Annotated in this window: 57 protein-coding genes (2 of these 57 running past the window's edge); 22 read left to right on the top strand and 35 right to left on the bottom strand. The window is 73.2% G+C overall.

Translation table 11 applies throughout. The features are described from left to right. Positions 1–352, top strand: the 3' portion of a protein-coding gene (locus tag TPA0908_RS29905; RefSeq protein ID WP_281943656.1) for a putative glycolipid-binding domain-containing protein. It extends 269 nt beyond the left edge of the window; only the last 352 of its 621 coding nucleotides appear in the window; the start codon falls outside the window, past its left edge; its stop codon occupies positions 350–352. A gap of 16 nt (positions 353–368) precedes the next feature. Here TPA0908_RS29905 and TPA0908_RS29910 read toward each other — a convergent pair whose 3' ends face one another. Beyond that, positions 369–929, bottom strand: coding sequence for a TetR/AcrR family transcriptional regulator (locus TPA0908_RS29910; RefSeq protein ID WP_281943657.1), 561 nt, complete (start codon positions 927–929; stop codon positions 369–371). A gap of 91 nt (positions 930–1,020) precedes the next feature. Between TPA0908_RS29910 and TPA0908_RS29915 the strand changes: the two genes are divergently transcribed. Then, entirely contained in the window at positions 1,021–1,920 is a 900-nt protein-coding gene (locus TPA0908_RS29915; protein ID WP_281943658.1) for an SDR family NAD(P)-dependent oxidoreductase, read from the top strand. 13 nt (positions 1,921–1,933) lie between these two features. Here TPA0908_RS29915 and cds1 read toward each other — a convergent pair whose 3' ends face one another. From cds1 to TPA0908_RS29930, 3 genes are all read right to left on the bottom strand, one after another. Then, positions 1,934–3,025, bottom strand: coding sequence for an L-cysteine desulfhydrase Cds1 (gene cds1, locus TPA0908_RS29920; RefSeq protein WP_281943659.1), 1,092 nt, complete (start codon positions 3,023–3,025; stop codon positions 1,934–1,936). Between the two features lie 9 nt (positions 3,026–3,034). Next, a complete protein-coding gene (locus TPA0908_RS29925) occupies positions 3,035–3,877 on the bottom strand; it encodes an SDR family oxidoreductase (protein WP_281943660.1) in 843 nt (280 codons plus the stop codon). Between the two features lie 332 nt (positions 3,878–4,209). Beyond that, complete coding sequence (locus TPA0908_RS29930; protein WP_281943661.1) at positions 4,210–4,668, bottom strand: Lrp/AsnC family transcriptional regulator; 459 nt, start codon at positions 4,666–4,668, stop codon at positions 4,210–4,212. 268 nt (positions 4,669–4,936) lie between these two features. On the opposite strand from TPA0908_RS29930, the gene TPA0908_RS29935 reads away from it, so the two are divergent. Continuing rightward, positions 4,937–5,203, top strand: coding sequence for a BldC family transcriptional regulator (locus TPA0908_RS29935; protein ID WP_013473529.1), 267 nt, complete (start codon positions 4,937–4,939; stop codon positions 5,201–5,203). Positions 5,204–5,289: 86 nt separating this feature from the next. Here TPA0908_RS29935 and TPA0908_RS29940 read toward each other — a convergent pair whose 3' ends face one another. Continuing rightward, positions 5,290–5,949, bottom strand: coding sequence for a UbiX family flavin prenyltransferase (locus TPA0908_RS29940; protein ID WP_281943662.1), 660 nt, complete (start codon positions 5,947–5,949; stop codon positions 5,290–5,292). A gap of 84 nt (positions 5,950–6,033) precedes the next feature. Here TPA0908_RS29940 and TPA0908_RS29945 point away from each other — a divergent pair, with 84 nt between their 5' ends. Next, a complete protein-coding gene (locus TPA0908_RS29945; protein WP_458575201.1) occupies positions 6,034–7,014 on the top strand; it encodes a terpene synthase family protein in 981 nt (326 codons plus the stop codon). Positions 7,015–7,045: 31 nt separating this feature from the next. Here TPA0908_RS29945 and mqnP read toward each other — a convergent pair whose 3' ends face one another. Next, complete coding sequence (gene mqnP, locus TPA0908_RS29950) at positions 7,046–7,948, bottom strand: menaquinone biosynthesis prenyltransferase MqnP (RefSeq protein WP_281943663.1); 903 nt, start codon at positions 7,946–7,948, stop codon at positions 7,046–7,048. Next, entirely contained in the window at positions 7,948–9,405 is a 1,458-nt protein-coding gene (locus tag TPA0908_RS29955; protein WP_281943664.1) for a menaquinone biosynthesis decarboxylase, read from the bottom strand. Before TPA0908_RS29955 ends, mqnP begins: the two co-directional genes overlap by 1 nt. Before the next feature lie 109 nt (positions 9,406–9,514). Between TPA0908_RS29955 and TPA0908_RS29960 the strand changes: the two genes are divergently transcribed. Then, on the top strand, positions 9,515–10,387 hold the full coding sequence (locus tag TPA0908_RS29960) for an alpha/beta fold hydrolase (protein WP_281943666.1): 873 nt from the start codon (positions 9,515–9,517) through the stop codon (positions 10,385–10,387). Between the two features lie 12 nt (positions 10,388–10,399). On the opposite strand, the gene TPA0908_RS29965 is transcribed toward TPA0908_RS29960, so the two are convergent. Then, complete coding sequence (locus TPA0908_RS29965; RefSeq protein WP_281943667.1) at positions 10,400–10,591, bottom strand: DUF397 domain-containing protein; 192 nt, start codon at positions 10,589–10,591, stop codon at positions 10,400–10,402. After that, on the bottom strand, positions 10,579–11,370 hold the full coding sequence (locus tag TPA0908_RS29970) for a helix-turn-helix domain-containing protein (protein ID WP_281943669.1): 792 nt from the start codon (positions 11,368–11,370) through the stop codon (positions 10,579–10,581). The genes TPA0908_RS29965 and TPA0908_RS29970 overlap by 13 nt, the downstream gene beginning before the upstream one ends. A 238-nt stretch (positions 11,371–11,608) precedes the next feature. On the opposite strand from TPA0908_RS29970, the gene TPA0908_RS29975 reads away from it, so the two are divergent. Then, positions 11,609–11,884: a hypothetical protein gene (locus tag TPA0908_RS29975; protein ID WP_281943671.1), complete on the top strand. Its 276-nt coding sequence runs from the start codon at positions 11,609–11,611 to the stop codon at positions 11,882–11,884. Between the two features lie 54 nt (positions 11,885–11,938). Here TPA0908_RS29975 and TPA0908_RS29980 read toward each other — a convergent pair whose 3' ends face one another. Further along, on the bottom strand, positions 11,939–12,493 hold the full coding sequence (locus tag TPA0908_RS29980; RefSeq protein ID WP_281943672.1) for a carboxymuconolactone decarboxylase family protein: 555 nt from the start codon (positions 12,491–12,493) through the stop codon (positions 11,939–11,941). A 63-nt stretch (positions 12,494–12,556) separates the two neighbouring features. Here TPA0908_RS29980 and TPA0908_RS29985 point away from each other — a divergent pair, with 63 nt between their 5' ends. Then, positions 12,557–13,027 (top strand): MarR family winged helix-turn-helix transcriptional regulator, encoded by a 471-nt coding sequence (locus tag TPA0908_RS29985; RefSeq protein ID WP_281943673.1) that lies wholly within the window; start codon positions 12,557–12,559, stop codon positions 13,025–13,027. 52 nt (positions 13,028–13,079) lie between these two features. On the opposite strand, the gene TPA0908_RS29990 is transcribed toward TPA0908_RS29985, so the two are convergent. Further along, entirely contained in the window at positions 13,080–14,291 is a 1,212-nt protein-coding gene (locus tag TPA0908_RS29990; protein WP_281943675.1) for a pectate lyase, read from the bottom strand. A 255-nt stretch (positions 14,292–14,546) separates the two neighbouring features. On the opposite strand from TPA0908_RS29990, the gene TPA0908_RS29995 reads away from it, so the two are divergent. After that, on the top strand, positions 14,547–15,908 hold the full coding sequence (locus tag TPA0908_RS29995; protein WP_281943676.1) for a CBM96 family carbohydrate-binding protein: 1,362 nt from the start codon (positions 14,547–14,549) through the stop codon (positions 15,906–15,908). A 75-nt stretch (positions 15,909–15,983) separates the two neighbouring features. Further along, a complete protein-coding gene (locus TPA0908_RS30000; protein ID WP_281943678.1) occupies positions 15,984–17,330 on the top strand; it encodes a hypothetical protein in 1,347 nt (448 codons plus the stop codon). A gap of 73 nt (positions 17,331–17,403) precedes the next feature. On the opposite strand, the gene ccsB is transcribed toward TPA0908_RS30000, so the two are convergent. From ccsB to hemL, 6 genes are all read right to left on the bottom strand, one after another. Then, a complete protein-coding gene (ccsB, locus tag TPA0908_RS30005; RefSeq protein ID WP_281943680.1) occupies positions 17,404–18,381 on the bottom strand; it encodes a c-type cytochrome biogenesis protein CcsB in 978 nt (325 codons plus the stop codon). Then, positions 18,381–20,000, bottom strand: a complete 1,620-nt coding sequence (gene resB, locus TPA0908_RS30010; protein WP_281943682.1) for a cytochrome c biogenesis protein ResB — start codon at positions 19,998–20,000, stop codon at positions 18,381–18,383. Before resB ends, ccsB begins: the two co-directional genes overlap by 1 nt. Then, the gene (locus TPA0908_RS30015; RefSeq protein ID WP_281943683.1) at positions 20,000–20,854 is read right to left on the bottom strand and encodes a cytochrome c biogenesis CcdA family protein; all 855 of its coding nucleotides are present in this window, start codon (positions 20,852–20,854) and stop codon (positions 20,000–20,002) included. The genes resB and TPA0908_RS30015 overlap by 1 nt, the downstream gene beginning before the upstream one ends. Next, positions 20,854–21,429 (bottom strand): TlpA family protein disulfide reductase, encoded by a 576-nt coding sequence (locus TPA0908_RS30020; protein ID WP_281943684.1) that lies wholly within the window; start codon positions 21,427–21,429, stop codon positions 20,854–20,856. The genes TPA0908_RS30015 and TPA0908_RS30020 overlap by 1 nt, the downstream gene beginning before the upstream one ends. After that, positions 21,429–22,076 (bottom strand): histidine phosphatase family protein, encoded by a 648-nt coding sequence (locus tag TPA0908_RS30025; RefSeq protein WP_281943686.1) that lies wholly within the window; start codon positions 22,074–22,076, stop codon positions 21,429–21,431. Before TPA0908_RS30025 ends, TPA0908_RS30020 begins: the two co-directional genes overlap by 1 nt. Before the next feature lie 63 nt (positions 22,077–22,139). Then, a complete protein-coding gene (gene hemL, locus TPA0908_RS30030; RefSeq protein ID WP_281943689.1) occupies positions 22,140–23,477 on the bottom strand; it encodes a glutamate-1-semialdehyde 2,1-aminomutase in 1,338 nt (445 codons plus the stop codon). Between the two features lie 150 nt (positions 23,478–23,627). Here hemL and TPA0908_RS30035 point away from each other — a divergent pair, with 150 nt between their 5' ends. Further along, positions 23,628–23,945: an STAS domain-containing protein gene (locus TPA0908_RS30035; protein ID WP_281943690.1), complete on the top strand. Its 318-nt coding sequence runs from the start codon at positions 23,628–23,630 to the stop codon at positions 23,943–23,945. Positions 23,946–23,951: 6 nt separating this feature from the next. Here the strand turns inward: TPA0908_RS30035 and TPA0908_RS30040 are convergent, their stop codons facing one another. Beyond that, positions 23,952–25,544 (bottom strand): ABC transporter permease, encoded by a 1,593-nt coding sequence (locus TPA0908_RS30040; protein WP_281943692.1) that lies wholly within the window; start codon positions 25,542–25,544, stop codon positions 23,952–23,954. Then, the gene (locus TPA0908_RS30045) at positions 25,541–26,443 is read right to left on the bottom strand and encodes an ABC transporter ATP-binding protein (protein WP_281943694.1); all 903 of its coding nucleotides are present in this window, start codon (positions 26,441–26,443) and stop codon (positions 25,541–25,543) included. Before TPA0908_RS30045 ends, TPA0908_RS30040 begins: the two co-directional genes overlap by 4 nt. An 87-nt stretch (positions 26,444–26,530) precedes the next feature. On the opposite strand from TPA0908_RS30045, the gene TPA0908_RS30050 reads away from it, so the two are divergent. After that, positions 26,531–27,034, top strand: coding sequence for a GbsR/MarR family transcriptional regulator (locus tag TPA0908_RS30050; protein WP_281943696.1), 504 nt, complete (start codon positions 26,531–26,533; stop codon positions 27,032–27,034). A gap of 4 nt (positions 27,035–27,038) precedes the next feature. Here TPA0908_RS30050 and TPA0908_RS30055 read toward each other — a convergent pair whose 3' ends face one another. Further along, positions 27,039–27,596 carry a response regulator gene (locus TPA0908_RS30055; protein ID WP_281943698.1) on the bottom strand — a complete coding sequence of 186 codons (558 nt, stop codon included), beginning with the start codon at positions 27,594–27,596 and terminating at the stop codon, positions 27,039–27,041. Continuing rightward, positions 27,593–31,957 (bottom strand): HAMP domain-containing protein, encoded by a 4,365-nt coding sequence (locus TPA0908_RS30060; RefSeq protein ID WP_281943700.1) that lies wholly within the window; start codon positions 31,955–31,957, stop codon positions 27,593–27,595. Before TPA0908_RS30060 ends, TPA0908_RS30055 begins: the two co-directional genes overlap by 4 nt. A 180-nt stretch (positions 31,958–32,137) precedes the next feature. Between TPA0908_RS30060 and TPA0908_RS30065 the strand changes: the two genes are divergently transcribed. After that, positions 32,138–34,198 (top strand): SpoIIE family protein phosphatase, encoded by a 2,061-nt coding sequence (locus TPA0908_RS30065; protein WP_281943702.1) that lies wholly within the window; start codon positions 32,138–32,140, stop codon positions 34,196–34,198. Positions 34,199–34,216: 18 nt separating this feature from the next. On the opposite strand, the gene TPA0908_RS30070 is transcribed toward TPA0908_RS30065, so the two are convergent. Further along, complete coding sequence (locus TPA0908_RS30070; protein WP_281943704.1) at positions 34,217–35,704, bottom strand: FAD-binding oxidoreductase; 1,488 nt, start codon at positions 35,702–35,704, stop codon at positions 34,217–34,219. Positions 35,705–35,803: 99 nt separating this feature from the next. Between TPA0908_RS30070 and TPA0908_RS30075 the strand changes: the two genes are divergently transcribed. Continuing rightward, positions 35,804–37,897 carry a S9 family peptidase gene (locus TPA0908_RS30075; RefSeq protein WP_281943706.1) on the top strand — a complete coding sequence of 698 codons (2,094 nt, stop codon included), beginning with the start codon at positions 35,804–35,806 and terminating at the stop codon, positions 37,895–37,897. Between the two features lie 45 nt (positions 37,898–37,942). Here the strand turns inward: TPA0908_RS30075 and TPA0908_RS30080 are convergent, their stop codons facing one another. Beyond that, a complete protein-coding gene (locus TPA0908_RS30080) occupies positions 37,943–38,887 on the bottom strand; it encodes a threonine ammonia-lyase (RefSeq protein WP_281943707.1) in 945 nt (314 codons plus the stop codon). Between the two features lie 33 nt (positions 38,888–38,920). On the opposite strand from TPA0908_RS30080, the gene TPA0908_RS30085 reads away from it, so the two are divergent. Further along, positions 38,921–39,064: a hypothetical protein gene (locus tag TPA0908_RS30085; RefSeq protein ID WP_281943709.1), complete on the top strand. Its 144-nt coding sequence runs from the start codon at positions 38,921–38,923 to the stop codon at positions 39,062–39,064. 1 nt (position 39,065) lies between these two features. Here the strand turns inward: TPA0908_RS30085 and TPA0908_RS30090 are convergent, their stop codons facing one another. The 10 genes from TPA0908_RS30090 to TPA0908_RS30135 form a co-directional block, all read right to left on the bottom strand. Then, positions 39,066–40,568: an FtsX-like permease family protein gene (locus tag TPA0908_RS30090; protein WP_281943711.1), complete on the bottom strand. Its 1,503-nt coding sequence runs from the start codon at positions 40,566–40,568 to the stop codon at positions 39,066–39,068. Beyond that, positions 40,565–41,266 carry an ABC transporter ATP-binding protein gene (locus TPA0908_RS30095; RefSeq protein WP_281943713.1) on the bottom strand — a complete coding sequence of 234 codons (702 nt, stop codon included), beginning with the start codon at positions 41,264–41,266 and terminating at the stop codon, positions 40,565–40,567. The genes TPA0908_RS30090 and TPA0908_RS30095 overlap by 4 nt, the downstream gene beginning before the upstream one ends. Next, complete coding sequence (locus tag TPA0908_RS30100) at positions 41,263–41,799, bottom strand: PadR family transcriptional regulator (RefSeq protein ID WP_281943715.1); 537 nt, start codon at positions 41,797–41,799, stop codon at positions 41,263–41,265. The genes TPA0908_RS30095 and TPA0908_RS30100 overlap by 4 nt, the downstream gene beginning before the upstream one ends. A 76-nt stretch (positions 41,800–41,875) precedes the next feature. Beyond that, positions 41,876–42,442, bottom strand: coding sequence for a TIGR03086 family metal-binding protein (locus TPA0908_RS30105; protein ID WP_281943717.1), 567 nt, complete (start codon positions 42,440–42,442; stop codon positions 41,876–41,878). Positions 42,443–42,512: 70 nt separating this feature from the next. After that, positions 42,513–44,051, bottom strand: coding sequence for a SpoIIE family protein phosphatase (locus tag TPA0908_RS30110; protein WP_281943719.1), 1,539 nt, complete (start codon positions 44,049–44,051; stop codon positions 42,513–42,515). Between the two features lie 2 nt (positions 44,052–44,053). Continuing rightward, positions 44,054–45,403: a sensor histidine kinase gene (locus tag TPA0908_RS30115; RefSeq protein WP_281943721.1), complete on the bottom strand. Its 1,350-nt coding sequence runs from the start codon at positions 45,401–45,403 to the stop codon at positions 44,054–44,056. Further along, positions 45,400–46,413, bottom strand: coding sequence for a SpoIIE family protein phosphatase (locus TPA0908_RS30120; RefSeq protein ID WP_281943724.1), 1,014 nt, complete (start codon positions 46,411–46,413; stop codon positions 45,400–45,402). Before TPA0908_RS30120 ends, TPA0908_RS30115 begins: the two co-directional genes overlap by 4 nt. Beyond that, positions 46,410–46,829: an ATP-binding protein gene (locus TPA0908_RS30125; RefSeq protein WP_281943726.1), complete on the bottom strand. Its 420-nt coding sequence runs from the start codon at positions 46,827–46,829 to the stop codon at positions 46,410–46,412. Before TPA0908_RS30125 ends, TPA0908_RS30120 begins: the two co-directional genes overlap by 4 nt. Continuing rightward, complete coding sequence (locus TPA0908_RS30130) at positions 46,826–47,239, bottom strand: STAS domain-containing protein (RefSeq protein WP_281943728.1); 414 nt, start codon at positions 47,237–47,239, stop codon at positions 46,826–46,828. The genes TPA0908_RS30125 and TPA0908_RS30130 overlap by 4 nt, the downstream gene beginning before the upstream one ends. After that, positions 47,239–48,099, bottom strand: coding sequence for an STAS domain-containing protein (locus TPA0908_RS30135; RefSeq protein WP_281943730.1), 861 nt, complete (start codon positions 48,097–48,099; stop codon positions 47,239–47,241). The genes TPA0908_RS30130 and TPA0908_RS30135 overlap by 1 nt, the downstream gene beginning before the upstream one ends. 159 nt (positions 48,100–48,258) lie before the next feature. Between TPA0908_RS30135 and TPA0908_RS30140 the strand changes: the two genes are divergently transcribed. Then, complete coding sequence (locus TPA0908_RS30140; RefSeq protein WP_067310147.1) at positions 48,259–48,615, top strand: STAS domain-containing protein; 357 nt, start codon at positions 48,259–48,261, stop codon at positions 48,613–48,615. Between the two features lie 10 nt (positions 48,616–48,625). On the opposite strand, the gene TPA0908_RS30145 is transcribed toward TPA0908_RS30140, so the two are convergent. Next, positions 48,626–49,918 carry an MFS transporter gene (locus TPA0908_RS30145; protein ID WP_281943732.1) on the bottom strand — a complete coding sequence of 431 codons (1,293 nt, stop codon included), beginning with the start codon at positions 49,916–49,918 and terminating at the stop codon, positions 48,626–48,628. A 49-nt stretch (positions 49,919–49,967) separates the two neighbouring features. On the opposite strand from TPA0908_RS30145, the gene TPA0908_RS30150 reads away from it, so the two are divergent. The 4 genes from TPA0908_RS30150 (at position 49,968) to TPA0908_RS30165 (ending at position 51,882) form a co-directional block, all read left to right on the top strand. Further along, positions 49,968–50,651, top strand: coding sequence for a FadR/GntR family transcriptional regulator (locus TPA0908_RS30150; protein ID WP_281943734.1), 684 nt, complete (start codon positions 49,968–49,970; stop codon positions 50,649–50,651). A gap of 39 nt (positions 50,652–50,690) precedes the next feature. Next, entirely contained in the window at positions 50,691–51,161 is a 471-nt protein-coding gene (gene mscL / locus TPA0908_RS30155; protein WP_281943737.1) for a large conductance mechanosensitive channel protein MscL, read from the top strand. A 77-nt stretch (positions 51,162–51,238) separates the two neighbouring features. Continuing rightward, entirely contained in the window at positions 51,239–51,487 is a 249-nt protein-coding gene (locus tag TPA0908_RS30160) for a hypothetical protein (protein ID WP_281943739.1), read from the top strand. A 29-nt stretch (positions 51,488–51,516) separates the two neighbouring features. After that, positions 51,517–51,882 (top strand): hypothetical protein, encoded by a 366-nt coding sequence (locus TPA0908_RS30165; protein ID WP_107154594.1) that lies wholly within the window; start codon positions 51,517–51,519, stop codon positions 51,880–51,882. A gap of 314 nt (positions 51,883–52,196) precedes the next feature. On the opposite strand, the gene TPA0908_RS30170 is transcribed toward TPA0908_RS30165, so the two are convergent. Beyond that, complete coding sequence (locus TPA0908_RS30170; protein WP_281943743.1) at positions 52,197–53,435, bottom strand: benzoate/H(+) symporter BenE family transporter; 1,239 nt, start codon at positions 53,433–53,435, stop codon at positions 52,197–52,199. A 55-nt stretch (positions 53,436–53,490) separates the two neighbouring features. Here TPA0908_RS30170 and TPA0908_RS30175 point away from each other — a divergent pair, with 55 nt between their 5' ends. The 3 genes from TPA0908_RS30175 to TPA0908_RS30185 all read left to right on the top strand — a co-directional run. Further along, positions 53,491–54,018 carry a helix-turn-helix domain-containing protein gene (locus TPA0908_RS30175; RefSeq protein ID WP_281943745.1) on the top strand — a complete coding sequence of 176 codons (528 nt, stop codon included), beginning with the start codon at positions 53,491–53,493 and terminating at the stop codon, positions 54,016–54,018. A 93-nt stretch (positions 54,019–54,111) separates the two neighbouring features. Then, positions 54,112–54,831 carry a PP2C family protein-serine/threonine phosphatase gene (locus TPA0908_RS30180; protein ID WP_107154591.1) on the top strand — a complete coding sequence of 240 codons (720 nt, stop codon included), beginning with the start codon at positions 54,112–54,114 and terminating at the stop codon, positions 54,829–54,831. 51 nt (positions 54,832–54,882) lie between these two features. Beyond that, positions 54,883–54,990: the beginning of a GNAT family N-acetyltransferase gene (locus TPA0908_RS30185; protein WP_281943747.1), read on the top strand. The gene runs 1,092 nt beyond the window's last position; 108 of the gene's 1,200 nt are visible here — the first part of the coding sequence; it begins with the start codon at positions 54,883–54,885; its stop codon lies off the right edge, out of view.

Here is a 54,990-nt window from a genome sequence, read left to right on the forward strand (position 1 = left end):
CGCGGCGCTGCGGGCGGCCGGGCGTCCGCCCGTGGGCCTGCCCGGTACGGATGACCCGGACCGGCTGGCCGAGGCGCTCGACGTCGACCTGGGCGGTTCCCCGCTTACCAACACGCTGCCGATCCGCCGGATCGGGCTGGGCCGGCTCCCCGCCGACCTGGCGACGAGCGTGACGGTGGTGTGGGTGCTGCTGCCCGGCCTGACGGTGCTCCCCGCCGAGCAGGTCTACACCTCGCTGGGACCGGGCCGGGTGCGGTACGCCGGGGACGGGTTCACCGCCGACCTGGAGGTCGACCCGGAGGGCTTCGTGGTGCGCTATCCCGGGCTCGCGGAGCGGGTCGACCCGCGCTGACCGTCGGGCCGGCCGGTCAGGCGCGTAGTCCGCGCAGCAGGACGCCGAGGTAGCGGTCGGCGGCGTCCGCGTCGCTGATCGCCACGGCGTGTTGCACGCCGCACATCAGGCTGCGCAGGTCGTCGGTCGTGATGTCGGATCGGACGGCGCCGGCCTGCCGGGCCCGGTGGAGCAGGTGGTCGAGCGCGTCGAAGAAATCGGCTGCCGGGGCGACGGCGTCGGCGGTGAGGTCGTCGCGGGCGGCCAGCACCTCGGCCAGCGCCGGTTCCTCGCGGAGCAGCCGCAGCCCGGTCGACATCAGCCGCTCGAATCCGGCGACGGGATCGGCGGCTGCGGCGCTCGCCCGCGCGTCCGCCGCCAGCCGGGTGAAGCTCTGTGCCGCCAGCGCCTCGATCAGCACCTGCCGGCTGGGGAAGTGCCGGTAGGCGGTGCCCACGCCGACGCCGGCGGCCTTGGCGATCGCGTTCAGCGGCAGGTCGCGGTCGCCGCCGCGTAGCCGGGCACCGGCCACGGTGAGCATCTGCTCGCGGACCCGGGCGGAGTCCGCCCGCAGCCGTCCGCCCGGGCCTGTCGACATGGCGAAAGGATAACTCATCCGCTCGCCTGCTACGCTGGACGCAGATCGGATAGATAATCCGATCGGATCGCGCATCCGTTGAGGAGCTGTCATGGCTGTGAGCTGGACCTTCGCCGACATCCCCGACCTGACCGGCCGCACGGCCGTGGTGACCGGCGCGACCAGTGGGCTCGGCCTGGTCGTCGCGCGGCAGTTGACGGCGCACGGCGCGACCGTAATCGCGGCGGTCCGCGACATGGACAAGGCGGCCCGTGTCCTGCCCGGGGTCGAGGCGCGGCGGCTCGACGTCGCCGACCTGGACTCGGTCGCCGCCTTCGCCACCGGCCTGCACGCGCAGGGGCGGTCCCTCGACCTGCTGGTCAACAACGCCGGCATCGGCGGCCACCAGGGCCGCCGGCTCAGCCCGCAGGGCATCGAGATGCAGTTCGCCACCAACTTCCTCGGCCACTTCGCGCTCACCGGTCGCCTGCTCGACCTGATCCGCGACGGCGGGCGCGTCGTGCACGTCGGGTCCGGCCTCTACCGGATCTTCCGGGTGGCGCCGCCCTTCGACGACCCGGCCGCCGAGCGGTCCTACTCGCCCTCGCGGGCGTACGTGACGTCCAAGCTCGCGAACCTGCTCCTCGGCCTGGAACTCGACCGCCGGTTGCGGCGCGCCGGCCGGCCGGTGCAGAGCCTGGTCGCCCATCCCGGGCTGGCGAGAACCGCGTTGAACGACGACATCCGCCGCCCGGCCCTGCGCGCGACGATGGCGGTCCTCCAGGCGCTGATCGGCCGGCCGGCCGAACGCGCGGCGGTTCCGCTGCTGTTCGCCGCCACCGCCCCCGGAGCGCGGGGCGGGGTCTTCATCGGCCCCGGCAACCGGAAGTCGGACGACCGGGTGCACCTCGACCCGGTCGCCGCGCCCGCGAACGACCCGGCTCTGGCCGGCCGGCTGTGGGACCGGGCCCGCACCTGGTCCGCTGTCGAGTACCCGCCGGACCTGCGATGACGACCGACGCCGGTCAGGCCGGCCAGGTGCCGTCGTCCAGGAACCGGTCGACGGCGGTGAGGTACGGGGCGAGGTCGAGGCCCTGCCCGGCCACCCACCGGTCGGAGTAGTACGTGTCGACGTAGCGGTCGCCCGGGTCGCAGATCAGCGTCACCACCGAGCCGGTCAGGCCGGCGGCGCGCATCTCGGCGATCAGCCCGAACGCGCCCCAGAGGTTGGTGCCGGTGGAGCCGCCGACCCGGCGGCCGAGCACCGCCGAGCCGGCGCGCATGGCGGCCAGCGACGCGGCGTCCGGCACCTGCACCATCCGGTCCACCACGCTGGGCAGGAAGGACGGCTCGACGCCGGGCCGGCCGATGCCCTCGATCCGGGAGCCACGACCGGTGTGGACCGACCAGTCGCCGGCCTGCCACGCCGGGTAGAACGCGGAGTTCTCCGGGTCCACCACGCACAGCTTCGTGGGCAGCCGGCGGTAGCGGGCGTACCGGCCGATGGTGGCGCTGGTGCCGCCGGTGCCGGCGCCCACCACGATCCAGGCCGGCACCGGGTGCCGCTCCAGCGCGAGCTGCGCGTAGATCGACTCGGCGATGTTGTTGTTGCCCCGCCAGTCGGTGGCCCGCTCGGCGTAGGTGAACTGGTCCATGTAGTGACCGCCGGTGTCCTCGGCCAGCCAACGCGCCTCGATCACCACCTTGGCCGGGTCGCGGACCAGGTGGCAGCGCCCGCCCTGGAACTCGATCTGGGCGATCTTCTCCGGCGAGGTGGAGGCCGGCATGACCGCGATGAACGGCAACCCGAGCATCCGCGCGAAGTACGCCTCGGAGACCGCCGTCGACCCGGACGACGCCTCGACGATCGTGGTGTCCCGGCGGATCCAGCCGTTGCACAGCCCGTAGAGGAACAGCGAGCGGGCCAGCCGGTGCTTGAGCGAGCCGGTCGGGTGCACCGACTCGTCCTTGAGGTAGAGGTCGATCCCCCACGCCCGGGGCAGCGGGAACGGCAGGAGGTGGGTGTCGGCGGACCGATTGGCGTCCGCCTCGACCGTGGCGATCGCCTCGGTGAGCCAGCGCCGGGCGGCCTCGTCACACCGGTCGAGATGAGTCACGCCGCAACGTTACAAGCGAGGCCGGCTCGCGTCCGGCCGCACCCGGCGTGCCTGCCGGCGCTGCCCGGCCCGGCCGGCGGCACGCACCACCGGCGTGAGCGCCAGGGCGAGCCGGGGGAACGCGTCGAGCAGCCGGACCTGCGCGCCGCGCCAGCGCGGCAGGCTGACCACCGGGCGCGGCCGGCGGGCCAGCCGGACCGCCCGCGCGGCCACCCGCTCCGGCGTCAGCAGCGACCCGGTGAAGGACGCCAGCGCCCCGGGGTCGTCGAGCTTGTCGTGCAGCATCGGCGTCCAGATCCCGTCCGGGCACAGGCACGACACGTGTACGCCCCGGACGCCGGCCATCCGCAGGTCGGTCAGCGTGCCGAGGCTGAACGCCAGCAGGGCGTGCTTGCTGGCCGCGTACACCGTCTCGCCGGGCGCGGCGATCAGCCCGGCCAGCGAGACGACGTTGAGCACGTGGCCGTGGCCCTGCTCCCGCATGACCGCCACGGCGGCCAGCGTGCCGTTGACCGCGCCGAGCGCGTTGATCTCGATCACCCGCTGCCGGGTTTCGGCGTCCTGCTCCCAGGCGGGGCCGGTGACCAAAATGCCGGCGTTGTTCACCCACAGCCCGAGCCCGCCCGGCCCGCCGGCCGCCTCGGCGGCGACCGCCGCGCAGGCGGCCTCGTCGCGGACGTCGAGCGGGCGGGACCAGCCGCCCAGCGGCCCGGCGACGGCGCCCACCGCCTCGGCGTCGACGTCGGTCAGCAGCACCCGCCAGCCGTCGGCGTGCAGCGCGGCGGCGAGCGCGCGGCCCAGCCCGCCGGCCGCGCCGGTCACCACGGCGGCACCCCGCCCCGAGGTCGTCATCGCCGCACGCTATCCGCCCGCACCGGGCGCGGACCAGACCTGTGCCGGCGCGGGGATGCCCCGGTTCTTCAGGGACGACGTCGGGGCCGCAGAGCCGCGCCGCAGCTGGAGGCCGACGGGCGGCAGAGGTGTCCCCGCGATCCGCCTGCCAACTTGATGGCACAGATGACTCAGGCCCGTACCTCCAAGATCCCGGTCGACGTCGGGCCGGTGGTCGGCAACCTGGTGGGCAGCCCTGGGGACGGGCGGCGGCGCACCTGAGTCGTTCGTGCCATCAAGTTGGTAGCGGTGTGACGGCACCAACGTCGCCGGGCGAGGCCGGCGGACGTCCGTCAGGAGGTGGGTGGTTCGAGCGGCTGGGGACGGTTCTCCCACTTGGTCGACAGCGCGATCCCGGTGCGGGTGGAGGCGACCCCGGGCGTCCGGTTCAGCCGGACGATCAGCTGTTCCAGCTCGGCGATGGTGCCGACCCGCGCCTTGAGCAGGAAGGATTCGACGCCGGCCATGAAGTAGCAGGACTCGATCTCGGGGATCTGGCGGAACGCCTCCAGCACGTCGTCGGTGTCCGCGTCGGAGTTCTCCACGATGCCGATCAGCGCGGTGACCCCGAGCCCGATCGCCTCCGGCTCGACCTCGGCGCGGTACGCCCGGATCACCCCTCCGGACTCCAGTTTGCCGACCCGCTCGTGCACGGCCGGGGCGGAGAGGCCGACCTGCCGGGCCAGCTCGGCGTACGACAGGCGGGCGTTGCCCCGTAGCAGCTCCACGAGGGCCAGGTCGATCGTGTCCACGGAGAGTGACCCTATCCTCTGGGCCGTGACCGGAGGCGGACGGCACCCGTTGAACATGACGGTACGTTGCCATTCACAAACGTCCCGTCACGGAGGTTCTACGCCGGTACCATTTCCTAACTTCGCAGTGTGTGCGTATTTCGCGTTTGGCGGACACGCCCGGTCCCTGGTGCTGTAATTGCCATACGTCCCTCATGACGGCTCTGGGCTCGCACCGGCCGGGGGCAGTGTGTTCAGCCGGGGGCTTCGTCGACGCGAGGAGGGGGCTGTGGACACTGGAGATCGCCTGCTGACACCGGGTGAGGTCGCTGCGCTGTTTCGGGTGGACCCGAAAACCGTGACCCGATGGGCAGCGGCCGGCCGGATCGGCAGCATCCGGACTCCAGGCGGGCATCGCCGGTTTCGGGAATCCGAGGTGCGAGCCCTGCTTGAGGGGGAGGGCATGCTGGACGAGGCGGAGGACATGGGCAAGGCCCGCAACATGGGCCCGACCGCTTCGACCGGCCCCGGCCCGGCAAACGCCGGCATGTACTGAGCGAGCGGGCGCGGTCCGGCCGGTGAGGCGGGCCGCGCCCAGGCCGGTGGTGTGCGCCGGTGCCGGCCGCTCCGATGGTGAGCCGGTCAGGCCCGGTCCACGTCACAGCCCTTCACGTCCCGACGGTCCGCGGCGAGCGTGCCCGACCAGCGCCGAAACAGCGTGTGTTCGACGCCGAGCGCGTCGAGCACCTTTCCGGCCACGAAGTCGACCAACTGCTGCGCGGAGGCCGACGCCCCGGCGCCGTAGAAGCCCGGACTGGCCGGCAGCACCACCGCGCCGGCGTCGTGCAGCGCGATGAGGTGTTCCAGATGGCTGCGGGTCACCGGGGTCTCCCGGGGCACCACCACGACCGGGCGGCGCTCCTTGAGGTTCACCTCGGCGGCCCGTTGGAGCAGGTCCTTGGAGAGACCGATCGCGATGCCGGCGCAGGCCGCGGTGCTGGCCGGTACGACCGCCATGCCGCGTACCCGGTAGGAGCCGCTGCTCGGGCCGGCGGCCAGGTCACCGGCGGGCCAGTACCGGAGGTCCGCGCCGGTGAGGTCGCGGTCGAGCCACGCGGCCAGGTCCGCGGCCCAGTGCGCGTCCCGGAAGGGCCGGCCGGTCTCGTCGAGCACGGTCAGCCGGGCGGCCCGGGACACGACCAGGTCGACCGCCGCGCCGGCGTCCAGCAGTCCCCGGACGACCGCCGCCGCGTACGGGGTCCCGGAGGCACCGGAGACGCCCACCACCCATGGTTCGCGCATGCCGTAAGCCTGCCAGGCCAAATGTCCGGTGGGTCGACGGGGCTTCCCGCCGCATGGGATTCTCTGACCCGGCGATCCACCTCCATGGAAGGGCCGGTGATGACGGCGGCGGTGCTGCGGGCGCTGCGTTCGGACTGCCCCGTCGCGCCCCGGTTCTCCCCCTACGCCGACGAGGTGCAGGGCTGGCTCGTCGACCACCTCGACCAGCTCGGCCTGCCGCTGGATCCGGGCACCCGCCGACGGCTGGCCCGCGCCGGCTTCGCCCGGTACGCCGGCCGGCTCTATCCGGACGCCACCGAGCCCGACCTGCGGGTGCTGGCCGCGCTGTTCACCTGGTTCTTCCTGGTCGACGACGCCTGTGACGGGCCGGACGGGCTGGCCCCGGCGCAGATCCGCGCGCTGCGCGACGGCGCGCTCGCGCTGCTCCGCGAGGGCCCGCGGGCCCGCCACCCGGGGTTCACCGGTCCGCTGCGCCGGCTGCTCGTGCAGGCGTGGCGGGAGCCACGGCACCGGATGCCGGCGCGCTGGCGGCTGCGCTTCGCCGACGCGGTGGCCGACCACCTCGACGGCGTGTCGCGGGAGACGGCTGCCACGTCGGCCGGCCGGACGCCCGGTGTCGCGGAGTACGTCCGGTTGCGGCGGGCCACCTCGGCGGCGTACGTGTCGTACCCGCTGATCGAGTTCGCCGCCGGTCGCCCGCTGCCCGACGCGGTCTACCACCATCCCGCGCTGCGCCGTCACGCGGACCTCGCCAACGACCTGCTCTCCTGGTTCAACGACATCGCCTCGCTGGAGCGGGACCGGGTCACCGGCGGGGGGCACAATCTGGTGCTCGCGGTGGCCGCCGAGCGGGGCGTGCCGTTGCCGGCCGCGGTCGACCTGGTGGCCGCGCACTGGCGCGCCGAGATGAGCCGCTTCATGGCGCTGCGCGCGGCGGTGCCGTCGTTCGGCCCGGCGTTGGACGAGGCCGTCACCATCCATCTCGACGGGGTGGCCGCCGCCGTGCGCGGCACTGTCGACTGGACGATGGAGAGCGCCCGCTACCCGGTCGCCGCGACGCCCTGACCGGCTGACCGGGGACCGGTGACCCGGGAGGTCAGGGGCGCAGGCCGAGCCGGACCACCAGGTCGAGCAGCGCGAGCACGAACAACGCGATGCCGACGAACCCGTTGGCGGTGAAGAACGCCCGGTTGACCCTGCTCAGGTCGGTGGGGCTGACCACCAGGTGCTGGTAGCCGAAGGCGACCGCGGTCAGCGCCAGCCCGATCCACCACAGCCAGCCGAAGCCGACGAGCGCGCCGAACCAGATGAACAGCGCGAACGTCACCACGTGCGCGACCGTGGAGGCGTGCAGCGCGAAGCGCCGGCCGTACCGGGCGGGGACGCTGTGCACCCCGATCTCCCGGTCGATCTCCGAGTCCTGGCAGGCGTAGATCAGGTCGAAGCCGCCGATCCAGAGCCCGACCGCGGCGCCGAGCAGCCAGGCCGGGCCGGACCCGTCGAGCGTGCCGGTGACCGCCAGCCACGCGCCGACCGGGCCGACCGCCTGGGCGACCGCGAGGATGGCGTGCGGCCAGTTGGTGAAGCGCTTGCCGTACGGGTAGACCACCAGCGGCACCACGGCCAGCGGCGCGAGCATCAGGCAGAGCGGATTGAGCAGCGCGGCGGCGGCCAGGAAGACCACGAGCGCGACGGCCGCGCCGGTCCAGGCCGTCCGCACGCTCACCGCCCCGGTGACCAGTTCCCGGTTCGCGGTACGCGGGTTCCGCGCGTCGATCCGCCGGTCCAGGATCCGGTTGGCGGCCATCGCGAACGTCCGCGCGCCGACCATCGCCACGGTGATCAGCAGCAGGTCGAGCCAGCGCACCCGCCCGCCGTCGACCCGCATCGCGGTCAGCGCCGACAGGTACGCGAACGGCAACGCGAACACCGAGTGCTCGATCGCGACGAGCTTCAGGAAGGACGTGACCCGGCCGGGCCGTTCCGCCACCGCGGTCATCAGATTCCGTACTCCTGCCAGCGCTTGTCGACCAGGGACGTCACCTCGGGGGACATCCGCATCTCCTCCGGCCAGCCTCGCGTGTACCCCTCGGTGGGCAGCTTGCGGGTGGCGTCCACGCCGGCCTTGCCGCCCCAGAACTGCTGGTACGAGGCGTGGTCCAGGTGGTCCACCGGGCCCTCGGTGAGGAGCAGGTCGCGGGCGTAGTCGACGTTGCCGAAGGCACGGAACGCGACCTCGTTGTAGTCGTGCACGTCGCAGTCCTCGTCGACGATCACGATCAGCTTGGTCAGCGACATCATGTGCGCGCCCCAGATCGCGTTCATCACCTTCTGCGCGTGCTTCGGGTAGCGCTTGCGGATCGACACGATCGCGCAGTTGTGGAACACGCCGGCGGCGGGCAGGTCGTAGTCGACGATGTCCGGGATCAGGAACCGCAGCAACGGCGCGAAGATCCGCTCGGTGGCCTTGCCGAGGCCGTGGTCCTCCTGCGGCGGCTGGGACGTGACGATCGAGTGATAGACCGGGTCGCGCTGCATGGTCATGGTCTCGATGTGCAGCACCGGGAACGGCTCCACCGGCGTGTAGAAGCCGGTGTGGTCGCCGAACGGCCCCTCGGGCAGCCGCTCGCCCGGTTCGAGGTACCCCTCCAGCACGACCTGCGCGTGCGCCGGCACCTGCAACGGGACGCTCAGGCAGTCGACCATCTCGACCCGCTCCCCGCGCAGGAAGCCGGCGAACAGGTACTCGTCGATGTCGGCGGGGAGCGGCGCGCTGGCCGCGTACGCGACCGCCGGGTCCGCGCCGATGGCGACCGCCACCGGCAGGCGCTGCCCGAGCCGCTCGGCGACCGCGTGGTGCGCGGTGGAGTTCTTGTGGATCTGCCAGTGCATGCCGAGCGTGTTCCGACCGTGCTGCTGGAGCCGGTACAACCCGAGGTTGCGCTTGCCGGTCTCCGGGTGCTTGGTGTGGGTCAGCCCGAAGTTGTGGAAGATGCCGCCGTCGCCCGGCCACACCTGCAACCCGGGCAGCCGGTTCAGGTCGACGTCGTCGCCCCGGTAGACCACCTGCTGGCAGGGGGCCGTCCGGACCTTCTTCGGCGGCATGGACTTGAGCTGCATGACCTTGCCGAGCCCACCCATCATGCCGGTGAAACCCTGCGGCAGTTCCGGCTTGAGCAGCTCGCCGATCCGCGCGCCGATCTCGTCCAGCGACTCGACGCCGAGCGCCATGGCCATCCGCTTCTCGGTGCCGAACAGGTTGACCGCCACCGGCATCTCGCCCCGGGTGGGCCGCTCGAACAGCAGCGCCGGCCCACCGGCGCGGACGGTCCGGGTGACCACCTCGCTGATCTCCAGCGTGGGGTCGACCGGGACGTCGACCCGCCGCAGCTCACCGGCGCGCTCCAGTGCCGCGAGGAAGTCCTTGAGATCGTCGTACGGAAAGCCACGCCCCATGCCTCCATCCTCCCCCACCCCCCTGAGGTGCAAGGAAGGGCCCCTTGTTAACGCATTCGGTAGAGGCGGGGCCCCCTTTTAACGCCCCGTCGGGCGGGTAGTCGGCGGCATGGGTGGCGAACGGGTGCCGGCGGGATTCAGCGAGCAGCGGGTTCAGGTCGGCGACGTGGAGATCAACTACGTCCGGGGCGGTCAGGGGCCGACGCTGGTACTGCTGCACGGCTACCCGCAGTGCTGGCGCATGTGGCGGCACGTGCTGCCGGAGCTGGCGCGCTCCTTCGAGGTGATCGCCCCCGACCTGCGCGGCTTCGGCGACAGCGACGCCCCGCCCGGCGGGTACGACAAGAAGACGGTCGCCGCCGACCTGCACGGGCTGCTCACCGCGCTCGACCTGGCCGGGGACATCCGGCTGGTCGGCCACGATCTCGGCACCATGGTCGCGTACGCCTATGCCGCCGCCCATCCCGACTCGGTCGCCCGGCTGGTGCTCAGCGAGGCGCCGATCCCGGACGAGAGCGTCTATGCCATGCCCGCGCTCACCGCGGCCGGCCCGGCGGTGTGGAACTTCGGCTTCTTCACCGTGCCCAACGGCCTGCCCGAGCAGCTCGTCGCCGGCCGGGAGGCGCTCTGGGTCGACCGGTTCACCGACTCCATCATGATCCGGAAGGGCAGTCTCGGCCCGGACGACATCGAGGAGTACGCCGGTCACCTCCGCGACGAGGCGCACCTTCGGGCCAGCTTCGCCTACTTCCGGGCGTTCGGACAGGACGTCGCGGACAACACGGCCTACCGGGGCACGAAGCTGCCGATGCCGGTGCTGGCCGTCGGCGCGCAGGCCAGCCTCGGCGCCCAGGTGGCCGAGCAGGTGCGCCGGTACGCCGACCGGGTCACCGGCGAGGTGGTCGAGGACTGCGGCCACTGGCTGTTCGAGGAGCAGCCGGCGAAGCTAACCGCCCTGCTGCTGCCGTTCCTCAAGGGTTGACGGGCGGGCGGGTCAGCCCCGGCGGGCCGACTCGACGAACGCGCGCCAGGCGGCCGGACGGAACGTCAGCACTGCCCCGGCGCGGTCCTTGCTGTCGCGGACGGCGACCACGCGCGGCAGGTTGTCGGCCACCTCGACGCAGTTGCCGCCGTTGGTGCTGCTCCGGGTGCTGGTGCGCCACCGGGCGCCGGTCAGGTCCGCCATGTCTCCGCCACCTCCGCTAGCAACTCCATCGACTGCCGGGGCGGCAACGCCTCCCCCTCGATCGACTCCCAGGACGACCGGACCGCCAGCACGTCGTCGGTGTGGTCGATCACCTGGCCCTTGAGCTGATCGTCGAGATAGACGACGTCCTCCCCGGTGGGGAGCGTAGCAAGCACGAAGGCCCCGGAGACACCGGAATATGCGCCGACCGAGGCGGGCACCACCTGGAGCCGGACCCGGGACCGCTCGGTGGCGAGCTTCATCAGCCGCAGCACCTGCTCGCGCATCACCAACGGGCCGCCGACCGGCCGGCGCAGCACGTGCTCGTCCAGCACCGCGACGAGCTGCGGCGGCTTCTCCCCGGTCAGCACCACCTGCCGGGCCAGCCGGGCCTCCACCCGCTGCTCCACCTCCGCCTCGTCGAACAGGCCGACGCTGCGGAACAACGCGCGGGCGTACGCCGAGGTCTGCAACAGCCCCGGCACCACCGTGCTCTCATACGACCGCAGCACGGTGGCCTGCCGCTCGTTGGCCTCCCAGGCCCGCATCCACTGCGGCGACCCGAACCGGGTCAGCATCCGGCCGAACGCGCCACCGGTGTCGAGCGCCACGTCGGCCCGCTCCCAGAAATCCGGCGGCGGCTTGCGCGCCCCGGTCTCGACCATCGCCACGGTCGACGGCGAATAGCTGATCGCCTTCGCCAGGTCCTCCTGGGTCATCTTCCGGGCCGCGCGCATGTGCCGCAGCTCCTCGATCAGCACCTGTAAGCGCTCGTCCATCCGCACGCCCTCCTCACGGCCGCGTTCCGGGTTTCTCACCGACCTCACCGACCACCCGGCCCGACACACTGGGTGACCATACGCCTTCCGCCAGTAGTCCCGCCGTCCCGAAACTGGGCGCAGCGGAATCGTTCGGATCCGACCCGAAAGGACGGACGAAACCGCGGAGGGGCCGTCCGGTTCGTCGGCGGCGGACGGCCCCTCCCTCCAGCCCGGCGATCGAGGAGAGGACCGTGCGATGACACGACGGCACGACCCGCACCGGCCACTGTGGCTCTGCCGGGCCTGCGGCGGCCCGTGGCCGTGCGGCACCGCCCGGCTCACCCTGCTGGCCGAGTACGGGGACAGCCGCGTCACTCTCTGCGTCTATCTCGCCGGGATGCTCTACACCGCCGTGGAGGATCTGAACCGGCTCGCCCCGCAGGACGCGCCGAAGCCCGCCGCGCTGCACGAGCGCTTCCTCGGCTGGGCCGCCCCGCGCCGCCCCCGACGCGAAGGAGGGGCCCCCTACTAACGCCTCCGGTAGAGGCGGGGCCCCCGCTTAACGCCCGCCGCCTCGACGCCCGCTTCAGGCGGCCGGCTCCCAGGCGTACCGGTGCAGGGGCGCGTCGAGCGGCGCGGCGGTGAGCCGGTTCGCGAACGTCGAGATGGTGTAGGTCCCGACGCCGAGCACGACGTCCAGCGCGTGCCGTGGCTGCCAGCCGGCGGCCAGGAACGCGTCCAGTTCGGCGTCGGGGACCGCGCCCCGGTGGTCGAGCACGGCGACGGTGAACCGGCGCAGCGCCTCCAGCCGGGGCTCGGGCAGCACGCCGCCGGCCCGCAGCGCGTCGATCAGCTCGGGCGCGGCGTCCTGCCCGGTGAGCGTGGCGGTGTGCATGGCCACGCAGAGGTGGCATTCGTTGCGGGTGGCGACCGTCAGCACGACCACCTCCCGGGCGACCGGGTCGAGGTCGGTGGCCTCGAAGGCGGCGTTGGCGGCGAGGAAGCCCTTGAGCAGCTCCGGTGAGCCGGCCATCAGGCCGACGGCGGCGGGCAGGTGGCCCAGCTTGCGGTGGACGCCGGCCATGACCGGGCGGGCGGCGGCCGGTGCGGTGTCGGGTTCGTACGCGGTGAAGCGGGACATCCGCGGTCCCCTCTCGTAAGATAGTCAACGTGGTTGACCAAACCGTAAACCAGGTTGTCGAACATGGCAACGCCTGACCGCCCCGGCTTCGCGCTGCCGCTGCTCCTGCTGGCCGGCTTCCGTACGCTCGTCGACGACCTGCACGCCGAGCTGGCGAGGCACGGGCACCCCGAGCTGCGACCGGCGCACGGCTTCGTCCTCCAGGCCGTCGGACCAGCCGGCACCACCGCCTCGGACCTCGGGCAACGCCTCGGCGTCTCCAAGCAGGCCGCCGGCAAGACGGTCGACCGGCTGGTCGCGCTCGGCTACCTGGAACGCGTGGACGACCCCGCCGACGCGCGCCGGAAGCTGGTCCGGATGACCGCCCGGGGCCACGACGGGCTACGTCGCTCGGCGGTCGTCTTCGACGCGCTGCGCGACCGCTGGACGGCCACGCTCGGTGCCGACCGGGTCGCGGCCATCGAGGGCGACCTGCGCCGGATGGTCCCCGCCGACGTGTTCCGCCTCGACGTGCCGGGCTGGTTCGGCGGGTGATGGACACGAATGGGGCACCCGACCGGCGTCGGGTGCCCCATTCTGAACACCACTACCGGAAGATGACGTCACTTCTGTTGACCTTGCAGTTGGCGTCGTTCCAGCCCTCGCCGAGGTAGCTGGGTTCGCTGCCCTTGGCCACGCCCTTGTACTTGCCGCAGATGACCGCCGAGCCGATCACGACCACGCGGGTGATCGTCGCGGTGTCGTTCCAGTTGCTGTTGATGCCGGCGAGCATGTCGATGTCGTCGACGAGGACGTTGTCGACACGCACGTGGCGGGTGTACGAGGTGGAGCAGTTGCCGCAGGCGCGGTACAGCTTGCCGGACCCCTTGAGGTAGAAGCCGGAGATGCTGACGGTGCCGTTGCCGTTGTGCTGGAAGGTCTTGTCGCTGCCGCTGCGCGCGCCGCCACCGATGACGTAGGACGTACCGCCGTTGGTCTGCTTGAAGGTGGCGGCGTCCTCACCGATGTCGTTCCACCACACGTTGCGCAACGTGCAGGTGCCCTCGCAGTGCACGCCGTCACCGGCGGGCGAACCGAGGATGACGTTCTGGAGCGTGCCCCCGTTGGCGATCTTGAACATCGGGTCCTGCGACTCGCCCTGCCCACCGTCACCCATGCAGCAGTAGGTCTTCATTCCGCCGTCGAAGGTGCCGGAGACGTTGACCGTGCTCGAGATGTTCACCGAGCCGGCCGACGACGGCCACGCACCCGTCGGCGTGCCCGGGTTGCCTGTCGGGCCGGACGTCGGACCGCTGGTGGGGCCACTGGTCGGGCTGGTGGTCGGGGTCGACCCGCCGCTGGAGTACGTCTCGAACTCGGCGATTCGCGGGGTGCCGGACGCGCTGGTGATGACGAAGGAGATCTTCTTCAGCGACGTCGAGGAGAAGTTGATGACGCTCGGGGCGCTGCCGCCGCTGGCCAGGACGGAGCCCGTGTCGTAGTTCTTGAGTTGCCAGCCGCTGATCGAGCCGCCGCCCGAGGCCTGCACGATGACGGCCGAGGACACCGTGGTGGCGCTGCCCCACTTCACCGAGACCGTGCCGGTCGAGCCGCTCGGCGACCAGTAGGTGCCGGCGTTGCCGTCGATGACGTTGCCGTAGCTGGTGCCACTGGCCTTGCTGGAGCCGTCGGCGCCGGCGCCGAGGCTCAGGTTCGTGGCGGCCGATGCGCTGGGGACCTGCAACGCCAGCGCGACGACGGCGCCCGCGACCGCAGCGGCACCGCCGGTCAGCCACCGAGTGGCGACTTTGTGTCTCATCCGGTTTCACCTTTCAAGCGTGTGTACCCTGTGTTAGAAAGCGCTTTCAGATAAACCATAGACAGCTATCGATGTCAAGGCAAGGGCCACCCTCCGTCATGCTGGACGTCCTCACCTCCGAACCGCCGCCGTCACGGCCCTCTCGTCGTCGGTGACAGCCACGTCACGCGCCCCCACGTCAACTGGGTCCCCGCAACGAGGCGGCCGATCTGCCCGGACGGGCACGGGCGAACGGCCGTGGAAATCGGAGATCCCATGAAAAGGCTCGCTCTCCAGGCCGGGCTGGCCGCGTTGGCCCTCACCGCCGCGCTGCTCGCCGGCGCGCCCCCGGCCTCGGCCGCCACCACCACCGTCCCGTTCGCCGCGAGCCAGGACAGCTACGTCAGCTCGTCCAGCCCGAACGCGAACTTCAACAACACCAACTCGCTCGTGGTCGGCGCCGCCCCGGTCCGCATCTCCTACCTCCAGTTCAACCTCACCCGGCTGACCGACCCGGTCTCCACCGCCCGACTGCGGCTGCACGTGCAGAACACCGCCAACGCCCCCAGCCCCAACGGCGGCACCGCGCAGGAGGTCGGCACGTCCTGGTCGGAGAGCACGCTGACCTACGCCAACCGGCCGGCGTCCGTCGGCGCCCCGCTCGGCTCGCTCGGCACGGTCCGGAGCAACACCTGGTACGAGCTGGACGTCACCAGCGCGGTCACCGGCAACGGCGTGGTCGCGTTCTCGCTCTCCTCCACCAACCCGGACGGCGCGTTCTACGACAGCCGGGAGTCCGGCACGTACGCGCCGATGCTGATCGTCACCACCGGGCCGCCGCAGACCGGGGACAACGTGCTGCTCAACGGCGGTGACATCTCCGCGTGCAGCACCACCGGCGCCAACCAGACCGCGCAGATCATCGCCCGCGAGCCCGGCACCGTGATGGCCGGCGGCGACCTGACCGACAGCGGTACGGCGGCACAGCTCGCCAACTGCTACGGCCCGACCTGGGGACAGTTCAAGAGCCGCACGAAGCCCATCCTCGGCAACCACGACTACCTCACCGCCGGCGCGGTCCCCACGTTCAACTACTTCGGCGCGGTCCTGCCGCCGGGCAAGGGCTACTACTCCTTCGACAAGGCCGGCTGGCACATCATCGTGCTGAACTCCAACTGCTCGCACGTCGACGGCTGCCAGGCCGGCTCGCCCCAGGAGAAATGGCTGCGCGCCGACCTGGCCGCGCATCCGAACCAATGCACGCTGGCCCAGTACCACCACCCGCTGTTCAGCTCCGGCGGCCGGACGACGGCGGCCGTCCGCCCACTCTTCCAGGCGCTCTACGACGCGGGCGCCGAGATCGTCATCAACGGCCACAACCACCAGTACGAGCGGTTCGCCCCGCAGAACCCCTCCGGCGTCGCCGACCCGACCCGGGGCATCCGGGAGTTCGTGGTCGGCACCGGGGGCCGGCCGCTGATGAAGACGTTCCCCGAGCCGGCGGCGAACAGCCAGGCCAGGAACGGGACCACGTTCGGGGTGCTCAAGCTGACGCTCTCGCCGAACGCCTACACGTGGCAGTTCCTGCCGGTGGCCGGCGCGACGTTCACCGACTCCGGCAGCGGCACCTGCCACTGACCCACCGTCACACCCTCCTCATAGGATCGCGGACGCCGGCCGCTCGGGCCGGCGTCCCCGTTCGCAAGGAGTTCGATGAGACGTCTGCGCGTTTCGGTCGGTGCGGTGGCGCTGGCCACGCTCGGGGTGGTCGTGGCACTGCCGGCCCCGGCCACCGCCGACCCCGGTCCCGGCTGGGTCGGCGGCTGGCTCGGCGACACCACCCTCGGCGGTCCGGCCGCACCCGCCCGCACCGCCGCCTTCTCGCTCAGCAGCGACGCCGACGCTCTGCATCCGCGCGTCCGCTTCGACGTGGGCGGCCTCGACGGCGTCGCCACCGCCACGTTTCCGGCCGGCTGCGACCTCGTGGGCGCGGTGGCGACCTGCCCGATGCCCGCTGACGCCACCACCGACGAGTTCGGCGGTGTCACCGGCACCGTTCCGATCGTGCTCCGCACGGTGGCCGGTGCGGTCGACGGCGCCGCCGGCACGATCGGCTGGGCGACGCTGGCCGACGGCGTCGACGGCGAGGCCCAGCAGGCGGCCGTCACGGTGCGCACCGGGCCCGACGCCGTCGACCTGGTCGACGCGTACGTGGCAGGCACCGGCACCGGCGACCGGCTGGCCGTGCCGGTGACCCTGGTCAGCGCCGGCGACCAACCGGTGACCGGCCTGCGGGCCACGTTCCGCTTCCCGGTCGGGCTGGAGCCGGCGGCGTTCCGCAACTGCCGGTACGGCACGGGTGGCCAGCTCAGCACCGTGGTGGTCTGCCACTTCGGCCGCGAGCTGACGCCGGGCGTGCGCTACCAGGTGCCCGGCGGCTTCCCGACCACCGTCGGCCCCGCCGCCATCGGTGACAAGCGGATCGTGCAGACCGTGGCGCCCGAGGCGACCGCCGGCCCGCTTCCCGAGGGCGTGGTGCTGCGGCGTCGCCCGGCGGACGCGGCGCTGCGGCTGCGCCCGGTCGGCGACCCGGTCGACGTGCTCGGCCCGGATCAGCAGTCCGCCTCCGGTCAGTATTATCTCCGCGCCGTCCGTGGCGCGTTCGACGTGGTCGCGCTCGGCGCGACCGCCGCCGGGGTGCCCGGCGACACGGTGCGGGTCCGGGTCGGCCTGCGCAACGACGGGCCGGGCGTGCCGGACGGCACCGTCTCCGGCGGCGACGCCGCCCGCTTCACGTTCGCCCCACCGGCCGGGACGGTGGTGACGAACGCACCGGAGCACTGTTCGGGCAACGGCGACGAGGAGGACCCGGGCGCGCCGATCACCTGGTACTGCACGGTGCCGGACGCCGTCTTCCCGGCCGGTGACACTTTCCTGGTCGACGTCGACCTGCGGATCGACGGCCCGCTGGGCGCGCCCGGCACGGTCGCCCTGCCCTACGGCTACCCCCGGCCCGACGACGACCCGACGAACGACACCGCCCCGGTCGTCATCGGCTGAGCGGGCGACGACGCGACCGCCGGGAGTCGGGCGACTCCCGGCGGTCGGCGCCGCGCCAGGCCGCGGCCCAGCGTCAGTTGACCCCGGCGTACGAGTGCAGGCCGGTGAAGAAGAAGTTGACCCCGAACAGGTTCATCAACATGGTCAGGAAGCCCACCACGGCGATCCAGGTGGCCACGTTGCGCTTCACGCTCGGCGTGGCCCGCGCGTGCAGGTAACCGGCGTACACCACCCACGAGATGAACGCCCAGGTCTCCTTCGGGTCCCAGCCCCAGGCGCGACCCCAGGCCGCCTCGGCCCAGATCGCGCCCGCGATGACTGCGAACGTGAAGATCGGGAACGCGAAGGCGTGCGTCGTGAAGGTCAGCCGCTCCAGCCCGGCCGCCGCCGGCAGCCGGCGGGCCAGGGTGTACGGGAAGCTGCGCCGCCCCTGCTCCCAACCGGCCCGCATCAGGTACGCGGCAGCCGGCACCACGCCCAGCAGGAAGATGCCCGAGGCGAAGATGATCGTCGACACGTGGATGATGAACCAGTACGACTGGAGCGCCGGCATCAGCGGCACGACCTGGACGTAGAGCTTCAGCTCGGCGAACGCCAGCAGCAGCACCAACACCAGCGTCAGGAACAGCCCGAGCCGGCGCAACGACGGCTGCTTCCAGAGCACCACGAGCCACGCGGCCACCCCGATCCAGGTGACCGTCAGCACGAACTCGTACATGTTGCCCCAGGGCATCCGCTCGGCGGCGATGCCCCGCGTGACCACCGCGCCCAGGTGCAGCGCGGCGGCGAGCGCGGTGAGCCAGGCGGCGATTCGCCCGGCGAGCGCGGCCCGCGCGGCCGAGCGGTCGGGACGCGGCGGCGCGACCGGCGCGACCGGCGCGTCGACGGTCCCCCCGGTGCTGCCGACGCCCGCGCCGACCAGCTCGCGGGCCGGGGCGGCCACGGCCACCTTCCGCGCGTTGCCCAGCGCGAACTCCACGGCGTGGCTGATCATCGCGATCAGGTACGTCAGGATCGCGAACGTGACCAGCTGATCCGAGAGTGCGGACATCACTCGTCTCCTTCTCGCGCCCGCCGCTGCTCCGGCCCGCCGCCGCTGACCGCGGCGACGAGTTGCGCGAACTCGTCGGCGAGCCCTGGGTGCTCGGTGCGCGGCAGCCCACCGGCCTCCACCAAACTACTACCGCCCGTCGGAGATCCACCGTCGGGGGGCGACACCCGGAACCAGACCCGCCGCCGCCGGGCGAACAGCGAACCCATCAGCCCGAGCAGCAGCGTGCCACTGGCCACCAGCAGCAGCGTCTGGCCGGGCGCGTGCCGGATCGCCAGTGTCACGTACGGCCGGGTGCCGACGAACTCCAGCGTGCTGCCGTCGTCCAGGGTCCACGTCTCGCCCGGCCGCAGCAGCTTCGTGCCGATCTGCTTCAGCTTGCCGTTGTCGACCTGCCGCTTGTCGAGTTGGTAGACCGAGCCGGGGATGCCGGCGTCCAGCCCGAGGTTGCCCCGGTAGGCGGTCAGGTTCACCGCCGGGTCACGTTCCTCGGGCCAAGCGGAGCGGTTGGGCGGGCCCTTGTCCGGCACCGTGGGCAGGTACAACCCGTCGAAAGCCAGCTGCTGGTCGGGGACGCGCTTGCCGGTCTTCGGGTCGACGTTCGCGTCCGGGAAGACGGCGACGCCCTCCTCGGTGACGTTCGCGTCGCCGCTGGTGAGGAACGGCGTGTTGCTGGTCTGGCTGCGGCCGTACTTGTCGGTGTACTTGAGGATCGGCACGAAGCCATGGCCGAGCAGGTAGACGTTGGCCGAGTCGAGCCGCAGCGGAGAGTTGACCGAGAAGCTGGCGGTCCGTGCCTCGCCGTCCTGCTCCTCCACGCTCACGGTTGCCTGATAGCTCGACGGCTGCCCGGACGGGAAGTAGCGCGCCTCGAACTTCTCCAGCGTGAGGCAGAACGGCGGCAGGTCGGCGCTGTCCACCCGCGGGCCGAGCGACGCCTCGGCGTACTGCTGACGGGTGTTGCAGAACGCGTTGTCCGCGCCGGCGACCAGGATGCGGTTGCCGTGCCAGCCGTACCAGGAACCGACCGCGACCCCGAGCAGGACGGCGATCAGCGACGTGTGGAACAGCAGGTTGCCGGTCTCCTTGAGGTAGCCCTTCTCGGCGGAGACCTCGTTGCCACGGACGGTGACCCGCCACCGGCGGCGGCGCAGCACCGCCGCGATCGCCGCCGCGTCGGAGGCGGCCGGGGCCTCCAGCACCGCGTGCTGTGGCAACCGCTCCAGCCGTTTCGGCGCAGCCGGCGGACGCATCCGCAACGCCCGGACGTGGTCACGGGTACGCGGCAGGATGCAGCCGATCAACGAGGTGAACAGCAGCACGTAGATCGCGGAGAACCAGACCGAGCCGAAGACGCCGAACATGCCGATCTGATCGAGCCGGGGTGCCAGGTCGGGGTGGTCGACGAACCACTGATCGACCTTCTCCGGGTTGACCCCGCGCTGCGGCAGCACCGAGCCGGGGATGGCGGCGACCGCGAGCAGGAACAGCAGGATCAGCGCGGTACGCATGCTGGTGAGCTGCCGCCACGAGTTGCGCAGCAGGGCCAGCACCGGGTTGACCCGCCGCCGGGGCGCCTGCGCCGGCGGGATGGCCGGTCGGTCGTCCACGGACGTCATCAGATGCTCACCTCACCCACGCCCACGTGCGTCTGCAACCAGATCACCACGTTCGTCCAGCCGCCGGTGACAAGCGCCAGACCGATCACGATCAGCAGGGCCCCGCCGACGCGGGTGACCCACCGGCTGTTGCGCCGGACGGCGCGGAACACCCCGAGCAGGCGTTGGAAGCCCAGCCCGAAGACGACGAACGGTACCCCCAGCCCGAGGCAGTACGCCACGGCGAGCACCACGGCCCGGTCGGCGCTTCCCTCGGTGGTCGCCAGGCCCAGCACCGCGCCGAGCGTCGGCCCGGTGCAGGGCAGCCAGCTCAACGCGAAGACCGCGCCGAGCACCGGCGCGCCGAGCAGGCCGGCGGCGGGCAGCGCGCGGATGCGGAACTCGCGCTGCATGCCGGGGATCACCCCGAGGTAGCCGAGCCCGAGCACCACCACCAGCGCGCCGATGACGATCTCCAGCGTGCGCTCGTACCGGAAGAAGAGCTTGCCGACGCCGGAGAAGAGGATGGCGGTGGAGACGAACACGGCGGTGAAGCCGGCGATGAACAGCAGCGTGCCGGCGAGCACCCGCCCCTTGACGGCTGCGGCGCTCCGCGCCGGCGCCCGCTCCACGACGCCGACGCCGCCACCGGCGCTGTTAAGAGGGGGCCCCTGCTCTACCGCAGGCGTTAACAGGGGGCCCTTCCTTACACCCTCCAGGTCGGCGCCGGCGAGGCCGGTCACATACGACAGGTAGCCGGGCATCAGGGGGAGCACACACGGGGACAGGAAGCTGACCAGGCCGGCCAGCGCCGCCGCGCCCACCGCGAGCAGCAACGGGCCGGACGCGGCGAGCTGGCGGAACGTCTCGCCCATCAGCGGGAGCCGTTCGGTGCCGGCCGCTCGGCGGCGACCTTCTCCACGATCGGCCGCAGCTCGTCCCGGGTCACCGCGCGGCGGATCACCACCGCGATGCGTCCGTCCCGGTCGAGCACCACCGTCGCCGGGGTGCTGTTCGGCGGGATGTCGAAGTTGAGCGCCTGTCGGCTGGACGGGTCGAAGATGCTCGGGTAGGTGACCCGGCCCTCCTCGAACGCGATCGCCTTGTCCTTGCTGTCCTGCACGTTGATGCCGAGGAACGTCACGCCGGCGCCCTTGGTGGCCTGGTAGGTGGCCTCCAGGTCGTCCGCCTCGGCCCGGCAGGGCGCGCACCAGGAGCCCCAGAAGTTGACCACCACGACCTGCCCACGGTCACGGGCGACGTCGTAGTTTCCGCCGGTGAGCAGCTCACCGCTCACCTTCGGGGTCTTGGACCGCTGGTCCGGGGCGCAGGTCACGGTGAGCCCGTCGGCCGCGCACCGGCTCTCCTGGCTGCCGGAGGAGCAGCCGACCAGCGCCGTACCGGCGGTGACGGCGGCGAGCAGGGCGGCGGCGAGCCTCCGGGTGAGCATCAGGCCCCCTTGGCCGTCCGGGCGGTCGGCGAGATCGCGATCAGGTGGGCCGCCGGCTCGGAGTAGCCGATGCCGGCGATCCGGGCGCCGTCGAAGTGGAACGAGGTGAGGCTGGCCAGGCCGCACTGCCGGCGGCGCGGGTCGTGCCAGAGCCGCTTGCGCTCGACGTACCGGCGCAGCGTCCAGATCGGGAGCTGGTGCGAGACGAGCACCGCCTCGCGACCCTCGGCGGCGACGCGGGCGGCGTGCAGCGCGGCGAACATCCGCTCGGCGATCACCTGGTACGCCTCGCCCCAGGACGGCGTGACCGGGTCGCGCAGCACCCACCAGTTGCGCGGGTCGCGGAACGAGCCGTCCCCCGGGGAGACCTTCTTGCCCTCGAACCAGTTCGCGCTCTCGATCAGCCGCTCGTCGACGCCGACGGAGAGGCCGAACTGCGCCGCGATCGGCTCGGCGGTCTGCTGGGCGCGCTCCAGCGGGCTGGCCACCACGTGCACCACGGTCCGCTCGGCGAGCGCCTGGGCCGCCGCCTTGGCCATCTGCACGCCCAGCTCGGAGAGGCGGAAACCGGGCAGCCGGCCGTAGAGGATGCCGTCCGGGTTGTACACCTCACCGTGCCGCAGCACGTGCACCACAGTCTCCGCCATGCTAGGCCCCCTTCGTTCGCGACTGCGGGGCTCGCAAACCCGGCTCACTCCTCGCGCTCACAGTTACCCCCCGTGTCCCGCCGCTGCTGCCGCCCGCGCCGCCACCGGCAGGGCGGCGGCGATCTGGTCCCACGCGGCGTCGTCGATCGCCGCCGAGACGAACCACGACTCGAACGCGCTCGGCGGAAGGTAGACGCCACCGGCGAGCATCGCGTGGAAGAACGCCTTGAACGCCGGCACCTGCTGGGTGCGGGCGCTGTCGTAGTCGCGCACGTCGGCGTCGGTGAAGAAGATCGAGAACATGTTTCCGGCGGTGGAGAGGCGGTGCGGCACGCCGGCCTCGGAGAGCGCCTCGGTGGCGAGCTTGCCCAGCGCGGCGGACGTCTCGTCGAGGCGCCGGTAGAGCGCGTCGTCGGCGAGCCGCAGCGTGGCCAGGCCGGCCGCGCAGGCCAGCGGGTTCCCCGACAGCGTGCCGGCCTGGTAGACCGGGCCGGCCGGGGCCAGCTTCGCCATGATCTCCGCGCGCCCGCCGAACGCCGCCGCGGGCAGGCCGCCACCCATGACCTTCCCGTACGTCCACAGGTCGGCGTCGGAGGCGTCGAGGCCGTGCCAGCCGGCGCGGGAGACCCGGAACCCGGTCATCACCTCGTCGACGATGAGCAGCGCGCCGTGCGCGTGGGCGATCCGGGCCAGCTCGGCGTTGAAGCCGTCGCGGGGCGCGATCACGCCCATGTTGCCGGCCGCCGCCTCGGTGATGATCGCCGCGAGGTGCGGCCCCTCGGCGGCGAAGGCGGCCTCGACCGCGCCCAGGTCGTTGTAGGGCAGCACGATGGTGTCGCCGGCCGCCGCGCCGGTCACGCCGGGCGAGTCGGGCAGCCCGAACGTGGCGACGCCGGAGCCGGCGGCGGCGAGCAGCGCGTCGGAGTGGCCGTGGTAGCAGCCGGCGAACTTGATGATCTTGGCGCGACCGGTGAAGCCGCGGGCCAGCCGGATCGCCGACATGGTCGCCTCGGTGCCGGAGTTGACCAGACGCACCTGCTCCACCGGCGTCCGCGCGACGATCTCCTCGGCGAGGTCCACCTCGCCCGGGGTCGGGGTGCCGAAGCTGGTGCCCAGCGTGGCGGCCTCGCGCAGCGCCTCCACCACGGCGGGGTGGGCATGGCCGAGGATCAGCGGGCCCCAGGAGCAGACCAGGTCGACGTAGCGCCGCCCGTCGGCGTCGAACAGCCAGGGCCCCTCCCCCCGGACCATGAAGCGTGGGGTGCCGCCAACCGCGCGGAACGCACGCACAGGGGAGTTGACCCCGCCGGGCACGAGGGCCTTGGCGCGGTCGAACAGGGCCTCGGAGGCCGGAGCGTCGGCCGGGTAACGGCCGGATCCGGCGGAAAAGGTCTCGGTCACGATGCCCCCCATTGTGTCAGCGCCCGCCCCCTCCCCGACCAGCACCCCGCCCCGGGCGTTACCCGCCTCACCCCCGCGCCCGGAGGTGGGGCGGGTGGGGCGGGAAGCGCTCGACGGGCCCGTTGGTGGGGATCGCGATAGGCTGACCGGGTGGATCGTGCCGAACTGTCCATCACCGTGCACCGGACGGGTGACGAAGCCGTGCTTCGCCTGGCCGGTGAGATCGACATGCTCACGGCCGCCCAGCTCTCCACGGTGGTCAACGAGGTGCTGGCGGATCCGCCGCCGCGCATCGTGCTCGACCTGGGCGGCGTCACCTTCTGCGACTCACAGGGCCTCGGCACGCTCGTGGTGCTCAGCCGCAAGGCCAGCCACGCCCAGTGCGTGCTGGTGCTGAGCAACGTCGGCGACTTCCTGCTCCGCGTCCTCGACATCACCGGCCTCCGCAGCGCCCTGATGATCCGCTGACCCGACTCAGGTGATGGGGAGGTCGCGGCGGCGGAAGGTTTGCAGGCCGGTCAGGGTGAGGGTTACGGCCAGGGTGGTGAGCAGGAGCAGCGGGGTGGGGGTCCAGGTGGCGCGCAGCACCTGGGGGGTGTGCGTGAACGGGGACAGGTCCAGCAGCCACTGGTTCAGGTTCAGCACCGCGCCGAGCTGACCGAGCAGCACGCAGAGCGCCAGCACCGCCCACGCGGCCGACGCGAACCGGGGCAGCAGCCCGTGCAGCAGCACGGCCAGCCCGGCCAGCACCCAGGCCGCCGGTGCCTGGGCCAGCCCCGCGCCGAGCATCCGGCCCACCTGCCGGGGCACGTCGCCCACATTGAAGCCGTACGTGAGGCCGGTGGCCAGGCCGGTCACCGCGAGCACCACCACCGGGCCGAGCAGCGCGAACGCCACGTGCGAGAGCAGCCACGTCGAGCGGCGCGTACCGGTGGCGAGCACCGGTTCGGCGCGCCCGGCGGACTCCTCCGCGCGCATCCGCAGCGCCGCCTGGATGCCGTACCCGGCGGCGGCCAGCCCGGCCAGGCTGAGCGTGGCGCCCAGGTAGGCGTCCGCCAGCCCGGACGCCCCGCCGATCCGGGCCATGATCTCCTCCAGCCGCGGGTTCCCCTCCACCGAGCGGCCGGCCGCCTCGGCGGCGCCGCCCAGGATCAGCCCGAGCAGGCCGAACCCGACCGACCACCAGAGGAGCTGCCCCCGGTGCAGCCGCCAGGCCAGGCCGAACGGACCGGACAGCGCCCGGTCGGCGGTGGCCGGCCCGAGGCGGGGCGGCAGCAGGCCCGCGCCGAGGTCGCGGCGGACCGAGACCGGGTACGCGAGCGCGGCCAGCAGCACCGTGGCGGCCAGCGGCAGCAGCAGCACCCACCACCGGTCCCCCTCGTACGCCCGCACCCGGGCCGCCCAGCCCAGCGGCGACAGCCAGCTCGGCCAGTCGTTACCGGCGGTGTCCCCGACCAGGCGCAGCCCGAACGCGGCGCCGAGGCCGGCGAGGCCGATGCCCCGCGCCCCGCCAGCGGTCTCGGTGAGCTGCGCGGCCAGCCCGCCGAGCGTGGCGAAGACCATCCCGGTCGACGCCGCGGCCAGGCCGTACGCCCAGGAGCCGGCCGCCGGCAGCCCGGTCGAGGCGAGCCCGGCGGCGGTGAGCAGCCCGAGCAGCAGGTCGGCGGCGTACGTGACGAGCAGCGCGGCGGTCAGCCCGGCGTACCGGCCGAGCACGCTGCCGCCGAGCAGCTCCCGCCGGCCGGCCTCCTCCTCGGTGCGGGTGTGCCGGATCACCGTGAGCAGGCTGGCCAGCGCCACGATCACCAGCAGGAACCCGCTGCGCTGGGCGGTCAGCGCGCCGACGCTGTCGCCGTAGACCGGGCCGAGCAGCGCGACGATGGACGGGTTGCGGGCGGTCCCCTCGGTGTACGCGGCCCGCTCGGCGGCGGTGGGGAACAGCTCGAAGAAGCTGGTCGCGTACGACATCGGCAGCACGGCGAGGACCAGCACCCAGAGCGGCAGCAGGACGCGGTCCCGGCGCAGGATCAGCCGGGCCAGGTGCCGGGTCCCGGTGAGCGCGCTCATGAGGCGACCTTCTCGGGCGCGGTCTCGTAGTGCCGCAGGAACAGCTCCTCAAGTGTCGGCGGGGTGCTGACCAGGCTGCGGACGCCCAGCTCGGTGAGGCGGCGCAGCGCGGCGTCCAGCGCGGCGGCGTCCACGTCGAAGCGCACCCGGTGCCCGTCCACCCGCAGGTCGTGCACGCCGGGCAGGTCGGCCAGCCCGTCGAGCGGGGCGGTGACCTCGGCGTCGATCGCGGTGCGGTGCAGGTGACGCAGGTCGCCGAGCGTGCCGGACTCCACCGCGCGGCCGGCCCGGATGATGGTGACCCGGTCGCAGAGCGCCTCCACCTCGGCCAGGATGTGGCTGGAGAGCAGCACGGTGCGGCCGTCGTGGCGGGCCCGGCGGACCCAGTGCTGGAACACCTCCTCCATCAGCGGGTCGAGCCCGGAGGTCGGCTCGTCGAGGATGAGCAGCTCGACGTCGGAGGCGAGCGCGGCCACCAGGCCGACCTTCTGCCGGTTGCCCTTGGAGTAGGTCCGGCCCTTCTTGCGCGGGTCCAGCTCGAACGACTCCAGCAGCTCGGCGCGGCGCCTCGGGTCGAGCCCGCCGCGCATCCGGCCGAGCAGGTCGATCACCTCACCGCCGCTGAGGTTGGGCCAGAGCGTGACGTCGCCGGGCACGTACGCGAGGCGGCGGTGCAGGGCCACCGCGTCCCGCCAGGGGTCGCCGTCGAGCAGTCGGACAGCCCCCGCGTCCGCCCGCAGCAGGCCGAGCAGCACCCGGATGGTGGTCGACTTGCCGGAGCCGTTGGGGCCCAGGAAGCCGTGCACCTCACCGGTGCGGACGCTCAGGTCGAGTCCGTCGAGCGCCCGGGTCCGGCCGAACGTCTTCACCAGGCCGGACACCTCAATGGTGTTTTCCATACTTCGGAAGCTACGCTCGTTTCAGAAACTTGTGAAGACAGTGAGAGGTGAGAGACGATCACCGGGATGACCGCCGAGGAGAAGACCATGAGCCAGCCCCCCGCGTACGACGAGGAAGAGGTCCACCTCTTCGTCGAGCGGATGGCGATGGCCTTCGCCGACGTGGGCTTCCCCCGGATGGCCGCCCGGGTCCTGTTCACCGTGATGAGCGCCGACGACCCGCTGACCGCGGCCGAGATCGCCGACCGGCTGGGCGTCAGCGCGGCGGCCGTGAGCGGCGCGGTCCGCTACCTGACCCAGTTCGCCATGCTGGTCCGCGAACCGGTCAAGGGCTCCCGGCGCGACCGCTACCGGATGCCCGACAACCCCTGGTACGAGGCGACCATCACCAAGACCAACCTCTACAAGAACTTCATCGACATCGCCGGGGGTGGCGTCGACGCGTTGCGCGGGCGGAGCACCCCGGCCGGGGAACGGGTCGCCGAGATGCGGGACTTCTTCCTCTTCGTACAGGAAGAGGTGGAGTCGCTCGGCGACCGGTGGCGGGCCCGGCGTGCCGCGACCGGGCACGGCGGCCCGGCCGGCGGCTGACCACTCAGCGGGTGTTGCCCCAGCGGGCCTGCTCCAGCAGATCCGCCGCCCGCTCCCGGGCCGCCGGGTCGTCGTCGGCGCGCAACAGCGCGGTCGCGGCGTCCACCGCCTCGGCGAGACGCCGCCACTGGAGGTCCCGCTCCCGCACCAGGTCCGACTGGGCGGCGAGCTGCCGGGTCTTCACCCACAGCTCGACGAAGACGGTCACCTTGGCCCGCAGCACCCACGGATCGAACGGCTTGGTCAGGTAGTCGACCGCACCGACCGCGTAGCCGCGCAACGCGAGCTGGGCGTCCTTGTCCGCCGCGGTGAGGAAGATGATCGGTACGTGCCGGGTGCGCTCCCGCCGCTTGATGTGGGTGGCGGTCTCGAAGCCGTCCATGTCCGGCATCTGGGCGTCGAGCAGGATCACCGCGAAGTCGTCCACCAGCAACTGCTTGAGCGCGGCCTCTCCGCTCTCCACCGCGACCGACTGCACCGGGAGCCCCTGGAGGATGGCCTCCAACGCCATCAGGTTCTCCCGCCGGTCGTCCACCAGCAGCGCCTTGGCCGTCTGCGTCACGCGTTCTCCTCGCCTCTGCTGCGGCCGATCCAGGAGGCCATCAGCCCGATCAGCTCGTCCAGGTCCACCGGCTTGGTGATGTAGTCGCTGCCGCCGGCCGCGAGCGCCGACTCCCGGTCGCCGGGCATCGCCTTCGCGGTCAGGAACACGACCGGCAGGTCCGCGAACCGGTGGTTGCGGCGGATCTGCGCGGTCGTCTCGTAGCCGTCCTGATCCGGCATCATCGCGTCCATCAGCACGATGTCCACCTCCGGATGCTCGGCGAGCTGGCGCACCCCGTCCACCCCGTTGTCCGAGTACAACACGGTCATCCCGTGCAGTTCCAACGCGGAGGTCAGCGCGAACACGTTCCGGACGTCGTCATCGATGATCAGGACGGTCACGCCGTCCAGCCGGCGGGTCGCCGGCGTCTCCTGCGGCTGCGGCAGCTCCATCGGCATGAGCAGCGACGACGACAGGCCCGCGCGGCTCGGCGACGGCGGCGCCGGCGCCACCACCGCGTCCGGCGCCAGCACGTCCGGTACGAAGAGCGTGAACGTCGAGCCCTGGCCGGGCGCGGACGACACGGTGATCGTGCCACCGAGCAGGCGGGCCAGGTCCCGGCTGATCGACAGGCCCAGCCCGGTGCCGCCGTAGCGCCGGCTGGTGGTGCCGTCGGCCTGCTGGAACGCCTCGAAGATCAGCGAGAGCTTGTCGTCCGAGACGCCGATCCCGGTGTCGATCACGGTGAACGCGATGACCCGCTGGGCGTTGGTCAGCGCCGGCACGTCGAAGACCGCGTTCTCGGCGGCCGGCCCGATGCGCAGCGTCACCGCCCCGTTGTCGGTGAACTTCACCGCGTTCGACAGCAGGTTGCGCAGGATCTGCTGCAACCGCTGGGCGTCCGTGACCAGGGCCGGCGGCAGCTCCCGGCTGACCCGCACCTGGAAGTCGAGCCCCTTCTCCTCGGCCTGCGGCGCGAACGCCTGCTCGACGTAGCCACGGATCTCGGAGAAGTGGACCTCGGCCGGCTCCACGTCCATCCGGCCCGCCTCGATCTTGGAGAGGTCAAGGATGTCGTCGATCAGCGAGAGCAGGTCCGAGCCGGCGCTGTGGATGGTCCGGGCGAACTCGATCTGCTTCGCGCTGAGGTTCCGCTCCGGGTTCTCCGCCAGCAGCCGCGCCAGCAGCAGCAGCGAGTTCAGCGGCGTCCGCAGCTCGTGGCTCATGTTGGCCAGGAACTCCGACTTGTACGCCGACGCGCGGGTGAGCTGCTGCGCCTTCTCCTCCAGGCCGAGCCGGGCCAGCTCGATCTCCCGGTTCTGCGTCTCGATGTTGGCCTTCTGCTCCGACAGCAGCTTCGCCTTGTCCTCCAGCTCGGCGTTGGTGCGCTGCAACTCCGCCGACTGGTCCTGCATCTCGTGCGCCAGCCGCTGCGACTGCGCCAGCAGCTCCTCCGTACGCCGGTTGGCCTGGATGGTGTTGACCGCGACGCCGATGGTGAGCACCAGCCGCTCCAGGAACGACAGGTGCAGCTCGGAGAAGGTGGTCACGCCGGCGAACTCGATCACGCCGAGCAGCTCGCCCTCGAACAGCACCGGCAGCACCACCAGGTCGGCCGGGGGCGTGTCGGCCAGCCCGGAGCGGACCACCAGCCGGCCGCCCGGCTGCGCCTTGACCCGGATCGTCCGGCGGGACAGCGCGGCCTGCCCGACCAGCCCCTCGCCGGGGCCGAACGTGACGTCGTGGCCCCGGGCCACGTAGCCGTACGAGGCGGTGAGCCGCAGCCGCATGCTGCCCTCGGAGCTGTCCGCCAGGAAGAACGCGCCGAGCTGCGCGTCGACCAGCGGGGTCACCTCCATCATGATCATGCGGCAGACCTCGCCCAGGTCCCGCTGACCCTGGAGCAGGCCACCGATGCGGGCCAGGTTGGAGTCGAGCCAGCCCTGCTCGGCGTTCTTCTTGGTCGTCTCCCGGAGGGTGACGATCATCTGGTTGATGTTGTCCTTCAGCTCGGCGACCTCGCCCTGCGCCTTCACGTTGATCCGCTGGGTCAGGTCGCCCCGGGTCACCGACGTGGAGACCTGCGCGATGGCGCGCAACTGCGTGGTCAGCGTCGAGGCGAGCTGGTTGACGTTCTCGGTGAGGTCGCGCCAGGTCCCGGAGACACCCTTCACCTGCGCCTGACCGCCCAGCTTGCCCTCGGTGCCGACCTCACGGGCCACCCGGGTCACCTCGTCGGCGAACGACGAGAGCTGGTCCACCATCGTGTTGACGGTGTTCTTCAGCTCCAGGATCTCGCCCTGCGCGTCCACCGTGATCTTCTGGCCCAGGTCGCCCCGCGCCACCGCCGTGGTCACCGACGCGATGTTGCGGACCTGACTGGTCAGGTTCGACCCCATCGAGTTCACGTTGTCGGTCAGGTCCCGCCAGGTGCCGGAGACGCCCTTCACCTGCGCCTGACCACCGAGCTTGCCCTCGGTGCCCACCTCACGGGCCACCCGCGTCACCTCGTCCGCGAACGACGAGAGCTGGTCCACCATCGTGTTCACCGTGGACTTCAACTCCAGGATCTCGCCCTGCGCGTCCACGGTGATCTTCTGCGACAGGTCGCCCTTGGCGACCGCGGTGGAGACCTGGGCGATGTTCCGCACCTGGGCGGTCAGGTTGGACGCCATCGAGTTCACGTTGTCGGTGAGGTCCCGCCAGGTGCCGGCCACGCCGCGTACCTGGGCCTGACCGCCGAGCTTGCCCTCGGTGCCCACCTCACGGGCCACCCGCGTCACCTCGTCCGCGAACGACGAGAGCTGGTCCACCATCGTGTTCACCGTGGACTTCAACTCCAGGATCTCGCCCCGGGCGTCCACGGTGATCTTCTGCGACAGGTCGCCCTTCGCCACCGCCGTGGTGACCGACGCGATGTTGCGGACCTGGGAGGTCAGGTTCGACGCCATCGAGTTCACGTTGTCGGTCAGGTCCCGCCACGTGCCGGAGACGCCCTTCACCTGCGCCTGCCCGCCCAGCTTGCCCTCGGTGCCCACCTCACGCGCCACCCGCGTCACCTCGTCGGCGAACGACGAAAGCTGGTCCACCATCGTGTTCACGGTGTTCTTCAGCTCCAGGATCTCGCCCTGCGCGTCCACCGTGATCTTCTGACCCAGGTCGCCCTTCGCGACGGCGGTCGACACCTGGGAGATGTTCCGGACCTGGCTGGTCAGGTTGCCGGCGAGCTGGTTGACGTTCTCGGTGAGGTCGCGCCAGGTGCCGGAGACACCGCGTACCTGGGCCTGGCCGCCGAGCTTGCCCTCGATGCCGACCTCGCGGGCCACCCGGGTCACCTCGTCGGCGAACGACGAGAGCTGGTCCACCATCGTGTTGACGGTGTCCTTCAGCTCCAGGATCTCGCCCTGCGCCGCCACCGTGATCTTCTGACTGAGGTCGCCCTTCGCCACCGCCGTGGAGACCTGGGCGATGTTGCGGACCTGGGAGGTCAGGTTCGACGCCATCGAGTTGACGTTGTCGGTCAGGTCCTTCCAGGTGCCGGCCACGCCCGGCACCTGCGCCTGCCCGCCCAGCTTGCCCTCGGTGCCCACCTCACGCGCCACCCGGGTCACCTGCTCGGCGAAGAGGCGCAGCGTGTCGGTGAGCGAGTTCATGGTGTCCGCCAGCTCGGCCACCTCGCCGCGCGCGCCGACGGTGATCTTCTGCGACAGGTCGCCCTTCGCCACCGCGGTCGCCACCTGGGAGATCGACCGCACCTGGCCGGTCAGGTTCGACGCCATGGTGTTCACCGAGTCGGTGAGGTCCTTCCAGGTGCCGGCGACGCCGCGCACGTCGGCCTGGCCGCCGAGCTTGCCCTCGGTGCCCACCTCACGGGCCACCCGCGTCACCTCGTCGGCGAACGACGAGAGCTGGTCGACCATGGTGTTCACGGTCCGGCCGATCCGCAGGTACTCACCGCGCAGCGGGCGCCCGTCGATCTCCAACGCCATGTGCTGGGACAGGTCGCCGTCGGCCACCGCCACGATGACCCGGGCGATCTCGGTGGCCGGCCGGCCCAGGTCGTCGATCAGCGAGTTGACCGCCCGCTGCCCCTCCGCCCAGGAGCCCTCCAGGCCCTCGTCGTCGAGGCGCTCGGTCAGCCGGCCGTCCCGGCCGACGATCCGGCTGATCCGGCGCAGGTCCAGCTGCTGCCGTTCCTGGAGCGACACCACGTCGTTGAACGCGTCGGCCACCTCGCCGGAGCGCCCCGCCCGCCGCGGCAGGCGGACCCGGAGGTCGCCACGAGCCACCCGCTGCAACGCCTCGACCAGCTCGCCGAGGAGCACCTCGTGGTCGGCGGCGGACGGATCCGCGCTCACCGACTGTTTCGCCGTGGTCATCATTCCTCGCTCAGCTCGGGGCCCACCGGCTCGTGCCGACACGCGGCCATCCCATCATTCTGCCGCGCGATCCGTCGAGGTCACGGCGGGCGGGGGCGCGTCACGGACGGTATCCGCCCGAGTTTCCGGGTTCGGCCGGGGCGCTTGGCACCCGGGGCGGCGGCGGTAGAGGATACGGAGGTGTCAGCGGAGGCGGGGCCGGCCCTGAGCGGCGGCGCGGACGAGCACGTCCGCCGCGTCCGCCTCCCCGCCGACCGGCGCACCCCCGCGGCGGCCCGGGCGCTGGTGCGGGCCATGCTCCTCGAAGCCGGTCTGCCCGAACTGCTCAACGAGGCGCTGCTGCTCACCACCGAGCTGACCACCAACGCGGTCGAGCACGCCCGCACCGAACTGGACATCGAGGTCGAGGCCGACCCCGCCGGGTTCACGGTCACCGTCACCGACTTCGCCTCCGGCCCGGTCGACGAACTGGTCGTCGGCGTGCGCAACACCACCGCCGACATCACCGAGGTGGCCGCGCGCGGTCGTGGCCTGCTGCTCGTCGACCACTTCGCCAGCCGGTGGGGCACCACGTACCTCCCGACCGGCAAGGGCGTCTGGTTCCGCCTGGACCGGCCCGGTCGGGGCGGGCCCGCCCGGCTGTCCGCCGCACCGGCCCGGGCCGACACGGAACGCCCGGACCAGGGCACGCCGAGCGCCGCGGCGATGAGCGAGCTGATGCAGACCACCCCCGACGCGTACGCCGACGATCCGCTGCCCGAGTTCGCCGCCGGACTGCTGACCCGGGTCGGCGAGATGGTGGGCGCGGCCGGCGGCACGGTCCGACTGGACCGCGGGGACGGGCAGGGCACCCAGGTGTTCGCCCGCTACGGCCGGGCCCCCCGGGAGGGCAACGAGCTGCTGCGCGTCCCGCTCGCCGTGCACCGCCCGTACGCCGGCGAGCTGGAGCTGGACGCGGCGCCCTCGGCGTACGCCCGGCCGCTCGCGGTGCTGGCCGCCGAGCGGCTGTCGCTGCACCTGGAGAACGACCGGCTGCGTCGCGCCGACGTCCGCCGGTCCGCCTGGCTGACCTTCCTCGCCGAGGCGAGCGAGCTGCTCGCCCAGTCGCTCGACGTCGAGCTGACCATGGCGCTCGTGCCGCAGCTCGTGGTGCCCCGGCTCGGTCAGTGGTGCGCGGTGCACACCGCCGACGAGTGGGGGCGGCTGCGCCTCGCCGCGTCCAGCCACGCCGACGAGGCGATGCTGCCCCATCTGCACCGGGTCCTCGCCGAGACCGGCCCGGACTCGATCCAGTCCCGGCTGCGCGAGGCGTCCCGCAGCCAGACGCAGGTGCCGCTGGGCGGGCCGATGGAAGGCTTCGCCGTCCCGTTGATCGCCCGCGGGCAGCGGCTCGGCACGCTCGCCGTGGGCCGCCACCAGCGGCACCGGCACGACCCCGACGAGGTCTCGGTGCTGGAGGACGTGGCCCGGCGGGCCGCGCTCGCCATCGAGAACGCCCGCATCCACGCCGAGCGTCGCCGGGTCGCGCAGACGCTCCAGCAGTCGCTGCTGCCGCCGGTGCTGCCGGTGGTCGAGGGCATCGGCTTCGCCGCCGAGTACGTCCCGACCGGCGACGACGCCGAGGTCGGCGGCGACTTCTACGACGTGGTGCCGCTGCCGGACGGTCGCTGGCTGGTGGTGGTCGGGGACGTCTCCGGCAAGGGCGTGCAGGCCGCCGCCGTGACCGGCCTGGTCCGCGACGTGATCCGGGTGCTGGTGGGCGACGGCAAGCCGCTGCCGGAGGTGCTCGGCCGACTCAACGAGACGCTTGTCGAGCGGGGCGGCGGGCGCTACTGCACGCTCGCGCTGGCGGCGGTCACGCCCGGCGACGGCGACCAGCTCGACGTCGCCCTGCACCTGGCCGGCCACGACCGGCCGGTGCTGCTGCACGGCGGTGGCGGCGCGACGTTCGTCGGGGCCAGCGGCACCGCGCTCGGCCTGCTCGACGCCATCACCACCCCGACGGCCGAGCTGGCGCTCAAGCCGGGCGACGCGCTCATCTTCTACACCGACGGGGTGACCGAGCGGCGGCGCGGCCGGGAGCTGTTCGGCACCGAGCGGCTGCGTGAGTCCGCGGCGCCGCTGGCCGGCTACTCCGCCGACGTGGTCGCCGCCCGCCTGCGCGCCGCCACCATCGCGTTCTCCGCCGAGCCTCCGCGCGACGACATCGCCGTCCTGGTGCTCCGCAACGACATCCCCTGATCGTCCACCGGGCTCGGGTCAGAGGCCGCCGGGGAGGCGGCCGGGGGCCAGCCGACGGTGCGGATCCAGGTGCGCCTTGGCGCTGCGCAGTCGCGGCAGCGCGGGCAGCTCGCCCCAGAGGTCGACGCTGCGGCGCACCGGGGCCGGCGCCGCCACCACCACGCACCGGCCCTGCCGGGCGATCAGCACGCTGCGGACCGCGCTGAGGATCGAGGCGACCCGCTCGGGTGCCAGCGACCCGGGCAGGGTGGCGTACGCGGAGCCGATCCCGGCGGAGCCGCGCACCGGCATCGGGGTGCCGGCCGCGTCGCGCAGCGCGTAGACCGCGGCGTGCAGGTCGGTGGCGGGCAGGTCGATGCGCAGCGCGGTGTCGCCCGGGGCGAACGGATAACGGCCCCACCACTCGGGCGCGTGGTGGTTGACCACGGCGTCACCGCCGAGCACGGCGGTCAGTCGCTCGGCGCGTCCCGCCACGTCGGACGGGCCGCCCTCCAGCAGCACCACCAGGCTGCCCACCGCGGGCCGCCCGGTGACCGCCGGATGGTCGGGGCGGCCGACCACCGAGGGATGGCTGGCAGGGATCCGGCGGCGGGGCAGGGGGATCGGGACCGGCAGGTCCAGCTCGACGGCGGCCGGATCGACCCCGGCGGCCTGCACCGCGCGGACCAGGTCGGGCAACTCCAGCGGCGACCAGAGCGGGCGGGACACCCAGACCCGGCCGGCCGGCGCCGCGTGCACCCGCATGGTGGCCGAGACCAGCACGCCGAGGCCGCCCTGCGAGCCGCAGAGCAGCCGGGCCACGTCCAGCCCCGGCAGGCCGCCGGGCCCGAGGACCGGGTCACCAGCACCGGCAACCGGGCCGCCGGCACCGAGGCCGCCACCGGCCGTGCCGACGGCGACGAGGCCACCGAGGTCGAAGCCGCCCGTCGGGGCCGCGCGTTCGAGGCGTGCCGTGCCGGACTCGCCGACGCTGACCAGCTCGCCGTCGGCGTCGAGGTAACGCACGCCGACGAGTTGCGCGCACGGGCTGCCGTGCCGGTGGCGCAACGGGCCGGCCTCGTCGGCGGCCAGCACCCCGCCCAGCGTCGCCCCCGGCGAGGGCGCGTCGACCGGGAGCCGCCGGCCGGTGCGGCCCAGCGTGGCCTGGACGGCCCGCAGCGGCGTGCCGGCGCCGATCTCGGCCACCGCGGCGTCCCTCGGCTCGTGCCAGACGCCGGCCAGCCGGCCGGTGTCGAGCATGATGTCGACCCGGCCCGGGGCGGCACCCCAGTCGATCTTCGTGCCGGCGCCGCGCGGCACCACGGTCAGGTCGTGCGCCGCCGCCAGCCGGAGCACCTCGGCAGCGGCACGCGGGCCGCCCGGCACGGCCACCCAGCGGGCGGTGCGGCCGGCCACCTCGTCGGCCGGGCCGGCGAAACGGGCGAACGGACGGCCGCAGATCTCGGCCAGCTTCCGGGTGATCTCAAGGGCTCCGGGTCGGTCGGTGGAACGCGCAGCAGCCGCCATGGCGGCAATCGTACACATGTTCGAAAATGCTGGCGGCGCGTCGCGGGCTTCGCGCGGCGCGGAGCCCGGCGGTGGTCCGCCGACCGGTAACGTGACGCCGTGACCACGACCCCACAGCCCACGGCGAAGCGCGTTCCGGCCGAGCGGACCCACCACGGTGACACCGTCGTCGACGAGTACGCCTGGCTCGCCGCCAAGGACGACCCGGAGACGATCGCCTACCTGGAGGCCGAGAACGCCTACACCGAGGCGCGCACCGCGCACCTGGCCGGGCTGCGGGCCGAGCTGTTCGAGGAGACGCGCCGACGCACCCAGGAGACCGACCTGTCGGTGCCGACCCGCAAGGACGGCCACTGGTACTACACCCGCACGGTCGAGGGGCAGCAGTACGGCGTGCGCTGCCGGCGCGCCGTCCGCCCCGGTGAGACCACGCCCCCGGTCAGCGCGGACGGCGCCCCGCTCGACGGCGAGGAGGTGCTGCTCGACGGCAACCAGCTCGCCGAGGGGCACGACTTCTTCTCGCTCGGCGCGTTCGACGTGAGCCCGGACGGTCGCTGGCTGGCCTACTCCACCGACTTCTCCGGCGACGAGCGGTTCACGCTGCGGATCAAGGACCTGTCCACCGGTGAGCTGCTGCCCGACGAGGTGCCCGACACGTTCTACGGCACGGCGTGGTCCGGTGACGCCTCCACGCTGTTCTACGTCACCGTGGACGACGCGTGGCGGCCGAACCGGGTGTGGCGGCACACCGTCGGCACCGGCCCGGGCGAGGACGTGGTGGTCCACCAGGAGGACGACGAGCGGTTCTGGGTGGGCGTCGAACTGACCCGCTCCGAGCGCTTCGTGGTCATCGACATCCACAGCAAGATCACCAGCGAGGTCCGGGTCATCCCGGCGGCCAACCCCACCGGCGAGCCGGCGATCGTGGCCCCGCGGCGGCAGGGCGTCGAGTACGCGGTCGAGCACCACGGCCACCGCTTCCTGATCCTGCACAACGACGGCGCGGAGGACTTCGCGCTGGCGTACACCTCGGCCGACGCGCCGGGCGACTGGACGCCGTTGATCCCGCACACGCCGGGCACCCGGCTGGAGTCGGTCGACGCGTTCGAGAACCATCTCGTGGTCTCGCTGCGCAGCAACGGGCTCACCGGGCTGCGGGTGGTGCCGGTCGGCAGCGACGACAGCTGGGACATCGACTTCCCCGAGCCGATCTACAGCGTCGGGCTGGACGCGAACCCGGAATACCGCACCGGCGCGATCCGACTGCGCTACGCCTCGCTGGTCACGCCCGAGTCGATCTACGACTACGACCTGACCGGCCGCGAGCTGACGCTGCTGCGACGCAAGCCGGTACGCCCCGGCCCGGACGGGCGGGCGTACGACCCGGCCGACTACGAGCAGCACCGGGACTGGGCGCTGGCCGACGACGGCACCCGGGTGCCGATCTCCCTGGTCTGCCGCCGGGACACCCCGCGCGACGGTTCCGCGCCGGCGGTCATCTACGGCTACGGCTCGTACGAGGCCAGCATGGACCCGTGGTTCTCGATCCCCCGGCTGAGCCTGCTCGACCGCGGCGTCATCTTCGCGGTCGCGCACATCCGCGGCGGCGGCGAGCTGGGCCGTCGCTGGTACGACGAGGGCAAGCTGCTGGCCAAGAAGAACACGTTCACCGACTTCGTGGCCTGCGCCCGGCACCTGGTCAAGGCCGGCTGGACGGCCAGCGACCGGCTGGTCGCCCGGGGCGCCTCGGCCGGCGGCCTGCTGATGGGCGCGGTGGCCAACCTGGCCCCCGACGCGTTCGCCGGGATCGTCGCGCAGGTGCCGTTCGTGGACGCGCTCTCCTCGATCCTCGACCCGTCGCTGCCGCTGACGGTCACCGAGTGGGAGGAGTGGGGCAACCCGCTGGACGACCCCGAGGTCTACGCGTACATGAAGTCGTACACCCCGTACGAGAACGTGACCTCGGCCGACTACCCGGCGATCCTGGCGGTGACCAGCCTCAACGACACCCGGGTGCTGTACCACGAGCCGGCCAAGTGGATCGCCCGGCTGCGCGCGCTCGCCCCGCAGGGCGACTACCTGCTCAAGACCGAGATGGGCGCCGGCCACGGCGGGCCCAGCGGCCGGTACGACTCCTGGCGCGAGGAGGCGTTCGTCAACGCGTGGACGCTGGACCGCCTCGGCCTCGCGTAAGGAGGGGCCCCTTGTTAACGCCCAGCGTTAACAAGGGGCCCCTCCTTACGCCCCGAGCGCTGCGGACAGCACCGCCGGGTCGGCGTTCCCGCCGGTGACCACCGCGACCGTCCGCCCGGCCGGCAGCTCGTCGCGGTGGAACAGCCGGGCGGCCGTGGCGACCGCGCCGCTCGGCTCGGCGACCAACCGCGCGTCCCGCAGCAGCCGGCCGGCGGCCGACATGATCTCGTCCTCGGTCACCGTGACGATGCCGTCGAGCCGCTCCCGCAGGTGCGCCAACGTCAGCGCGGACAGGTTGGTGCGCAGCCCGTCGGCGCAGGTCCGGTACGTGCGTTCCACATCCCACACCACCACCTCGCCGGCGGCGAGCGACTCCACCGCGTCGGCGGCCAGCGCCGGCTCCACGCCGATCACGGCGGTCGACGGGCGCAGCGCCTTGACGGCCGTCGCCACGCCCGAGCCGAGCCCACCGCCGCCGACCGGCACCAGCACCACGTCCACGTCCGGCAGGTCGGCGACGATCTCCAGCCCGATGGTGCCCTGCCCGGCGATGACCGCCGGGTGGTCGAACGGCGGCACCAACGCCGCGCCGTTCTCCGCCACGATCCGCTCCGCCTCGGAGACCCGGCGGGCCCGGGGCACCAGCCGTACGTCCGCCCCGAGCGCCCGCATCCGGTCCACCTTGACCGCCGGCGCCCCGTCCGGCACCACCACCGTGCAGGGCACCCCGAACGTGCGGGCCGCGTACGCCAGCGCCTGCCCGTGGTTGCCCGAGGAGTGGGTGACCACCCCTCGGGACCGGGCGGCCGGGTCGAGCCGGGCCACCGCGTGGGTGGCGCCGCGCAGCTTGAACGATCCCACCGGTTGCAGACTCTCCGGCTTGAGCCACAGCCCGTCGTCCCAGGCGGCGGGCAGCAGCGGGGTCCGCAGCGCGGTGCCCGCCACGTCGTCGGCGGCGGCCCGGACGTCGTCGATCGAGATCAGCTTCATCGCACCATCCTGCCTCCCGCCTACACTGCCCGGGTGAGCGACGAGGAGCAGCCGGCGGCGCGACGCGGGCCGACCTGGCTGATCCTCGCGGTGGTCGCCGCCGCGCTGGTGGTCTGCTGCTGCTCGACCGCGATCGGCCTGGCCGTCGCCGGCCCCGCCGGCCTGCTCGGCCGCTGACTCAGGTGGTGCGCAGCTCCTCCACCGAGGTGGCAGCGCGCAGGAAGAGCAGGCCGGCCACGACCGTGACCAGCACCGCCGCCAGCCCACCCGCCGCGAACCAGGCGAGCTGCTCCCACGGTACGTCCGGCGTGACCGTCACCTTCGGCACCCATTCGGTACGCGGCTCGCCGCCGTTCGTGCCGCACCCCGGTGTGCCGGCGGCGCAGACTTGCTGCACGAAGCCGCCGCCACTGGGAGCCGGCATCAGGCCGGCGACCAGCAGGTAGCCGACGGCCAGCGCGAGCCCGATCGCCGGCACCGCCGGGGCGAGCGCCGCCCAGAGCAGCGATCGACCGATGGTGGCGCGGGGCACGCCGGTGGCCACCTGGGCCGCGTACGCCCGCCGTCGGCTGGTGATGCCCTCGACCACGGCCACCAGCAGCCCACCCGCGGCGATCGCCATGGCCACCGCGACGGCCAGGTCGACCAGGTCCATCGCGCCGAGATAGAAGTCCGGGTTGGACAGGCCGCCGCCGGTGCGACGGAACAGTTCCACCTCGGCCTGGAAGTCGGCCCGTACCCCGGCGGCCCCGGCCCCGAAGATCAGCGCGGCCAGCAGCGCGGCGAACGTGCGGCTGCCGGCCCAGGGGTCGGCGGTGAGCCGGCGCGCGGCGAGCAGCGTGGCCGGACCGCGCCCGTGGCGGTGCAGCAGCCGGCCGGTGGTGTACGAGATCCAGCCGGTGCCCGACACCACGCCGATCATGGCGGTCAGCCCGCCGAGCGTCAGCAGCAGCGGCGCCACCGAGTCGGGCGGCGCCTGGTCGCGCCGCTCGTACCACAGCCCGATCGGCCGGATCGCGGCGAACGACGCCAACGCGACCAGGATGAGCAGGCCCGGCCACGGCCACGGCGCCCGCGTGCGGACCCGGCGTACCACGCCGAACGGGGTGGTGGTGACCCGACGCAGCAGGAGTGCGCTGACCAACGCGGCGACCAGCGGCAGGCCGAGCACCACGGCGGCCACGGCCACCGGGCCCGGGTGCACGTCGGTGGGCAGCGGCAGCCGCCCGTCGGCGTCCGGCCGGTGCAGCAGCCGGCGGCCGACCTCGAACACGGCCAGGCCGGTGCCGGTGCCGAGCAGGCTCGCCACCCCGGTCTCGGCGACCGCGAGCCCGGTGACCTGGCCCGGGGTGGCCCCGGCCAGCCGCAGCGCGGCCAGCCGCCGGTCGCGCCTCGGCGCACCGAGGCGGGCGCACTGCCCGGCCAGCCCGAGCACCGGCACGCAGAGCAGCAGCAACGCGAACGCGACGCCGGGGCGCAGGCCGGGCTCGCGCAGCAGCCCGTTGGTGTACTGCTCGGACTGCGTCCACTCGTTACCCGGCGGTTTCGCCACCGTCAGCACGGTCAGCGCGGCCAGCCCGGCCAACGTCGCCAGCGCGGCGCTCAACGCGGTCAGTGCCACCCGCGCGCCGTCGGTGCGGGTGCCGGCCAGCGCGAGTCGCAGCAGCGTGCCCGGCCTCACCGCGTGCCGCCCGGCAACGTCGGATCGAGACCCAGCCCGCTGTGGTCGACCATGCCGTCGCGCAGGCTGACCTCCCGGTCGGCGTACCCGGCGATCCGCGGCTCGTGCGTGATCAGCACGACCGTGGTGCGTTGCTCCCGGGCCAGCCGGACCAACTGGGTGAGCACCTGCTCGCCGGCGAGCGTGTCGAGCGCGCCGGTGGGCTCGTCGGCGAAGAGCACCCGCGGCTCGGTGACCAGCGCCCGGGAGAGCGCGCAGCGCTGCTGCTGCCCGCCGGACATCTCGCCGGGCCGGACGTCGGCGACCTCGGCCACGCCGAGCCGTTCCAGCCAGGTGAGCGCCGCCGTTCGCGCCGCCCGTCGTCCCGTGCCGGCGAGAAGCAGCGGAAGCGCGACGTTCTCCGCCGCGGTCAGCTCGGCGACGAGCTGACCGAACTGGAACAGCACCCCGAACTCGGTACGGCGCAGCCGGGAGCGGGCCGTCTCCGACCACGTGTCGATCCGCTCGCCCCGCCAGGTCACCTGGCCCGCGTCGGGGCGCAGGATGCCGGCGAGGCAGTGCAGCAGCGTGGACTTGCCGCAGCCGCTCGGGCCGGTGACCGCGAGGATCTCGCCCTCGGCCACGTCGAGCGTCACGCCGCGCAGCGCCGGTGTCGGGCCGTACGCCCGGACCACGCCGCGCGCTTCCAGGAACGTCACGAGTGCACCTCCCGGTGCCAGTCGGCGACCCGGTCCAGGGTGGTGTGCAGCCACCGCAGGTCCGCGTCGAGGTGAGCGATGGCGAAGTCGGCGGCGACCACCTCGTCGAGGTGGGCACCGGGGGTGGTCTTGACGGCGGTCAGCTCGCGCAGCCGTGCGGTGTGCGCCCGGCGCTGGGCGATCAGGTAGGCGCGGGCCTGGTCGGCGTCGGCCACCAGCAACGCGACCACCACCTTGGCGAAGAGCGTGCTGGCCACGTACGGCATCGGTGGCTCGACGGTGGCCAGCCACCGGTCGAGCGTCGCCCGTCCGTCGTCGGTGAGCGCGTAGGCGGTGCGGTCCGGGCCGCCCTCCCGGCCCTGGCCGGACGGCGTCACCAGGCCGTCCCGGTGCAGCCGGGCCAGCGTGGCGTAGACCTGGCCGAAGGCCAGCGGGCGGGCCCGGGGCAGCCGCTCGTCGTGGGCGCGCTTCAGCTCGTAGCCGTGGCGCGGCCCGGCGGCGAGCAGCCCGAGCAGAACGTGCTGTGTGGACACGGGCCTACTATTCGCTGAGCGAATAGCAGTGTCAAGAGCGGCCCGCGCCGGCCGGGACCGACGCGGGCCGGTCGGTTCAGCGGGGCCAGGCCGGGTCGCGCCCGGTCCGGCCCAGCAGTGCGTCCACCGTGCCCGGGGCCGCGTCGGTCGGCACCGGCGCGGCGAACACGCCCATCCGCTGACCCATGTCGCCCCGCTCGTCCAGGAACTCGTGCAGGGCCGCGACCACCGACGGGTCCACGGTGAACCCTTGGTCGGTGGCGCGGGCCAGGTCCCAGCCGTGCACGGTGAGATCGATCAGAGCCATCGACCCGATCGTCTTCTGGGGCACGCCCATACCCGCCGAGACGCCCTCCAGCACGGCCGGATCCGACCACGTCTCGACCAGCCGCGCCGCCTCCTTCGGGAACCGGTCCCGCCAGCCGCTGGTCAGGTGGTCGGTCCGGACCGACCAGTCGACCTCCTCGCGCCGGGCCAGCGCCTCGAAGTTGACCACCACGTCGAACAGGTGGTTGAGCAGGTCACGCACCGTGTAGTCACGGCACGGCGTGGGTCGGTCGAGGTGGTCGTCGGAGATGCCCCGCACCACGGCCACCGTGCCCGGCTCGGCGAGGGACAGCAGCTCACTAGTCTTCGTACTCATAGGACCCAGGGTATGAGGGCGGTCTTGCAGAAATGCGACACCCGAACCGCAGCGGGCGGGCGGCCGGGGATCAGCGGCGGCGGACCGCCACCACCGCGACATCGTCGTGGATCTCCGGCGGCGCCAGTTCGGTCAGCAGCCGCTGGCAGAACTGGTCGAGGTCGTCGTCCACCCGGGTGGCCACCACGCCGAGCGCGGCCATCCCGTCGTCGATGGTGGCGTCCCGACGCTCGATCAGCCCGTCGGTGTAGAGGACGAGCGTGGCGCCGGCCGGCAGCACGAACTCCAGGTCGGGCGGGCGGGGCGCGCGCACGCCGAGCAACGCCGCGGACTGCGAGACGAACTCGACCCGCCCGTCCCGGCTCAACAGCGCCGGCAGGTGCCCGGCGCTGGCCATCCGGATCAGCCCGGTGCCCGGGTGGAGCAGCAGCACGCAGATGGTGGCCAGCTCGTTCGGCAGCAGCGTCCGCATCAGCTCGTTGACCCGGTCCAGGATCATGCCCGGCTGGTGCCCCTCGACCGCGTACGCCCGGACCGCGTGCCGCAGCTCGGCCATCACGGTGGCGGCGTGCAGCGAGTGCCCGGCCACGTCGCCGATCGCCACCAGGAGGTGCCCGTCGAGCATCACCAGCTCGTAGAAGTCCCCGCCCACCTCGGTCTGGGCGCTCGCCGGCTCGTAGCGGACGGCCAGGTCCAGGCCGGCCACCTCGGGCAGCCGCCGGGGCAGCAGGCTGCGCTGGAGCGTCACCGCGATCCGGTGTTCCTCGTCGAAGGAGCGCTGCGCCTCCACCGCCGACGCCACGGCCTGGGCGAGCTGCACCAGCACCGGCGTCTGCACGGTCTGGGTGGACGTCGGCACCACCACGTAGAGCGGGGCCCGGTCCTCCCGCAGCCGCGCGGCGGCCACGGTCACCGTGTCCCCCTCCGGCCAGTCGGTCAACGGCCAGTTGCCCGGCTGGTCCACCCACACCCGGGTGCCGATCGGCACGCCGGTGTCGTCCACCACCCACGGCACGATCCCGGCCGGGGTGTGCGGGTCGGCGGCCACGCCCGCCAGGCAGTCCCCGTCGAACGTCTCGGCGACCACCGCCGCCGGCGAGCGGAAGATCCGCGCGGCGCCGGACGCGGCGGCCTCCAGCAGCCGGACGAAGTTCGGCGACGCGTGCATCTCCACCGTGGCGTCGGCCAGCGCGGCCAACCGCTCGGCGAGCTGCTCGGCCCGCCGCCGGGCCTGGTAGTAGCGCAGCACCGCGTGCGCGGTGGCGACCAGTTCCTCCGGCTCGATCGGCTCGGCCAGGTACGCGTCCGCGCCCCGGGTGAGCCCCTGCGCCCGGTCGACCACGTCCACCGCGTGCGCCGAGACGTGGATGACCGGCACGGACGGGTACGCCTCCTTGATCCGCTCGCAGACCTCGAAGCCGCTCATGTCGGGCAGCCGCACGTCGAGCACCACCAGGTCGACCGGCTCCCGGGCCACCCGCTCCAGCGCCGCCGTGCCGTTCTCGGCCTCCACGGTCACGAACCCGGCCCGGGTGAGCCAGTTCACCAGCAGGTAACGCTTCGGGCCGCTGTCGTCGACCACCAGCACTGTCGCCGGCCCGCCCTCCACCGTCACGCTCCGCCCACGGGTAGGACCACGGTGAACGTGCTGCCCCGGCCCGCTTCGCTGGTCAGCTTCAGCGTGCCGCCGAGCAGGGCGACCAGCCGCCGGGCGTACGGCAGGCCGAGACCGGTGCCGCCGACCCGGGTCGTGCCCGGCACCTGGTAGAACTCCTCGAAGATCCGTTCGTGCAACTCGGGCGGGATGCCGACGCCGGTGTCGGTGACCGTCAGCGACCACACCTCGTCGCGGCGCTCGGCGCGCAGCCGCACCTCGCCCCGCTCGGTGAACTTCAGGCCGTTGTGCAGCAGGTTGCGCAGCACCTGGGCGAGCAGCACCTCGTCCGAGCGGACCGTCGCCGGGGCCGGCGGCTCCTCCACCACCAACTCCACCCCGGGTCGGGTGGCCAACGCCCGCAGCGTGCCGCGAAGCTGCCCGAACACGGCCCGCAGGTCGACCTCGGACCAGTCCGGCTCGATCCGGCCCGACTCGGCCTTCGCCAGATCGAGCAGCTCGTTCACCAGGGCCAGCAGGTCACCCGCGGAGGACCGGATCAGCCCCACCTGGCGGGCCTGCTCGCTGGTCAGCGGATCGGAGGCGGAGTCGGCGAGCAGCCGCCCGAGACCGATGATCGCGGTGACCGGGGCACGCAGCTCGTGACTGACGTTGGCCAGGAACCGGCTCTTCGACTCGCTGGCGGCCCGCAACTGGGCGGACTTCTCGTCCAGCTCGGCGTAGAGCGCCACCACGCCACGGTTGGTCTCCTCCAGCTCCTCGGTGAGCTGGTTGTAGAGCGCCATCACGCCCTGGTTGGTCTCCTGGAGCTCGGCGTTGAGCACCGCCAGCTCGTCCCGCTGCGAGCGCACCTCGTCGAGCGCGGCGATGAGCTGCGCGTTCTGTGCGGCCAACTCGTCCAGCGCGGAACCCGGAGCGCGCTCCGCCAGCTCGGCGCGGAGCTGGTCAGCGCGTTCCGGCGTCAGCTCCGCGGCGTGGTCCGGTACTCGTCGGGACATCCTCACGACGGTAACGCCCCCGACCGACATCACCCGCAACGAGTCCACGAGACGAGCGACCGCGCCGGACCGCGGCTCGTACCGGCCACCGGGGAACGGACGGACCGGTGACAGGTCCACCCGCAGCTCCGCCCGACCGGCCGGGCCGGCCCGATCGACGGCGAACGTGACGTCGGCGCCGGCCACCCCGTGCAGCAGCTCCCGCGCCACCTCGCTGAGCGCGGTGGCGATCCGGACCTGGTCCTGGTGCTCCAGCCCGATCGCCGCGGCCACCTCCCGGCCCCGCTGCCGGACCAGGAAGATGTCCTGCTCGACCCGGAGCGCCAGGTGCAGGAGCGGTTCACTCATGAGGCCGCCCGGGCGACCAGGACACAGGCGTCGTCACGGCGGATCCCGGCGTCGCGGAGCAACGCGGCGGCGGCCAGCAGCGGCGTGCGGGCGACCAGCCCGGGGTAGTCGTCCAGGTCCCAGCGGTCCACCACGCCGTCGCTGTGCATCACCAGCGTCGCGCCGGGCGGGAACGGGTAGTCGTACCCACGAACCGTGGGGCGCTGGTGCCCGGCGATGCCCGGCAGCGACACCAGGCCGCGCCGCCGCTCGCCGGTGGCCACGATCATGGCGGCGATGTTGCCCAGGCCGGCGTAGTGCACTTGCCCGGTCCCGGCGTCGGGCTCGGCCACCGCGAGCGCCGCGCCACGGGTGTGCGAGATGGCGGCGTGCAGGTGCCGCACCACGGTGTCCGGCGGGCCGGCCGGGGCCGAACGGAACGCGGCGACCGCGGCACCGGTGGCGGCGGCGGCCAGCGGCCCGTGCCCCAACCCGTCGCAGACCAGCACCTGCCGCCGGCCCTCGACCACCCGGACCGCGTACCCGTCGCCGCTGTCCTGCTCGCCGGTGATCGGCCGGGCCAACCCGCCGGCCCAGTCCGGCGCCGGTGGCGGCCCGTCCCAGACCTGGGCGGTCAGCACCGTGCCCCGGCCGGGCCGCGAGTAGGCGTCGAACCGGCTCGACTGCCGGGCGATCGCGCCGAGACCGATGCCGAGCGTGCCGACCGTGGAGTGCCCGTCGGCCGAGGAGACCGTGAGATCGGCCATGCCCGGACCCGAGTCGATGGCCACCAGTTCCACCCCGGCCCGCCCGTCCCGACGCGCCGGACGAAGCAGCAGGGCACCCTCGCGGGCGTGCTTGACCAGGTTGCTGGTGATCTCGGCGGTGACGATGGCCAGATCCGCGATGCGCTCCGTGCTGAGCCCGAGCTGCCCCCCGAGCCGCTCGGCCACCCGGCGTACGCCACCGGCGGTCGCGCCGTTGTCGACCCGGAACCACACGCCGTGGTCGGGGACCACGTCGGTGCTCATCGCGACCACTTGGTGATGGTGATCTCCGTGCCCTGACCGACGGCGGTCCGGATGTCGAAGTCGTCGACGAGCCGACGGGCGCCGCTGAGGCCGAGGCCCAGCCCTCCTCCGGTGGTGTAGCCGTCGGTGAGGGCCAGGTCGAGGTCGGGAATGCCCGGGCCCTGGTCGGCGAAGACGATCCGGACGCCGCGCCGGCGGCCGTCGGAGACGGTGGTCACCTCGGCGCTGCCCCCGCCGCCGTAGATCAGCGTGTTGCGGGCCAGCTCGCTGGCGGCGGTGACCAGCTTGGTCTGGTCGACCAGGGAGAGCCGGACCGCGACCGCGGTGGTCCGCACCAACTGCCGGACCCGCACCACGTCCTCGTCGCTACGGATCGCCTGCGTCGCCGGCACCCCCAGGTCGACGCCCGTGGTCATGGCGTCGCCGTCGTCTCGGTGTCCTCGTCGTCGACGAGCGCCGCGTCCCAGTCGTCGGCGCGGCTCGCCGCGATCAGCTCCATGCCGCGCTCGACGTTCAGCGCGGTCCGGATGCCGTTGAGCGACAGCCCCAGCTCGACCAGCGTGATGGCGACGGCGGGACGCATCCCGACCACCACGGTCTCGGCGTCCAGCACCTTCGAGATGGACGCGATGGTGGAGAGCATCCGGCCGACGAAGGAGTCGACGATGTCCAGCGCCGTGATGTCGATGATGACGCCGTGGCAGCCGGTGGCGACGATCCGCTCGGCCAGGTCCTCCTGGAGCTGGATCGCCGTCTGGTCGGACATGTCGACCTGGATGGAGACCAGCAGGATGTCGCCGATCTTGAGGATCGGCACCCGCTCCATCACGACTCCCGGCGGGCGCGGCGGGTGGCGGTCTCGACCCCGGTCAGGCGCAGCACGTGACGGAGCGCGTCGGCCAGGCTCGCCTTGGTGGCGATGTCGCCGAACTCGATGCCGAGCGCGACGATCGTCTGGGCGATCTGCGGCCGGATGCCGGAGATGATGCAGTCGGCGCCCATCAGCCGGGCGGCCACCACGGTCTTGAGGATGTGCTGGGCGACCTGGGTGTCCACCGCCGGCACGCCGGTGATGTCGATGATCGCGTACGGCGAACCCGTGTCGACGAGCGTCTGAAGCAGGCGCTCCATCACCACCTGGGCACGGGCCGAGTCGAGCGTGCCGACCAGCGGGACGGCGACCACGCCCTCCCAGAGCTTGACCACCGGCGTGGAGAGCTCCAGCAGCTGCTCCGCCTGGTCGGCGATCAGGCTCTCCCGGGCCCGGACGAACGTCTCGAAGGTGAACAGCCCCATCTGGTCGATCAGCGAGGAGAACGCGACGAAGTCGCGGAGCGTGTCCTCGCCCCGCTCCTGCTCCATCAGCTCCAGCAGGGCGTCCTTGATCGCGAACACGCTGATCGCGGTCTCGGTGGCGCTGAATCCCTGGCGGGCCCGGTTGGTGGAGATCTCGGCGAGCACCGCCCGCAGCTCCCCGCCGTGCTCGTCGGCCAGGTCGCCGATGCCCTGCCGGCCGGCGTCGGCCACCGCGCGGTGCAGCTCCTGCACCTGGCGGGCCAGCTCGGCCCGGCTGAGCCGGCCGCGCAACGAGCCGGCGACGATCTCGATCCAGCGGTTGGTCAACCGGTCCGCGTGCTGACTCAGCAGTTCGGCGAGCCGACCGCCCTGCTCTGCGCCCAATGCCACGTTGACCTCCCAGATCTGGACGGGCGGACTCTATCACCGGGGGTCGCCGCACTACTTGCCACGGGACAAAGAAATGATCGACAGCACCTGTGCCGGCTCCCGTTCTGCGCGGCGCGGTCATTGTGGGATACCGTTCCCCCGAACACAGGAGGTCGACGAATGTCCCTGACGGTGCACACGGAACAGCGCGGCGACGTGGTCGTGGTGTCGGTCGCGGGCGAGCTGGACATGGCCACCGCACCGCAGCTCCAGGATCAGATCACCGACCTGCTCGACAAGGGGCGCAGCCGCCTCGTGTTCGACCTGGCCGAGGTGTCGTTCTGCGACTCGACCGGGCTGTCGGTGTTCGTCCGCGCCAAGAACAGCTGCGACGAGGCCGGTGGCGTGGTTCGGCTGGCCGCCCCGCAGCGCGGCGTGCTGCGCATCCTCGAGGTCAGCGGCCTGGTCGAGGTGCTGCACACGTACCCGACGGTGGACGAGGCCGTCGCGGGCGACCCCACCCCGGCCTCCTCCTGACCGACTCCGCTCAGCGCTCGTCCTCGATGTAGCGGGGACGAGCGATCACCATGCCCGCGGTCGTCTGCACGGCGAGTGCCACCAGCAGGAAGCCGAGCGGGGCGGTCCAGCCGCCGGTCGCCTCGTAGAGGATGCCGACCAGCAGCGGGCCGAGCGCGGCGATGACGTACCCGGTGCTCTGCGCGAAGGCGGAGAGCGCCACGGTGCCCTCGGCGGTCCGGGCCCGCAGCCCGATCGTGGTCAGGATGAGCGGGAACGCGCCCTGACCGAGCGCGAGCAGCAGCACCCAGAGCGGCGCCAGGCCGCGCGGGGCGAGCGCCAGCCCGACGTACGCGGCGGTGGAGAACGCGGTCAGCGACAGCACCAGCGGACGCAGGGTGGCCAGCCGGCCGGCCAGCGCCGGCATCGTCAGCGCCACCGGCACGCCGAGCGCGGTCACGCCGGCGAGCAGCAGGCCGGCCGCCTCGGGCCGGTAGCCGGCGTCCCGGAAGAGCTGGGCCAGCCAGCCCATGATCGCGTACCCGCTGAGCGACTGTGCCCCGAAGTAGACCGCCATGGCCCAGCCGAGCCGGGTCCGGCCGGGCCGCACCCGCGCCGGGGCGGCGACGACCGCCGGGGTCGCGGTCCGGTCGGCGGCCCGGCGCGCGGCGCGCGCCCGCAGCGCCAGCGGCACCCACGGGATCACGGCCAGCGCGGCCAGCCCGGCCCAGACGCCGAGCCCGGCCCGCCAGGAGCCGAAGGCGTGGGCCACCGGCACCGCGGAGGCGGCGGCCACCGTCGTGCCCACCGTCAGCGCCATCGTGTACGCCCCGGTGACCAGCCCGGTGCGGTGCGGGAAGTGCTGTTTGACAAGCATCGGCAGCAGGATGTTCGCCACCGCGATGCCGGCCAGCGCGAGCGCGCTGGTGAGCACGAAGACGGCCGCCGAGCCGGTGACCGCGCGCAGCACCTGCCCGGCGGTGAGCGCGATCATGGCCAGTACCAGCACCCGGGGCGCCGCCCAGCGGCGGACCAGCCACGGGGTGAGCGCGCCGAGCCCGGCGAACGCGATGGTGGGCAGCGTGGTGACCAGGCCGGCCATGGTGCCGGAGAGGCCCAGCCCGACGCGGATCTCGTCGAGCAGCGCGCCGAGGCTGGTCACCGCCGCCCGCAGGTTCAACGCGACAAGCAGCATCCCGACCAGCACCAGGAGCCCGCCGCGCACCGGGGAGACGGCCGGCGGGTCCGGGGTGGCCGCCGGCGCCGGCCCGGGGGTGACGTCGGTGGTGGGCGCGGTCGCGGTGGGCGGGGGTGGCGGCGTCATGACCTCGAACCTACAATCATGGGATGAATTTCGGCAGCAGGTGTAACCGGTGACACCCGCCGTGGATTCCGTCGTCGTGCCGCCGCGCGGCCACCGGGTCCACCGGACGATCGAGCAGCTCCGGGCGCGCATCCTGGGCGGCGAGTGGCCGGTGGGCGCACGCATCCCCACCGAGCCGCAGCTCGTGGCCGCGCTCGGCGTGGGGCGGAACACGGTCCGTGAGGCGGTCCGGGCCTTGGTCCACGCCGGCGTGCTGGAGTGCCGGCAGGGCTCCGGCACCTACGTGGTGTCGACCGACGAGCTGGCCCCGGTGGTGGCCCGCCGGCTCACCGACGACCGGATGACCGAGGTGATCGAGGTCCGGCGCGCGTTCGAGGTGGAGGCCGCCCGGCTCGCCGCGCTGCGGCGTACCCCCGAGGACCTGGCGGCGCTCGACGCCGCGCTCGCCGCCCGGGAGGCCGCGTGGCGTTCCGGGCGGGTGGACGAGTTCGTGGAGGCGGACGCCGCGCTGCACACGGTGGTGGTGGCCGCCGCGCACAACCCCATGCTCGCCGAGCTGTACGCCTCCGTCGGCGCCGCGCTGCGCCGCACCGTCGCGCAGGCCATGGGGCCGGCGCTGACCGCCGAGCGGTACGTCGACCATGGTCGACTGGTGGCGGCGATCCGGGCCGGCGATCCCACGCGGGCAGCGATCGAGGCCGGTGCGTTTCTCGAGGGGCCGACCGAGGCATAGGTTGTGCCGGACGCAGATTCGGACAGCACGGGAGAGCGGATGCTCAAGGGCTTCAAAGACTTCATCATGCGCGGCAACGTCGTCGACCTCGCGGTCGGCGTCGTCATCGGTGCCGCGTTCACCGGCGTGGTCACGCAGCTGACCAAGTCGTTCCTGGAACCACTGGTTCGCGTGTTCATCGTGTTGATCACCGGCAACAAGAACGGGCTCACCGGCTCGACCCCGAGCTTCCGGGGCATCCCGTTCGACTGGGTGGCGTTCATCAACGCGTTGATCACGTTCGTGCTCACCGCGGCGGCGCTGTACTTCCTGGTCGTCTACCCGATGAACCGGCTCGCCGAGCGGCGCAAGCGCGGCGAGGAGCCGCCACCCTCCGCGCCCAGCGAAGAGGTGAAGCTGCTCACCGAGATCCGGGACGCGCTGCTCGCCGGCAACCCCGGCACGCCTGCCCAGCGCGGCGCGCTGGACGACGTGCTCGGCCGCCGGCAGGAGCCGCCGGCCCCGCGCTGACGCCATAGCCCACCGGCCCCCGCGGAGATTCCGCGGGGGCCGACCCGAATCGAACACATGTTCGATAGAGTCCCGGCATGGAGCAGCGTAGGCACTGGTGGAACGGGAAATGGGGCCGGCTCGCCCGGCGGGACGTCTTCCTCCGGGTGGACGGCGACCGCTGGCACGTGGAGCAGCGCGCCGGTGGCGCCGAGGGCGTCTCCCGCTTCTACGAGCACATCAGTGTCGAGGAGGCCGAGGAGACGGTCCGCGCGCTGCTCGACGGGCCGGACACCTGGCGCGAGCTGTCCCCCCGCCCGCCGGGCGGCTGGGCCCCCTCCGTTTAGCGCCCGCGCGCCCCGGGAACCGCTTCGGCATGAGCCAGCAGCAGGACACCGTCTCCCGGGTCACCACCGGCATGCGGGTGGTCGACTCCACCGGCGTCGAGGTGGGCACCGTGGATCTCGTCCAGCGCGGCGACCCCGCCGCGGTGACCGTGGAGGCGCCCGCCCCGGTCGACCCGGGCAGCAGCCTCGACGAGCTGATCGAGTCGGCCGCCGTCGACGAGCCGGACGTGCCCGCCGACCTGGCCGCCCGGTTGCTGCGCGAGGGCTACCTCAAGGTCTCCACCGAGCTGGCCGACACCGGCGCGGTCTACGTGCTGGCCGACCGGATCGCGGCCGTGGCCGACGGCGCGGTCCGCCTCACCGTCCCGGCCGCTGAACTGCCCGCCGAGGAGTGACCACCGGCTCGACCAGGGCACTTCCTGGCCTGTCGAGCCGTCTCCCCGCCCGGTGAGTCACCTCCCGGCCCGCCGCGACGCCACTCCTGACCCGTCACCGGCCGGCGGTCCCGGGCAGATGCCGGCAGCCCCTACGAACTTGATGGCGCCGATGGGTCACGACCGGTGAACCGTTCACGCCATCAAGCTCGTAGGCACTTCGGGCACACCCCGCCGCCGGGCCAGGAGGCGGGGCTCCTATCAGGCCAAACGTCTCCCGCCGGGTCGGCGCCAGCAGCAGCACCACTGCTGAGCCGACCCAGCCATGCTCACAGTCAGCCCTGCCGGTGCGCGGCGGCCAGATCCGGCCCCAATGCGGTACGGCTGTCGGGTTCGACCGGCGGCGCGGCAGCCGGCGGCGCGGCGGGCGGGCGGCGGCGGAAGAGCAGGAGCATCAGGCAGCCGGCGACCAGGCCCCAGAACGCGCCCCCGATGCCGAGCAGGCTGACCCCGGACGCGGTGACCACCAGCGTGACCACGGCGGCCTCCCGGGTGTCCGGCTGGGCGACCGCCGCCGACACCGCGCCGGCCAGCGCGGCGAGCAGCGCGAGCCCGGCCACCGCCTCGACCAGCACCGGCGGGGAGAGCAGCACCAGGGCGGTCGCCACGCCGGCGCCGAGGCCGAGCAACGCCATGCCGATCCCGGCGGTGACCGAGGCGATCCAGCGCCGGTCCGGGTCGGGGTGGGCGTCCGGGCCGGCGGCGAGCGCGGCGGTGATCGCGGCCAGGTTCACCGCGTGGCCGCCGGCCGACGCGCCGAGCGCGGTGGCGAGCCCGGTGACCCGTAGCGCGGAGCCCAGCGGCGCCCGGTAGCCGTAGCCGGCGAGCACGGCGGTGCCGGGCACGTTCTGCGCGGCCATGGTGACCAGGAACAGCGGCAGCGCGAGCCCGACGACGGCGGGCAGCGTCCAGGTCGGCGCGGTCAGCGTGACGACCGGGGCGACGTCCAGCCGGGCCGGGCCGGAGGTGGTCAGCGCGATCGTCACCACGGCCACCGCGAGCGCGCCGGGTACCGCCCAGCGGCGCGCGAACCGGTGCAGCAGCAGCCAGACGAGCACCACCGGCCCGGCCAGCCGGGGCACCTCCACCAGGGCCCGTACCGGCGCGGTGCAGAGCGGCAGCAGCACCCCGGCGAGCATGGCGGAGGCGACCGGGGCGGGGATCGCCGCGACCGCGCGGCCGAGCGCGGGGATCAGCCCGGCGGCGATGATCAGCAGACCGGTGAGCAGGAAGGCGCCCACGGCGGCGGGCCAGCCGCCGGAGACCGGCCCGGTGGCGACCAGCAGCGCCGCGCCCGGCGTGGACCAGGCGATGGCGAGCGGCAGCCGGTGCCGCAGACCGAGCCAGACCGCGCAGGCGCCGCTGGCCACGCAGAGCGTGAGCAGGCCGGAGGCGGCCTGGGCCGGGTCGGCGCCGACCGCGCGCAGCCCGGCCAGCACGACGGTGAACGAGCTGGCGAAGCCGACCAGGGCGGTCACCACGCCGGCCAGTACGGGTTGGAGTCGACCGGCCACGCTTCCTCCTCCGGTGTTCCGTTTACGGAACGACATGATGTAGCACGATAGCCCCATGGACGTCGGCCCGCGGATCCGCGCCCTCCGGATGGAACGAGGGCTCTCACTCTCCGAACTCGCGCGGCTGGCCGGCGTCGGCAAGGCCACGCTCTCCGGCCTGGAGAACGGCGTCCGCAACCCCACCCTGGAGACGCTGTACGCGATCACCGCGCAGCTCGGGGTGCCGCTGACCGCCGTACTCTCCGCCCCCGAGCAGACGCCGACCGTACGCGGCGCAGCGGTCGGCGCGACGCTGCTGGAGGTCTTCCACGACCGCGACGCGACGTACGAGCTGTACCGGATGCGGGTCAGCCCGGGGCCGGCGCAGCTCTCCCCCGCCCACCAGACCGGCGTCACCGAACACGTGACCGTCTTCTCCGGCGTGCTCCGGGCCGGCCCGGTGGACGCCCCGCTCACCGGCGGCCCCGGAGAGTATCTGCGCTGGACCTCCGACGTGCCGCACAGCTACGCCGCGGTGGGCGAGGAGCAGGTCCGGGCCAGCCTGCTGTTGCGCTATCCGCGTCCATCCGGGAAGGACGGTTGACGGATACCCGGGATGCAAGTCGGTGACATTTCTTTCCACCGACCCGGCAACGCGTAGAGACGCGGAGCGGGTCTTCTTGGCAAGCTTGTCCCCATGACGCTCATCCTCCGCTCGGCCATCCTCAACGACGTCGGCCTCGTCCGGACCAACAACGAGGACTCCGCCCTCGCCGGTGACCGCCTGGTGGCGGTGGCCGACGGCATGGGCGGCCTCCCGGCCGGCGAGGTGGCCAGCGAGATCGTCATCCGGATCCTGGACGAGCTGACGCCGCCCACCGGCGCCGAGGAGGCGGCCGACGCGCTGCGCGCCGTGGTCAGCACCGCCAACCAGCGGATCCGGGCGGCCATCACGGTGGACCCGGCCCGCGACGGCATGGGCACGACGCTGACCGCGGCACTGCTGGCCGGTGACCGGCTGGTCCTCGCCCAGGTCGGCGACTCCCGCTGCTATCTGCTGCGCGACCACGAGCTGACCCAGCTCACCCGCGACGACACGTTCGTGCAGGCGCTCGTCGACCAGGGCGCGCTCTCCCGCGACCAGGCCCGGCACCACCCGCAGCGCTCGCTCGTCACCCGCGCGGTGCAGGGTCAGGACGCGCCGCCGGCGGTGGGGGCGCTCACCGTCTTCCCCGGCGACCGGCTGCTGCTGTGCAGCGACGGCCTCTCCGACTACGTGGAGGACGCCGCCATCGCCGCCGCGCTCGCCACCTACGGCGACCGGCAGCAGTGCGGCGAGCAGCTCGTGAAGCTGGCCCACCAGGCCGGCGCACCGGACAACGTCACGGTGGTCATCTCCGACGTCGCCGAGGCCTGACGGCGACCCATTCGGGTTGCGACCCGGGGGCGGGCACGTTGGGATGAACGGATGCACATTCGCCGGCTGAGCGCCGAGGAACGCCCGACCACCAGCTTCCCGCTCCAGGCGTACGCGTTCGAGGCGTCGCCGATGACGCCGGCCCGGACCGACGAGTTC

The sequence above is a fragment of the Micromonospora sp. AKA38 genome (assembly GCF_027925725.1).
Lineage (GTDB): Bacteria > Actinomycetota > Actinomycetes > Mycobacteriales > Micromonosporaceae > Micromonospora.

Coding starts and splice junctions, on each gene's coding strand:
- TPA0908_RS30115 (WP_281943721.1), bottom strand. CDS start 45,403: ATGAGTGAACCGCTCCTGCACCTGGCGCTCCGGGTCGAGCAGGACATC.
- TPA0908_RS30070 (WP_281943704.1), bottom strand. CDS start 35,704: ATGGCGGCTGCTGCGCGTTCCACCGACCGACCCGGAGCCCTTGAGATC.
- TPA0908_RS30080 (WP_281943707.1), bottom strand. CDS start 38,887: ATGAAGCTGATCTCGATCGACGACGTCCGGGCCGCCGCCGACGACGTG.
- TPA0908_RS30025 (WP_281943686.1), bottom strand. CDS start 22,076: ATGGCGGAGACTGTGGTGCACGTGCTGCGGCACGGTGAGGTGTACAAC.
- TPA0908_RS30060 (WP_281943700.1), bottom strand. CDS start 31,957: ATGACCACGGCGAAACAGTCGGTGAGCGCGGATCCGTCCGCCGCCGAC.
- mqnP (WP_281943663.1), bottom strand. CDS start 7,948: ATGACCGCGGTGGCGGAACGGCCCGGCCGGGTCACGTCCTTCCTGAAG.
- TPA0908_RS29990 (WP_281943675.1), bottom strand. CDS start 14,291: ATGAGACACAAAGTCGCCACTCGGTGGCTGACCGGCGGTGCCGCTGCG.
- TPA0908_RS30140 (WP_067310147.1), top strand. CDS start 48,259: ATGTCCCTGACGGTGCACACGGAACAGCGCGGCGACGTGGTCGTGGTG.
- TPA0908_RS30020 (WP_281943684.1), bottom strand. CDS start 21,429: ATGCTCACCCGGAGGCTCGCCGCCGCCCTGCTCGCCGCCGTCACCGCC.
- TPA0908_RS30180 (WP_107154591.1), top strand. CDS start 54,112: ATGACGCTCATCCTCCGCTCGGCCATCCTCAACGACGTCGGCCTCGTC.
- TPA0908_RS30145 (WP_281943732.1), bottom strand. CDS start 49,918: ATGACGCCGCCACCCCCGCCCACCGCGACCGCGCCCACCACCGACGTC.
- TPA0908_RS29980 (WP_281943672.1), bottom strand. CDS start 12,493: ATGTCCCGCTTCACCGCGTACGAACCCGACACCGCACCGGCCGCCGCC.
- TPA0908_RS30120 (WP_281943724.1), bottom strand. CDS start 46,413: ATGAGCACCGACGTGGTCCCCGACCACGGCGTGTGGTTCCGGGTCGAC.
- TPA0908_RS30165 (WP_107154594.1), top strand. CDS start 51,517: ATGAGCCAGCAGCAGGACACCGTCTCCCGGGTCACCACCGGCATGCGG.
- TPA0908_RS30015 (WP_281943683.1), bottom strand. CDS start 20,854: ATGGGCGAGACGTTCCGCCAGCTCGCCGCGTCCGGCCCGTTGCTGCTC.
- TPA0908_RS30160 (WP_281943739.1), top strand. CDS start 51,239: ATGGAGCAGCGTAGGCACTGGTGGAACGGGAAATGGGGCCGGCTCGCC.
- TPA0908_RS30105 (WP_281943717.1), bottom strand. CDS start 42,442: ATGAGTACGAAGACTAGTGAGCTGCTGTCCCTCGCCGAGCCGGGCACG.
- TPA0908_RS29910 (WP_281943657.1), bottom strand. CDS start 929: ATGTCGACAGGCCCGGGCGGACGGCTGCGGGCGGACTCCGCCCGGGTC.
- TPA0908_RS29955 (WP_281943664.1), bottom strand. CDS start 9,405: ATGGGGCGTGGCTTTCCGTACGACGATCTCAAGGACTTCCTCGCGGCA.
- TPA0908_RS29960 (WP_281943666.1), top strand. CDS start 9,515: ATGGGTGGCGAACGGGTGCCGGCGGGATTCAGCGAGCAGCGGGTTCAG.
- resB (WP_281943682.1), bottom strand. CDS start 20,000: ATGACGTCCGTGGACGACCGACCGGCCATCCCGCCGGCGCAGGCGCCC.
- TPA0908_RS29940 (WP_281943662.1), bottom strand. CDS start 5,949: ATGCGCGAACCATGGGTGGTGGGCGTCTCCGGTGCCTCCGGGACCCCG.
- TPA0908_RS30050 (WP_281943696.1), top strand. CDS start 26,531: ATGAGCCAGCCCCCCGCGTACGACGAGGAAGAGGTCCACCTCTTCGTC.
- mscL (WP_281943737.1), top strand. CDS start 50,691: ATGCTCAAGGGCTTCAAAGACTTCATCATGCGCGGCAACGTCGTCGAC.
- TPA0908_RS29985 (WP_281943673.1), top strand. CDS start 12,557: ATGGCAACGCCTGACCGCCCCGGCTTCGCGCTGCCGCTGCTCCTGCTG.
- TPA0908_RS30045 (WP_281943694.1), bottom strand. CDS start 26,443: ATGGAAAACACCATTGAGGTGTCCGGCCTGGTGAAGACGTTCGGCCGG.
- TPA0908_RS29995 (WP_281943676.1), top strand. CDS start 14,547: ATGAAAAGGCTCGCTCTCCAGGCCGGGCTGGCCGCGTTGGCCCTCACC.
- TPA0908_RS29970 (WP_281943669.1), bottom strand. CDS start 11,370: ATGGACGAGCGCTTACAGGTGCTGATCGAGGAGCTGCGGCACATGCGC.
- TPA0908_RS29925 (WP_281943660.1), bottom strand. CDS start 3,877: ATGACGACCTCGGGGCGGGGTGCCGCCGTGGTGACCGGCGCGGCCGGC.
- TPA0908_RS30175 (WP_281943745.1), top strand. CDS start 53,491: ATGGACGTCGGCCCGCGGATCCGCGCCCTCCGGATGGAACGAGGGCTC.
- TPA0908_RS30130 (WP_281943728.1), bottom strand. CDS start 47,239: ATGGAGCGGGTGCCGATCCTCAAGATCGGCGACATCCTGCTGGTCTCC.
- TPA0908_RS29945 (WP_458575201.1), top strand. CDS start 6,034: ATGGAAGGGCCGGTGATGACGGCGGCGGTGCTGCGGGCGCTGCGTTCG.
- ccsB (WP_281943680.1), bottom strand. CDS start 18,381: ATGTCCGCACTCTCGGATCAGCTGGTCACGTTCGCGATCCTGACGTAC.
- TPA0908_RS29965 (WP_281943667.1), bottom strand. CDS start 10,591: ATGGCGGACCTGACCGGCGCCCGGTGGCGCACCAGCACCCGGAGCAGC.
- TPA0908_RS29915 (WP_281943658.1), top strand. CDS start 1,021: ATGGCTGTGAGCTGGACCTTCGCCGACATCCCCGACCTGACCGGCCGC.
- TPA0908_RS30125 (WP_281943726.1), bottom strand. CDS start 46,829: ATGACCACGGGCGTCGACCTGGGGGTGCCGGCGACGCAGGCGATCCGT.
- TPA0908_RS30040 (WP_281943692.1), bottom strand. CDS start 25,544: ATGAGCGCGCTCACCGGGACCCGGCACCTGGCCCGGCTGATCCTGCGC.
- TPA0908_RS30000 (WP_281943678.1), top strand. CDS start 15,984: ATGAGACGTCTGCGCGTTTCGGTCGGTGCGGTGGCGCTGGCCACGCTC.
- TPA0908_RS29975 (WP_281943671.1), top strand. CDS start 11,609: ATGACACGACGGCACGACCCGCACCGGCCACTGTGGCTCTGCCGGGCC.